Source organism: Desulfuribacillus alkaliarsenatis, assembly GCF_001730225.1.
In the GTDB taxonomy this organism is placed as follows: Bacteria; Bacillota; Bacilli; order Desulfuribacillales; family Desulfuribacillaceae; genus Desulfuribacillus; species Desulfuribacillus alkaliarsenatis.
Genome location: NZ_MIJE01000001.1, coordinates 115,344 through 173,014, shown reverse-complemented (window position 1 = coordinate 173,014; position 57,671 = coordinate 115,344). Strand labels below are relative to the sequence as shown.

At 38.8% G+C, this 57,671-nt stretch carries 53 protein-coding genes, 1 riboswitch and 1 other annotated feature (2 of these 55 cut by a window edge); of the genes, 19 read left to right on the top strand and 34 right to left on the bottom strand.

Features of this window, described 5'->3' with window-relative positions:
• From uvrC to BHF68_RS00830, 4 genes are all read right to left on the bottom strand, one after another.
• Positions 1 to 525, bottom strand: the start of a protein-coding gene (gene uvrC / locus BHF68_RS00845) for an excinuclease ABC subunit UvrC (protein ID WP_069641756.1). The gene continues 1,251 nt to the left of window position 1, outside the view; only the first 525 of its 1,776 coding nucleotides appear in the window; it begins with the start codon at positions 523 to 525; its stop codon lies off the left edge, out of view.
• Positions 526 to 569: 44 nt separating this feature from the next.
• A complete protein-coding gene (locus tag BHF68_RS00840; protein WP_218070311.1) occupies positions 570 to 3,005 on the bottom strand; it encodes a homocysteine S-methyltransferase family protein in 2,436 nt (811 codons plus the stop codon).
• A gap of 11 nt (positions 3,006 to 3,016) precedes the next feature.
• Positions 3,017 to 3,763 (bottom strand): vitamin B12 dependent-methionine synthase activation domain-containing protein, encoded by a 747-nt coding sequence (locus tag BHF68_RS00835; RefSeq protein ID WP_069641755.1) that lies wholly within the window; start codon positions 3,761 to 3,763, stop codon positions 3,017 to 3,019.
• Positions 3,764 to 3,934: 171 nt separating this feature from the next.
• Positions 3,935 to 4,684, bottom strand: coding sequence for a hypothetical protein (locus BHF68_RS00830; protein ID WP_069641754.1), 750 nt, complete (start codon positions 4,682 to 4,684; stop codon positions 3,935 to 3,937).
• 208 nt (positions 4,685 to 4,892) lie between these two features.
• Between BHF68_RS00830 and BHF68_RS00825 the strand changes: the two genes are divergently transcribed.
• Positions 4,893 to 5,093 (top strand): DUF1858 domain-containing protein, encoded by a 201-nt coding sequence (locus BHF68_RS00825; protein ID WP_069641753.1) that lies wholly within the window; start codon positions 4,893 to 4,895, stop codon positions 5,091 to 5,093.
• Positions 5,094 to 5,177: 84 nt separating this feature from the next.
• Here the strand turns inward: BHF68_RS00825 and BHF68_RS00820 are convergent, their stop codons facing one another.
• Both BHF68_RS00820 and acsA read right to left on the bottom strand, forming a co-directional pair.
• A complete protein-coding gene (locus BHF68_RS00820) occupies positions 5,178 to 5,360 on the bottom strand; it encodes a hypothetical protein (RefSeq protein WP_069641752.1) in 183 nt (60 codons plus the stop codon).
• Between the two features lie 98 nt (positions 5,361 to 5,458).
• Complete coding sequence (gene acsA, locus BHF68_RS00815) at positions 5,459 to 7,189, bottom strand: acetate--CoA ligase (RefSeq protein WP_069641751.1); 1,731 nt, start codon at positions 7,187 to 7,189, stop codon at positions 5,459 to 5,461.
• Positions 7,190 to 7,346: 157 nt separating this feature from the next.
• On the opposite strand from acsA, the gene BHF68_RS00810 reads away from it, so the two are divergent.
• The 3 genes from BHF68_RS00810 to BHF68_RS00800 all read left to right on the top strand — a co-directional run bounded on the left by BHF68_RS00810 (position 7,347) and on the right by BHF68_RS00800 (position 9,829).
• Positions 7,347 to 7,976 carry a GNAT family N-acetyltransferase gene (locus BHF68_RS00810; RefSeq protein WP_069641750.1) on the top strand — a complete coding sequence of 210 codons (630 nt, stop codon included), beginning with the start codon at positions 7,347 to 7,349 and terminating at the stop codon, positions 7,974 to 7,976.
• Positions 7,977 to 8,042: 66 nt separating this feature from the next.
• Positions 8,043 to 8,690 carry a CBS and ACT domain-containing protein gene (locus tag BHF68_RS00805; protein WP_069641749.1) on the top strand — a complete coding sequence of 216 codons (648 nt, stop codon included), beginning with the start codon at positions 8,043 to 8,045 and terminating at the stop codon, positions 8,688 to 8,690.
• On the top strand, positions 8,690 to 9,829 hold the full coding sequence (locus BHF68_RS00800; RefSeq protein ID WP_069641748.1) for an acetoin utilization protein AcuC: 1,140 nt from the start codon (positions 8,690 to 8,692) through the stop codon (positions 9,827 to 9,829). The genes BHF68_RS00805 and BHF68_RS00800 overlap by 1 nt, the downstream gene beginning before the upstream one ends.
• Positions 9,830 to 9,870: 41 nt before the next feature.
• On the opposite strand, the gene motS is transcribed toward BHF68_RS00800, so the two are convergent.
• From motS to hisC, 13 genes are all read right to left on the bottom strand, one after another.
• Positions 9,871 to 10,656, bottom strand: coding sequence for a flagellar motor protein MotS (gene motS, locus BHF68_RS00795; protein WP_245669613.1), 786 nt, complete (start codon positions 10,654 to 10,656; stop codon positions 9,871 to 9,873).
• Positions 10,649 to 11,482, bottom strand: a complete 834-nt coding sequence (locus BHF68_RS00790) for a MotA/TolQ/ExbB proton channel family protein (protein ID WP_069641747.1) — start codon at positions 11,480 to 11,482, stop codon at positions 10,649 to 10,651. Before BHF68_RS00790 ends, motS begins: the two co-directional genes overlap by 8 nt.
• 251 nt (positions 11,483 to 11,733) lie before the next feature.
• Positions 11,734 to 12,921: a tryptophan synthase subunit beta gene (trpB, locus tag BHF68_RS00785; RefSeq protein WP_254006218.1), complete on the bottom strand. Its 1,188-nt coding sequence runs from the start codon at positions 12,919 to 12,921 to the stop codon at positions 11,734 to 11,736.
• Positions 12,922 to 13,047: 126 nt separating this feature from the next.
• Positions 13,048 to 13,965: a cysteine synthase A gene (cysK, locus tag BHF68_RS00780; RefSeq protein WP_069641745.1), complete on the bottom strand. Its 918-nt coding sequence runs from the start codon at positions 13,963 to 13,965 to the stop codon at positions 13,048 to 13,050.
• A 32-nt stretch (positions 13,966 to 13,997) separates the two neighbouring features.
• On the bottom strand, positions 13,998 to 14,996 hold the full coding sequence (locus tag BHF68_RS00775) for an aliphatic sulfonate ABC transporter substrate-binding protein (protein ID WP_069641744.1): 999 nt from the start codon (positions 14,994 to 14,996) through the stop codon (positions 13,998 to 14,000).
• Positions 14,989 to 15,978: an aliphatic sulfonate ABC transporter substrate-binding protein gene (locus BHF68_RS00770; protein WP_069641743.1), complete on the bottom strand. Its 990-nt coding sequence runs from the start codon at positions 15,976 to 15,978 to the stop codon at positions 14,989 to 14,991. Before BHF68_RS00770 ends, BHF68_RS00775 begins: the two co-directional genes overlap by 8 nt.
• Positions 15,979 to 16,040: 62 nt before the next feature.
• Entirely contained in the window at positions 16,041 to 16,787 is a 747-nt protein-coding gene (locus BHF68_RS00765; RefSeq protein ID WP_069641742.1) for an ABC transporter permease, read from the bottom strand.
• Complete coding sequence (locus tag BHF68_RS00760; RefSeq protein ID WP_069641741.1) at positions 16,729 to 17,568, bottom strand: ABC transporter ATP-binding protein; 840 nt, start codon at positions 17,566 to 17,568, stop codon at positions 16,729 to 16,731. The genes BHF68_RS00765 and BHF68_RS00760 overlap by 59 nt, the downstream gene beginning before the upstream one ends.
• 175 nt (positions 17,569 to 17,743) lie before the next feature.
• Positions 17,744 to 18,010 carry a hypothetical protein gene (locus tag BHF68_RS00755; RefSeq protein ID WP_069641740.1) on the bottom strand — a complete coding sequence of 89 codons (267 nt, stop codon included), beginning with the start codon at positions 18,008 to 18,010 and terminating at the stop codon, positions 17,744 to 17,746.
• Between the two features lie 118 nt (positions 18,011 to 18,128).
• Positions 18,129 to 18,284: a DUF1540 domain-containing protein gene (locus BHF68_RS00750; RefSeq protein ID WP_069641739.1), complete on the bottom strand. Its 156-nt coding sequence runs from the start codon at positions 18,282 to 18,284 to the stop codon at positions 18,129 to 18,131.
• 158 nt (positions 18,285 to 18,442) lie between these two features.
• Positions 18,443 to 18,613 (bottom strand): DUF896 domain-containing protein, encoded by a 171-nt coding sequence (locus tag BHF68_RS15005; RefSeq protein WP_084019108.1) that lies wholly within the window; start codon positions 18,611 to 18,613, stop codon positions 18,443 to 18,445.
• A 95-nt stretch (positions 18,614 to 18,708) separates the two neighbouring features.
• Positions 18,709 to 19,776: a bifunctional 3-deoxy-7-phosphoheptulonate synthase/chorismate mutase gene (locus tag BHF68_RS00745; RefSeq protein ID WP_069641738.1), complete on the bottom strand. Its 1,068-nt coding sequence runs from the start codon at positions 19,774 to 19,776 to the stop codon at positions 18,709 to 18,711.
• Positions 19,777 to 19,874: 98 nt separating this feature from the next.
• A complete protein-coding gene (gene hisC / locus BHF68_RS00740) occupies positions 19,875 to 20,990 on the bottom strand; it encodes a histidinol-phosphate transaminase (RefSeq protein WP_069641737.1) in 1,116 nt (371 codons plus the stop codon).
• A gap of 70 nt (positions 20,991 to 21,060) precedes the next feature.
• Positions 21,061 to 21,293: a binding site (T-box leader), on the bottom strand.
• 157 nt (positions 21,294 to 21,450) lie between these two features.
• On the opposite strand from hisC, the gene BHF68_RS00735 reads away from it, so the two are divergent.
• The 9 genes from BHF68_RS00735 (at position 21,451) to BHF68_RS00695 (ending at position 32,613) form a co-directional block, all read left to right on the top strand.
• Positions 21,451 to 23,610, top strand: coding sequence for a cell division protein FtsA (locus BHF68_RS00735; RefSeq protein WP_069641736.1), 2,160 nt, complete (start codon positions 21,451 to 21,453; stop codon positions 23,608 to 23,610).
• Between the two features lie 108 nt (positions 23,611 to 23,718).
• The gene (locus tag BHF68_RS00730; protein ID WP_069641735.1) at positions 23,719 to 25,017 is read left to right on the top strand and encodes a phenylacetate--CoA ligase family protein; all 1,299 of its coding nucleotides are present in this window, start codon (positions 23,719 to 23,721) and stop codon (positions 25,015 to 25,017) included.
• An 82-nt stretch (positions 25,018 to 25,099) separates the two neighbouring features.
• Positions 25,100 to 25,531, top strand: coding sequence for an ACT domain-containing protein (locus BHF68_RS00725; RefSeq protein WP_069641734.1), 432 nt, complete (start codon positions 25,100 to 25,102; stop codon positions 25,529 to 25,531).
• A gap of 281 nt (positions 25,532 to 25,812) precedes the next feature.
• Positions 25,813 to 26,892: a TRAP transporter substrate-binding protein gene (locus BHF68_RS00720; RefSeq protein WP_069641733.1), complete on the top strand. Its 1,080-nt coding sequence runs from the start codon at positions 25,813 to 25,815 to the stop codon at positions 26,890 to 26,892.
• A 35-nt stretch (positions 26,893 to 26,927) separates the two neighbouring features.
• The gene (locus BHF68_RS00715; RefSeq protein ID WP_069641732.1) at positions 26,928 to 27,422 is read left to right on the top strand and encodes a TRAP transporter small permease; all 495 of its coding nucleotides are present in this window, start codon (positions 26,928 to 26,930) and stop codon (positions 27,420 to 27,422) included.
• Positions 27,419 to 28,720, top strand: coding sequence for a TRAP transporter large permease (locus tag BHF68_RS00710; RefSeq protein ID WP_069641731.1), 1,302 nt, complete (start codon positions 27,419 to 27,421; stop codon positions 28,718 to 28,720). The genes BHF68_RS00715 and BHF68_RS00710 overlap by 4 nt, the downstream gene beginning before the upstream one ends.
• A gap of 79 nt (positions 28,721 to 28,799) precedes the next feature.
• Positions 28,800 to 30,134: a phenylacetate--CoA ligase family protein gene (locus tag BHF68_RS00705; RefSeq protein WP_069641730.1), complete on the top strand. Its 1,335-nt coding sequence runs from the start codon at positions 28,800 to 28,802 to the stop codon at positions 30,132 to 30,134.
• A 132-nt stretch (positions 30,135 to 30,266) separates the two neighbouring features.
• Positions 30,267 to 32,036: an indolepyruvate ferredoxin oxidoreductase subunit alpha gene (iorA, locus tag BHF68_RS00700; protein ID WP_069641729.1), complete on the top strand. Its 1,770-nt coding sequence runs from the start codon at positions 30,267 to 30,269 to the stop codon at positions 32,034 to 32,036.
• Position 32,037: 1 nt separating this feature from the next.
• The gene (locus BHF68_RS00695) at positions 32,038 to 32,613 is read left to right on the top strand and encodes an indolepyruvate oxidoreductase subunit beta (RefSeq protein WP_069641728.1); all 576 of its coding nucleotides are present in this window, start codon (positions 32,038 to 32,040) and stop codon (positions 32,611 to 32,613) included.
• A 59-nt stretch (positions 32,614 to 32,672) separates the two neighbouring features.
• On the opposite strand, the gene BHF68_RS15000 is transcribed toward BHF68_RS00695, so the two are convergent.
• The 3 genes from BHF68_RS15000 to BHF68_RS00685 form a co-directional block, all read right to left on the bottom strand.
• A complete protein-coding gene (locus BHF68_RS15000; protein WP_084019104.1) occupies positions 32,673 to 32,810 on the bottom strand; it encodes a cyclic lactone autoinducer peptide in 138 nt (45 codons plus the stop codon).
• The gene (locus BHF68_RS00690) at positions 32,797 to 33,438 is read right to left on the bottom strand and encodes an accessory gene regulator ArgB-like protein (RefSeq protein ID WP_069641727.1); all 642 of its coding nucleotides are present in this window, start codon (positions 33,436 to 33,438) and stop codon (positions 32,797 to 32,799) included. The genes BHF68_RS15000 and BHF68_RS00690 overlap by 14 nt, the downstream gene beginning before the upstream one ends.
• A gap of 220 nt (positions 33,439 to 33,658) precedes the next feature.
• On the bottom strand, positions 33,659 to 35,041 hold the full coding sequence (locus BHF68_RS00685) for a sensor histidine kinase (RefSeq protein WP_084019103.1): 1,383 nt from the start codon (positions 35,039 to 35,041) through the stop codon (positions 33,659 to 33,661).
• A gap of 277 nt (positions 35,042 to 35,318) precedes the next feature.
• Here BHF68_RS00685 and cimA point away from each other — a divergent pair, with 277 nt between their 5' ends.
• The 4 genes from cimA (at position 35,319) to BHF68_RS00665 (ending at position 39,890) form a co-directional block, all read left to right on the top strand.
• Positions 35,319 to 36,938, top strand: coding sequence for a citramalate synthase (gene cimA / locus BHF68_RS00680; RefSeq protein WP_069641725.1), 1,620 nt, complete (start codon positions 35,319 to 35,321; stop codon positions 36,936 to 36,938).
• A gap of 148 nt (positions 36,939 to 37,086) precedes the next feature.
• Positions 37,087 to 37,198: riboswitch (SAM riboswitch) on the top strand.
• Positions 37,199 to 37,315: 117 nt separating this feature from the next.
• Positions 37,316 to 38,347, top strand: coding sequence for a methionine ABC transporter ATP-binding protein (locus BHF68_RS00675; RefSeq protein ID WP_069642249.1), 1,032 nt, complete (start codon positions 37,316 to 37,318; stop codon positions 38,345 to 38,347).
• Positions 38,337 to 39,017: a methionine ABC transporter permease gene (locus tag BHF68_RS00670; RefSeq protein ID WP_069641724.1), complete on the top strand. Its 681-nt coding sequence runs from the start codon at positions 38,337 to 38,339 to the stop codon at positions 39,015 to 39,017. Before BHF68_RS00675 ends, BHF68_RS00670 begins: the two co-directional genes overlap by 11 nt.
• Positions 39,018 to 39,050: 33 nt before the next feature.
• Complete coding sequence (locus BHF68_RS00665; RefSeq protein ID WP_069641723.1) at positions 39,051 to 39,890, top strand: MetQ/NlpA family ABC transporter substrate-binding protein; 840 nt, start codon at positions 39,051 to 39,053, stop codon at positions 39,888 to 39,890.
• An 83-nt stretch (positions 39,891 to 39,973) separates the two neighbouring features.
• Here the strand turns inward: BHF68_RS00665 and BHF68_RS00660 are convergent, their stop codons facing one another.
• The 4 genes from BHF68_RS00660 to BHF68_RS00645 all read right to left on the bottom strand — a co-directional run bounded on the left by BHF68_RS00660 (position 39,974) and on the right by BHF68_RS00645 (position 46,714).
• Positions 39,974 to 41,890: a FapA family protein gene (locus BHF68_RS00660; RefSeq protein WP_069641722.1), complete on the bottom strand. Its 1,917-nt coding sequence runs from the start codon at positions 41,888 to 41,890 to the stop codon at positions 39,974 to 39,976.
• 22 nt (positions 41,891 to 41,912) lie between these two features.
• Positions 41,913 to 44,288: a bifunctional diguanylate cyclase/phosphodiesterase gene (locus BHF68_RS00655; RefSeq protein WP_069641721.1), complete on the bottom strand. Its 2,376-nt coding sequence runs from the start codon at positions 44,286 to 44,288 to the stop codon at positions 41,913 to 41,915.
• Between the two features lie 175 nt (positions 44,289 to 44,463).
• Positions 44,464 to 45,348, bottom strand: coding sequence for a mechanosensitive ion channel family protein (locus BHF68_RS00650; protein WP_245669612.1), 885 nt, complete (start codon positions 45,346 to 45,348; stop codon positions 44,464 to 44,466).
• 136 nt (positions 45,349 to 45,484) lie between these two features.
• Positions 45,485 to 46,714 carry a LysM peptidoglycan-binding domain-containing protein gene (locus tag BHF68_RS00645; RefSeq protein ID WP_176719855.1) on the bottom strand — a complete coding sequence of 410 codons (1,230 nt, stop codon included), beginning with the start codon at positions 46,712 to 46,714 and terminating at the stop codon, positions 45,485 to 45,487.
• A 160-nt stretch (positions 46,715 to 46,874) separates the two neighbouring features.
• Here BHF68_RS00645 and BHF68_RS00640 point away from each other — a divergent pair, with 160 nt between their 5' ends.
• Both BHF68_RS00640 and BHF68_RS00635 read left to right on the top strand, forming a co-directional pair.
• Positions 46,875 to 48,653 (top strand): ABC transporter ATP-binding protein, encoded by a 1,779-nt coding sequence (locus tag BHF68_RS00640; protein ID WP_069641719.1) that lies wholly within the window; start codon positions 46,875 to 46,877, stop codon positions 48,651 to 48,653.
• Positions 48,643 to 50,745 carry an ABC transporter ATP-binding protein gene (locus BHF68_RS00635; protein ID WP_069641718.1) on the top strand — a complete coding sequence of 701 codons (2,103 nt, stop codon included), beginning with the start codon at positions 48,643 to 48,645 and terminating at the stop codon, positions 50,743 to 50,745. Before BHF68_RS00640 ends, BHF68_RS00635 begins: the two co-directional genes overlap by 11 nt.
• Positions 50,746 to 50,803: 58 nt before the next feature.
• On the opposite strand, the gene BHF68_RS14995 is transcribed toward BHF68_RS00635, so the two are convergent.
• The 8 genes from BHF68_RS14995 to BHF68_RS00595 form a co-directional block, all read right to left on the bottom strand.
• Positions 50,804 to 52,438, bottom strand: a complete 1,635-nt coding sequence (locus tag BHF68_RS14995; protein WP_176719854.1) for a putative glycoside hydrolase — start codon at positions 52,436 to 52,438, stop codon at positions 50,804 to 50,806.
• 206 nt (positions 52,439 to 52,644) lie between these two features.
• Positions 52,645 to 53,925 carry a threonine ammonia-lyase gene (gene ilvA / locus BHF68_RS00625; RefSeq protein WP_084019100.1) on the bottom strand — a complete coding sequence of 427 codons (1,281 nt, stop codon included), beginning with the start codon at positions 53,923 to 53,925 and terminating at the stop codon, positions 52,645 to 52,647.
• A gap of 185 nt (positions 53,926 to 54,110) precedes the next feature.
• Positions 54,111 to 54,395: a hypothetical protein gene (locus BHF68_RS00620; protein ID WP_069641717.1), complete on the bottom strand. Its 285-nt coding sequence runs from the start codon at positions 54,393 to 54,395 to the stop codon at positions 54,111 to 54,113.
• A gap of 72 nt (positions 54,396 to 54,467) precedes the next feature.
• Positions 54,468 to 54,782, bottom strand: coding sequence for a rhodanese-like domain-containing protein (locus BHF68_RS00615; protein WP_069641716.1), 315 nt, complete (start codon positions 54,780 to 54,782; stop codon positions 54,468 to 54,470).
• A 62-nt stretch (positions 54,783 to 54,844) separates the two neighbouring features.
• Entirely contained in the window at positions 54,845 to 55,813 is a 969-nt protein-coding gene (locus BHF68_RS00610; protein ID WP_069641715.1) for a peptidase U32 family protein, read from the bottom strand.
• A complete protein-coding gene (gene nifU / locus BHF68_RS00605; protein WP_069641714.1) occupies positions 55,803 to 56,249 on the bottom strand; it encodes a Fe-S cluster assembly scaffold protein NifU in 447 nt (148 codons plus the stop codon). The genes BHF68_RS00610 and nifU overlap by 11 nt, the downstream gene beginning before the upstream one ends.
• Before the next feature lie 47 nt (positions 56,250 to 56,296).
• The gene (nifS, locus tag BHF68_RS00600) at positions 56,297 to 57,475 is read right to left on the bottom strand and encodes a cysteine desulfurase NifS (protein WP_069641713.1); all 1,179 of its coding nucleotides are present in this window, start codon (positions 57,473 to 57,475) and stop codon (positions 56,297 to 56,299) included.
• A protein-coding gene (locus BHF68_RS00595; protein WP_069641712.1) for an RrF2 family transcriptional regulator crosses the window boundary here: on the bottom strand, positions 57,472 to 57,671 show its final stretch. It continues 244 nt past the right edge of the window; 200 of the gene's 444 nt are visible here — the last part of the coding sequence; its start codon lies beyond the right edge, outside the window — the gene reads right to left on this strand; the stop codon is at positions 57,472 to 57,474. Before BHF68_RS00595 ends, nifS begins: the two co-directional genes overlap by 4 nt.

The window sequence follows — 57,671 nt, the reverse complement described above, 5'->3', positions numbered from 1 at the left end:
TGGATTAACCACTTCAGTGCATGGTGCATAGCATTGGGACATATGGTAATACAAGCACGGGACAGGTTTCATCGTTTTACATTTACGCAATGGATAGATGCGCCCTAACAGCCGTTTTGTTTCATGGGCAGCCTGAGCACTTGGATATGGTCCGAAGTATTTACCTTGATCCTTGAGAACTTTACGTACAACCTCTAAGCGCGGATGCTGTTCGTTGGTGATTTTTAGGTATGGGTAGGTCTTGTCGTCCTTAAGTAAAATGTTATATTGTGGCTTGTACTTTTTTATTAAATTACACTCAAGTATTAATGCCTCTGTAGCTGAATCAGTAACGATATACTCGAAGTCTTCAATATTAGCTACTAGTCGCTGTGTTTTTTCGTCATGACTGCCTGTAAAGTAAGAGCGCACGCGGTTTTTCAAGACCTTAGCCTTACCAACATAGATAACCTGACCGCTATCATCCTTCATTAGATAGCAGCCAGGCTTTGCTGGTAATAATGCGAGTTTATCTTTAAAGTTCATATATTTCACCCCAAACAAACACAAGGGGACGGTTCCTCTGTGTCCTATTCTGCAATTAGGCGTTTGCAGAGGCTAACTGCCTCTACAGCGTCCTTTGAATAACCATCAGCACCGATCTCTTTAGCGTAGCTAGACGTTACTACTGCCCCACCTACAATTACCTTTTGCTGTAGTTTTTGTTCGTTAATTTTGTCAATTAACTCAGGCATTCTTGTCATCGTCGTTGTCATCAGTGCACTTAGGCCTATGATATCTGCCTGCTCTTCAATGGCGCGCTGGATGATAAATTCTGTATCGACATTCTTACCTAAATCAATCACATCAAATCCATGGTTGGCAAGTAGGACGCTGACGATATTCTTACCAATATCGTGGATGTCTCCTTTTACTGTTGCCATTACTACCTTGCCTATTTTCTTACTACCGATACGATTTAGTTCTGGCTCTAATGCATGGAAGCTTGCAGTCATAGTTTCACCTGCTAGCATCAGCTGTGGTAAGAAGTAAATGCCCTTGCCAAACTTCTCGCCTACTTCTTCTATTCCTGGGATTAGACCCTTGTTCAGAAGATCCATCGCGCTATGTCCCTGCTCTAATCCATCATTGATACGAGCAACTACGTTTTCTTTATCTCCTGTAACTACCGTATGTTTTAGTAGCTCAAATATACAGCTAATCTGTCCTATATCCTTCGTCTGCTTGTCTGTTGGGCGCTGCACACTAATCTCTGAAGCTGATTCATCTAAATGCTGTGACCAATCTATATACTCTGCTGCATGTGGGTCACGGTTAGCTAAGACAGCGCTTGTCTTCAGTGCCATCATCATGTTGATATCTAACGGATTTATGATACCAGCATCTAATCCAACCCCTAAGGCCATTGAAAAGAAGGTCCGATTGATAAATGGACGCTTTGGCAAACCAAAGGACACGTTACTAACACCTAAAATTGTCGTTACCCCTAGCTGCTCCTTCACTAATGGAATCGCTTGCAGGGTTTCCTGAACCGCTTCTGGCTGAGCGCTTGCCGTTAAGACTAAGCAGTCGATAATAATATCCTTCGCAGGTATATCGTGCTCTTGCGCGCGTTTAACAATTTTCGTAGCTATTTCTAAGCGTTTTTCTTTTGTAGCCGGAAGCCCATCGTCGTCTAGAGCAAGTCCTACAACTGACGCTCCGAAGCGTTTTACTAATGGTAACACCTCAAGTAAGCTCTGTTCTTCACCATTCACAGAGTTAATCAGCGCTTTTCCATGATATTGCTTCAGTCCTGCCTCTAACACCTTAGGGTCGGTACTATCTAGCATTAGAGGTGTGTCTACAAGCGTCTGAATACGATTTACCGCCGTCTTCATCGCCTGTATTTGATCAATCTTTGGCACGCCCATATTAACATCAAGCACAGCCGCTCCAGCTTCTGTCTGCTCAATGGCTTCCTTACGCACCATATCCATTTTGCCAGCGCGAATTTCCTCAGATAATGCCTTCCTACCCGTTGGGTTAATCCGTTCTCCTACTGCAATCGGAGCTTTTGAGGCTTGAATTTCAACAGACTTCGTGCGACTGGCAATCCGCAGACCAAACTGATGCTGTCGCTGTTTAGGCTCTATACCTATAGTCGCTTCCGCAATCGCTTTAATGTGGTCAGGTGAACTTCCGCAGCATGCACCTACAATATTAACTCCGAGTTCAACCATTTCCCGTGCATATTTTGCCATTTCATCAGGAGTTGCGTCAAATACTGTTTGACCATCTACCAGCTTTGGTAGTCCAGCGTTAGGTTGTATTATTATTGGCAAATTGGTGTTTCTCGCAAGCAGTCTACCAATTTCCAAAAGCTCCTTAGGTCCTCCAGAGCAATTTGCCCCTATGGCTGAAATACCGATTCTTTCTAAAATTATAGCAGCACTTTCAGGGTCAGTTCCTGTGAACGTGCGCAAATCTTCGTTAAATGTTAATGAGGCGATTACAGGGATGCTGGTGTTTTCAACAGCAGCTAATGCCGCTGCACGCATTTCACCTATATCACCTGAGGTTTCGATAATCAGTAGGTCTGCGCCGCCTTTTTCTAAAGCTTGGGCTTGTTCTCTGAATATGTCATACATTTCATCGAAGCTAATTTCACCTAGTGGCTCAACAAATTTTCCAGTAGGTCCCATGCTACCAGCTACCCACTGACTGTCATTGAATATCGCTGCTTTAGCGCACTGTACAGCCTGCATATTAATCTGTTCAAGCTGATTTTCTAAGCCAAACTCCTTTAGCTTAATACGGTTTCCGCCAAAGGTATTGGTTGTAACAACATTGCTACCAGCTTCAAAATAAGCTCTATGAATTGCCGTTATTACCTCTGGCCGTTCTATATTCCAGCTTTCAGGACTAGCCCCAGTAGGGAAGCCTTTGCTTTGTAGCTGTGTTCCCATAGCACCGTCAAAAATTAGTATGTTTTTCTGCAAATATTCCTTTAACCAATTCCTCAAACAAATCTCTCCTAACTATCTCTAATTTGACAATCTACTGAGTCACACATCTTACACTTAGTTTCCTGGTCTGCTGACTCCTGTTCGGATAACCCATTATTAGTATGGGTCAATGGATACCAGCCAATAATTGCCGATACTGACTTGCGGGGTATTAGCTGACTATGCTCCGTGGTTTTAATACCTATTTCATTACCACCTAAGTAGTTAATCAAATCCTGCTGATTCTCAACGGACCAGCCACCATAGCCAGGGCTATAGCGAAACCTCGTGCCATAGCCTTTTCGCTTCGCTTCTTTCTTCACGTAATCATCTACATAATCAGCGACTCGTTCAACAGCATCAGAGCCAATTGCATCTAAAATCAGTGCCTTTGTAGGCTGCTGTTCTTTAAATAAACGATCGATTTCCATATCGATTTGTTCTCCAATTGTTACTCCTAGTAATGTAATTGCTTCACATTCCGCTAAATGCTTGTACACTTTCTCACTTCGGATTATATAAGAAGCATGTACATCTTTCCCATGTTCCGCAACATTGCTATCAGTGCAAGTAATTTCGAATTTCTTAGGGTCTTTAGTGACGATTTTCGCATGTCGAATCATCCCTTTTGGTTCAAGGATATATTTAGCTTGTTTGAGCATTGATTCGATAAGCTCATCAATTTCTTCTGTTGTTTCCGATTTGTTTTTCTTAAAGCCAAGGTAGCGATTAACCTCACTTACCTTTATGGTTATTGGCACATGTGGAAAAATCATAATAAGCCCTCATTTCAGAAGCAATATCTTACAATCAAACAGAGCTATTTGTATATGCAAAAAAAGCCCCTTAGAAAGAGGCTAAGAGTACTTACTCCAATATAGTTTAGAATATGTTATACTACTATGACTTAAATGTCAATATATCCGACTAAATTTGTCAGAATAGATTTAGTCTAGCACCACATTCGACTCGTTTTGGATACTTTCTACATATGCAAACGCTGCACGAACCTGTTCCTCTTCTCCCTCAAGCACAATTGTAACTGAACCCTCAGAGCCATTAGCGCCTCCCGACGCTACATGGGTTGCCATTACATCAAATAGAATTTCAAAGGCTTCTAGCTCAGTTATAACAATTGCATTCGATAGTGGTATTAATCCGACTGGAGTACCCATCACTAAATCAACTTCGTTTATACCCACTTCTATTGATGCATCTATTACGTTCGGCACTAGCTTTTCTAAGCCGACAGGACAGATAAAGGTTGCACCACGGGCAATTACTGTTCCGTAAGCAAGGCCGATTGTACCTCCCCTTTGATCAGCAGCTAAAATTCCGACATTACCATCTAAATCTAAGGCACTCGCACCCTTAATAAATAAATCACCTTTAGTGAACTCAGCCATAACATCTGGCCACGGCTGTTCTACCTTCTCACCATCGACTAACGATATTGGCTTTAAGCGCTTTTGCTCATCTGTTATGTCAAGCTTACCCTTAGAAACTATACCAGCTGTGTAGTAGCCTTTATGTAGGGATTCCTGTAATAGCTCTTCCGCAACATATGCGTTTGTAGTACCACCAGCAATAATAATTCTACCCTCTTTATACGCCGTTTGAACCGTTGACATATTAGCCACTGCCCGTCCTATCAATCGCTTTGACATGCTGGGATTTAAAACAACTAATGCTTTCATTTTAACAATACCCCCTAATCTAAAATACTTGTATATCGCGCATTTCCATTAATTATTCTTCACTTTATAAGTATAGCATAGTATTCTTAATCAAAAAATATAAGTGGTAAAAGAATCTATTACATGTACAAATGTGCTATGTAAGCTTGTTTTTAACCTGTTATTAGTGTAGAATACTTATGAAATTGTAAAAATAGGAGGTACGAAAATGGCTGCAATTGTTGCTGAAATGACAATCTCTGAGGTAGTACAAAAATATCCCGAAACAATTGAGGTATTTATGAAGCACGGCTTAGGTTGTGTTGGCTGTTCCGCTGCTAGATATGAGAACATTGCTCAAGGTGCCGCAGTACACGGTATCGATGCAGATAAACTAATCGCTGATCTAAACGCTTCTGTAAAACAATAATTTATCACTACATAAAAAAAGCAGGCATTTCCGACTGGAAATGCCTGCTTTTTTTGTGCCTGCAGATAAAAACAATTTCATCCGCTACCTAATGCGATCCCTTGCGTTCCCTAAGAAATCTCTGGTTTCATCTACTGCGTCCATTGCCCTGGTAGCACTTTTAAAAGCCATCTTGCCGACCATCCGTCTAGCCTCACGAGAGAAAGCTAATACAGCCGTCGATGCTAAAGCAACTCCCATCATAATTCTGCGGACGTTGTCTTCCATTTGTATTTCCCCCTTAATTTAAGTGTAAAATACGATTAGAAGATGCGAATGTTTTAAAACATTCATATATATAGTCCCACAATACGATTGCTTATATTCTATTTCTCCATGGTAGATAAATCACCAGTTGGAAGATTTAACTCCCATGCCTTTAATACACGACGCATTATTTTACCACTGCGTGTTTTTGGTAGTCCGTCCTTAAATTCAATTTCCCTTGGTGCTGCATGGGCCGCTAGACCAGTTTTTACAAACTGACGAATTTCTTCCTTCAATTCATCACTTGGCTCATAGCCAGCTCGTAAGGAAATAAACGCTTTAATAATCTCGCCACGAAGTGGATCTGGCTTACCAATTACTCCAGCTTCAGCAACAGCAGGATGCTCAACTAGCTTGCTTTCTACTTCAAATGGACCTACACGCTCTCCCGATGTATTGATTACATCATCTACACGTCCTTGGAACCAGAAGTATCCATCTTCATCCTTATACGCAGAATCCCCAGAAATATACCATGGCTCAAACTGGAAGTATTCATTATACTTAGCGTCGTTGTTCCATATTTTGCGCATCATTGATGGCCAGCCACGATTGATTGCTAAGTTACCCATTTGGTTTGGCCCTAATTCATTACCCTGATCATCGACAATAGAAGCTACAACACCAGGGAAAGGCTTACCCATGGAACCAGGTTTAATGTCCATACTAGGGAAGTTAACAATCATTTGTCCACCAGTCTCTGTCATCCACCATGTATCATGGATACGCTTCTTGAAGGTTTTCATACCCCAGCGAATAACCTCTGGATTTAACGGCTCACCTACACTCATAATATGACGGATTGATGTTAAATCAAAATCGTCAATACTATCCGCACCCTTAGCCATTAACATACGAAATGCCGTTGGCGCACTGTACCATATAGTAACTTTATAATTCTGTAGCGTCGAGTACCAATCCTCCGGACTAAAGCGTCCGCCACGTACAATATTCGTCACACCGTGCAACCATGGTGAGAAAATTCCGTAAGCTGTGCCTGTTACCCAGCCTGGATCTGCCGTACACCAGTATATATCACCTGGTTTAAAATCAATTACCCATTTACCTGTCTGATAGTGCTGTATCATTGCATTGTGAACGTGCAGAACCCCTTTTGGCTTACCTGTTGAACCAGATGTGTAGTGCAACAGCATGCCATCCTCACGATCTACCCACTCAATTTCAGCATCCTCCGAGGCACCGCTAAGCTCCTCGCTAAAATCGTAGAAGTTTGTCTCATCGTCACTTTGATACTTTTCTTTATCTAAATTAGTAACAATTACATGCTTAAGGTCTTTAAGATCTTTATAAGCTACGCGCTCTATAAGGGCATTGGTCGTAATTATGGCTACGGCAGCACTATCCTGCATACGATCAGTTACTGCATTCTCCATAAATGCTTCGAATAGTGGCCCAACAATTGCACCTATTTTCAAGGCACCTAGCATTGCAATATATAACTCAGGGCTTCGGTTCATAAATATAAATACCCTGTCACCTTTACCTATACCCTTCTGACGAAGGACGTTGGCGAACTGGTTGGTTTTAGCCTTCAAATCAGCAAAGGTCAGCTTTACCTCCTGTTTAGGATCAGAATATATTAAAGCAATTTGATCTCCATTTCCTTGATCTACATGCCTATCAATTGCTTCATAAACGATATTGACCTTATTGGTCTCATACCAGCTAAATTCCTTCTCAACATCTTCCCAGTTGAATTCTTGATACGCCTTCTCGTAATCCTGCAAGTTACAGTCCTTAATCTCTGCATAAATAATTTCCTTTGACATAATTCAGGCCTCCCTTTTCTTTTCCTTAACCTATTCATGTGATACAATATACTATAACAGTACATAATCATAATTGTTTTCTTATATCTGTTATATAACATTAGCAGTTTGTTTGTCAATAGTATTAGTAGATATAGTACAGATTTAGGAGGAAATCATGGAAAAAAATTATTTTTCAGAGGAAATAACCTTAGAGGACGGTTCAACTATTGAGATTTGTGGTCCAATTGAAGCCGAAAAACTTAGACACCTAAATATGCATGAACAGTTAGTGGCTTTTCGAATTCCAGAAGAGCAAAAGGAAGCATTGGTGGAAATCGCCGAATTACCTGAAGGCCGTATTGTAGGAGCTATTCACAATGATACATTGGTTGGATATATTACCTTCCATTACCCAGACCCATACGAACGTTGGGCCGAAGGGAATATGGAGGATTTACTTGAGCTAGGTGCTATCGAGGTAGCCAAGGACTACCGGCAATATGGACTAGCCAAAAAAATGATGGCAATAGCTTTTAAAGACTCAGTTATGGATCAGTTTATTGTTATATCAACGGAATATTATTGGCATTGGGATTTAAAGAATACGGGTCTTTCAGTCTGGGATTACCGAAAGATTATGGAAAGCATTATGAGCAGTGTTGGCATGGAGTATTTCGCCACAGACGATCCTGAAATCTGCTCCCATCCAGCAAATTTATTAATGGCTAGGATTGGCAAGGAGGTTCCCCTAGAATCTATAGAAGCCTTTGATAATTTACGCTTCAAAAACAGGCATATGTACTAAGTTACTATTTATGTACTAATATACTAATTAATATTTAAGATTATTGATTGAACGGAGGTTGCTCTTATGTTAATCGAAGAAATCATGAAAAAGAAGGTTATTACCGTAGAGCCTTCAGAAAGCCTTGCAGCTGCACTACGCATTACCAAAGAAAGACGCATACGGCATTTACCAGTTGTTGAAAACCAAGTTCTTGTTGGAATTGTAACAGATACAGATTTGAGAGATGTATGTCCATCCAAGCTTGTAAACGAAGACCAGGATGATTTATTACAAAAAACTACAATTAAAGAAATCATGAATACAAACGTCATTACTGCACATCCATTAGATTTTGTCGAGGACGCTGCCAGCGTCTTATATGAATTCAGAATCGGTTGCCTGCCTGTAATCCATAAAGGCAAGCTTGTGGGAATTGTAACGGAGTCCGATGTTTTACATACGTTAGTGGAATTATTGGGGGTGAATCAACCAAGTTCTCATGTTGAAGTAACTGTCGATGATAAGCCTGGTATGTTAGCAGACATAGCTGTTATATTTAAAGATCTTAAGGTTAACGTTACAAGTATTTATCTGAAGCCTAGCTCTGAGCATGGCAAGAAAATACTTGTGTTTCGTGTGCAAACGATGGATCCTCGACGTGTATGCTTGGCTATAGAGAAAGCTGGCTATAAAGTTAAGGGACCTTTAGGATTATCCTACGGAGAAATGTAATGAATAATAAGAGCTTATTTTTTCATGATCCGAGGTTTTATAAATATCGTTTTGGAGAAGATCACCCCTTTAATCCATTACGTTTAGAATTAACTGTAGATTTAATCGAGCAAATGAATTTACTTAAACCCGAGCAGATTGTTAGTCTAACAGAGGTAAGTGATGCGCTTTTAGGATTAGTTCATTGCCAAGAATATATTGACGAAGTGAAAATGGCCTCTACGGATATTAATTACAGCTCCTCAAGGTTTGGTCTTGGCACTGAGGATACTCCAACCTTTGAAAACATGCACCAAGTGTCATCCCTGGTCGTAGGCGGAACCGTTCAGGCAGCCGAGTCTGTTATGCAAGGAATATGTAAACATGCGTTAAACCTAGGCGGCGGGCTACATCATTCTTTTGCAAGCAGGGCTTCAGGATTTTGCATTTACAACGATGCTGCTGTTGCTATTAAGTACTTACAGCAGAAGTATAAAGCGCGGGTACTTTATCTTGATACCGATGCTCATCATGGCGATGGCGTGCAATCAATTTTTTATAATGATCCGACAGTCCTAACAATATCCTTTCATGAAACAGGCAAATATTTATTCCCTGGGACTGGACATATTCACGAACGAGGTGCAGGTGAAGGCTTTGGCTATTCATACAATATTCCCTTAGAGCCGTTCACAGAGGACGATTCATTTAAAGAAGTATTGTTCGAGGTGCTGCCAAGTGTGGTTGAGTCATTCAAGCCTGATATCATCATAAGTCAAAACGGCTGCGACGCTCACTACCTCGACCCACTGACACACCTTTATACGACCATAGATATATTCGCTGAAATTCCTAAGCTAGTACATCAACTTGCACACACATACTGCTCAGGAAGATGGGTTGCTATTGGCGGAGGCGGGTATGACCTATGGCGGGTTGTGCCGCGCGCCTGGACCTTATTATGGGCAGAGATGAACAATCAAGATATCATGCACCGCGAACTACCAAATGCCTGGATAGATAAGTGGCAGGCAAGCTCTCCCGTAACCCTGCCTACACACATGCAGGATCCCGAGAAGCTATATGAGCCCGTGCCAAGGAAGGCAGAAATCGACGAGAAAAACACATTAACAGCAAAAAAAGTATTGCACAAGCTATAGGAAAACGCCCAAAAGGATTATATAGTCCTTTGGGCGTTAAGTTATTCAGCGGCCATTGCCCTAGCCATTAATTCATCTTCAGAAAGCTTACCTATATTTATTAGTACCCTTCTATTCAATGCACGACCATCAGCAGTTTCATTAGGAGCAATCGGCCTATATTCAGCATATCCAACAGCCGTCATCCTATCTGGGTCCATTTCGTGCTCTGCTATGAAATAACGGATTACACGACTTGCACGGGCTGTTGACAATTCCCAGTTCGACGGAAATTGTATAGTCGATATTGGTATATTATCGGTATGTCCTTCTACCTCAATCGGGTTTGGCATCCCTTGAATTAATCTACCCACTGTAGCAAGGAATGGAATTCCTTCAGGTTTAATCTCAGCCCTACCTGAATCAAATAGCACGCGATCACGAATTTCAAGGGTCACTCCTCGATCATCTCTGGTGGCTGCAATTACTGTCTCTAAACGATTATCCTCTAAATATTGCTGTACTGCTTCATATAAATCATCCAACTGCTCTTCCTGTACCTGAGCCACTTCTTGCTGACTTTGGTCTTCATCAACACTTCGATTATCTTCATCAATTGGAACATTAGTATTCGCATGCAACGGAGGGTCTGGTGATACCACACTCACTCCACCTTCCACTATACTTTTCTTGCGGAAAGAGTCAGAAATCGCCTTGAACTTAACTATGTCTATTGTTGAAAACGCAAATAACAGAATAAAGAAACACAATATTAACGTGACTAAGTCCGAGAACGTAACCATCCATAACGGGGCACCAGGCTTATGCTTTTTACTTTTACTACGCACCTAAATCTTCCCCTTTATCGTTGGCTGCGTCTTCAAGTGCTTGCTCGTAAATTTCACGTTCACTAGTAGATAAGAATGCTTTTAATTTTTCTTCTAATATTTTTGGATTTTGCCCAGACTGCACACCTAGTACGCCCTCAATTGCAATTTGTCTAATAAATATTTCACGCTCACTTTTATTCGTCAATTTGCCTGCCATCGGAATAAATACAAGGTTTGCTAGTAAAGAACCATAGAATGTAGTTATAAGTGCAATCGCCATTTTCGGACCAATTGTATCTGGGTCATCTAAATTTCTTAGCATGAGTACAAGCCCAACTATTGTTCCAAGCATACCAAATGCTGGCGCTAGCTCTCCAGCTTTTGATAGGATATTAATTCCCCTTTGATGGCGCTCTTCAACAGCAATGACCTCAGCCTGCATTATTTCTTTAATAAGCTCTGGTTCAATACCATCAACTGCTAAGAGTATACCTTTTTTAATAAAAGGATCTTCTAACTCTTCAGCTTCTTGCTCTAAAGCTAATAATCCTTCTCGACGGGCTTTTGTAGCTAGGTTTGAAAATGTTTGAATAAGTCCAATAATCTCGCTATCTTTTTCATAAAAAGCCTGTTTAGCTATGGTGATAAGCCCTTTAAGCTCTGTAAGGGTGTAGTTAACAGCAAGGGCACTACTTAAACCTCCGACAACAATAAATAAAGAAGTAGCACTGACAAATGCTGTAACACCTTCAAAGGCAAAATCTGCCCCCATAAACATAGCTGCAGCTAATACTGTAAGGCCGACAAATATTCCACCAGCCGTCAACGCATCAAATTTCCCCATCAGATCTCTCCTAATCTATCTAAGAAACATATTATTAATTAAACACTAAGATACAATGCTTGTACAAGTGAAAAAACTCCTAAAATTATTACAATTAAATTTACGATTATACGCACACAACTACCTAAGTGTAACATATTTATCGGAAAAATATCATCTTTTTTAACATGTTAAAACTAAAAACAGGTGAAGAAGAGCATTAAAACACTCTTCAACACCTGTGTATTATCATTTATTGCTTAATAATTAGTCTACTTTAACATTTCAAATACCTGCTGGACATCCTTATCTCCGCGACCAGAAAGATTCACTATAATTGTCTGATCTTTCGACATTTGTGGTGCAATCTTTATGGCATGTGCAACTGCGTGAGAACTCTCAAGGGCTGGGATAATTCCTTCAAGCTTAGAAAGCAGTTGAAAAGCATCTAAAGCTTCTTTGTCCGTAATTGCCACGTATTCAGCACGACCACTAGCTTTTAAGTGACTATGCTGAGGGCCTACCCCAGGATAATCTAATCCTGCAGCTATAGAATGAGTATCTTTTAATGTGCCATCTTCTTTTTGAACAACATAGCATTTAAAGCCATGGATAACCCCAGGGGTGCCTGCCACTAATGGTGCCGCATGAATACCTGCTTCGATTCCTGTTCCACCAGGCTCAACACCGATAATTTTCACATCTTTATCTGCTTCAAAAGGATGGAATAAACCAATAGCATTACTACCTCCGCCAACACAGGCCATAATTACATCTGGCAGCTTACCTTCCTTTTCTAAAATCTGCTGTCTAGCTTCTCGACCAATCACAGCTTGAAAGTGTCTAACAATCATTGGGTATGGATGAGGCCCCACCGCTGAACCCAACATATAATAGGTGTTTTTATAGTTTTCCATAAGATCGTTCAGGGCTGCGTCTACAGCTTCTTTTAAGGTACGGCTACCTTCTGTAGCTGCTACAACCTTTGCACCTAATAACTCCATGCGAAATACGTTTAATGCCTGACGCCTTGTATCTTCTTCACCCATATATATTACACATTCCATACCAAACATAGCACATGCCGTTGCAGTTGCTACACCATGCTGCCCCGCTCCTGTTTCAGCTATAACTCTTTTTGCACCCATTCTTTTTGCCAGTAAGACCTGACCTAGAACGTTGTTGATTTTATGAGAGCCAGTATGGTTTAGTTCTTCTCTTTTTAGATATATTTTTGCGCCACCTAGCTTTTCAGTCAAACGCTCTGCTAGGTATAACGGATTTGGTCTGCCAATATACTCACGATTATAATAATCAAGTTCCTCAATGAAGTCTGGATCATCTTTGAATTTATAAAAATTTTCCTCAATATGATCCAATGCCTTTTGTAGTTCCTCTGGAACAAAGCTCCCACCAAATTCACCATAATAACCAGTTTCTTTCACTAATTCTTGTTTCACTACACTCATCTCCTCTATTTTTTCTCAGCTAACTGCCTAGCTACTATATACATTAACTGAATAGAGGCTTGTGCGTCAATGAAAAATTAACTTTTAGCATTAAGGCTTTTTTAAGACTTTATGGTTCTATCCAAAGAAGCCCATACTTAGATATCTTTCACCCGTGTCAGGGGCAATGACGACTACCTTTTGCTCAGGGCTAAGCTTAGCTGCTACTTTTACAGCAGTAAATATAGCCGCCCCACCTGATACTCCGACCAAAATACCCTCTTTTCTAGCAAGGTCCTTTGTCATTTGAATTGCATCTTCATCGCTAATCAAATGTATTTCATCATATATTTTTTGGTTTAGAATACTCGGTACGAAGCCTGGGCTTGTTCCGATAATCTTATGACTACCTGGTTCTCCACCAGATAATACAGGTGAACCCTGTGGTTCGACGACATGAATTTCTATCTCAGGAAGTTGCTGCTTCAAGGTTTCACCCGTTCCCGTTATTGTTCCCCCAGTGCCAGCTGTGGCTACAAATGCATCAAGCTTCCCATCAAGCTCACGAAGAATCTCTAGTGCCGTAGTTGTCCTGTGTATATCAGGATTTGCAAGGTTATTAAATTGTTGCGGCATAAAGCTATTTGGAATCTCAGCTAGGAGCTGTTCAGCCTTTTCTATAGCTCCTGGCATCCGCTTGTCACCAGGCGTTAAAACTACTTCTGCACCGTAGGCCTTAAGAATCAGTATACGCTCAAGGGTCATAGAATCTGGCATTACTAGAATTGTACGATATCCAAGGGCAGCCCCAACCATCGCTAAACCTATCCCTGTATTACCGCTAGTAGGCTCTATGATTGTACTATCCTTGTTAATCAACCCTTGCTTTTCTGCCTCCATGAACATATTTAGCGCTGCTCTATCCTTGACACTTTTTGTAGGATTGAAGAATTCCAGCTTTGCATACACTTCAGCAGAATTTGCATGCACAACTCTGTTTAATTTTACGAGAGGAGTGTTTCCCACGAGCTCTGTTATATTGTTTACTACCTTCATACTTATCTCCTCTATTCTTACTAAGTTTTCTTTTATCTATTAGCTAGTACTCGCTCTAAAATGGATAAGTCAATCAAACCAGAGATATTAGAGCTTGTAGTAACGCCGCTTTCTTCAGATATCACAGCCATTGCATCCATTGATTCCATGTTAATCTCATAAGTCATTGGGCTACGCTCTAATGATCTAGCAAGAATATCTACATCTATATCTTGTTGTGTAATATCGTTAATCACTTTGTTAATAGCTTCTAATGAATCCTGTGTGTTAGTTTCGATATACTCGATTGAGCGTACGTGTGCTTTTAAGAACTGCTCAACAGCCTCTGGATTTTGCTCGATAAACTTCTGTGATGTTACAATTACAGTCGCTGGCGTGCGTCCGTTAAATGGTAGTTCATCCCAATCTTTAACTACCACTGCACCTTCAGCCTCTAGCATAGTTCCCCATGGCTCTGGAATGCTCGATGCGTCGATTTGGTTTTGTGCAAATAAACCACGAACTGCTGAAGGATTTTGCGATCTGTGAACTACTGTACCGCCTGCTTGTTGCATGTTCATTCCAAGTGGAGCTAATGCCTGCCTAAGAATTAGGTCATGTGTACATCCTAGTGAGTGAGTTGCCACTACTTTGTTCGATAAATCTTCTAATGTTGCAATGCCTGAGTCTGGATTTGCTACTATCATTACACCGCCGTCACTTGTGCCTGCAAGAATTGTTACCTTAGCGCCTTGCACAAAACGGTTAAGTGCTGGCCCTGGCCCAACATAACCTATATCAATTTGGCCTGTTGCCATTGCATCCATGAATAATGAACCACCAGAGAATGTATGTGTTTGAATTTCATACCCTTCTAATTCTTCAGCGAAAAATCCTTTTTCCAAACCAATCATCGCAGGAGCGTGGGTAATATTAGGGAAATACCCTATGCTAATTGTGTTACTATCTTTACTGGCGTTACTCGCGCAACCCATAGCCACCAAAGCCAGTATACTAACGATTGTAATTAAAAATATTATTTTCTTATTCATTTTCATTTCCCCCTTGTTTGTAGAACAGTCCTTCTGACTGTACATTTGTTATATTGTTCATTTTTTTAGCATTTTCGAATACCATTGTAAATGCCGCCTGATCTATCTCCAATGATATTGGACTTCTTATAAGTGATTTAGCCAAAACTTCAGTCGATATTTCCTGTTGTGTGATATTTCTAATCTGTTGCTGCATAATCATTAAGCTTTCTTCTTTATTTTGCTCTATATAAATAATTGTTTCTTTATGAGCTTGCAGAAATTTTTCTATTATATCAGGGTTATTTCTAGCGTAACTTTCAGAAGTTACTATTATCGTTGCAGGCACTTGCCCTGCATACGGAAACTCATTCCAGTCCAGCATTACCCTGGCACCGTTTTGCTCTAATAGACTTCCCCAAGGTTCAGGTGCCATTGCTGCATCGAGCTGTTGCTGACTAAAAGCACTTTGGATTGTTGCCGCACCTTGGATTCGGTGCCTTACGGTACCACCCTGCTGTTCCAACGCTAGGTTGTTTTCACTCAGTAGATGGCGTAGCATAATGTCTCGACTATCGCCAATAGCTTGTGTAGCAACTATATTTCCTGCCAAATCTGCTGTCGTATTGATATCTGTAGCTGGGTTGGCTACTAGCAGCATACCACCATTACTTGCACCTGCTAGGATTTGGACTTTAGCACCTTGGAGGTAGCGGTTGATTACTGGTCCTGGACCAACATAACCTATATCAATCTTCCCTGTGGCAAGGGCATCCATCAATAAGTTACCAACCGCAAACGTCTGATATGATAAATCCAATTCTGGGAAATGGTCCGCAAATATCCCAGCTTCTATACCAACCATCGCTGGTGCATGTGTAACATTTGGGAAATATCCTATACTCAATTGCTGACTGCTATCTGTTTCTGACGACTGGCTGCAAGCACTAATAAATAATACAACAATCAATAATACCGTTATGCTTAAGTACCTATTCTTCATCTGCACACCTCTGAACACTGTAAAATCTAACACTTCAATATCCACTAATACTTCAATATTTGTTACTTCAATAGTCCATAGCGTCTTAACACTTTATTTTCATACTTACTAAAGATTAAAGAGTCTGTAATCATACCGATTAGTGCAATTATAATCATAATTGATATTACTAAGCTCATGTTTGCAGTATCTCTACCCCACATTAGGATGTATCCTAATCCGTCACCTGCACCAATTAACTCCCCTGCCATTAACGCTCTCCAAGCGAAGGCCCAAGACAAACGCATTCCTGTAATAATTTGTGGTACAGCGGCTGGTATCATTACCTTTGTTAACATGCTCGCGTCACTTAATCCCATTGTTTGCCCAGCCTTAATGTAAATCCTAGGTACATTTTTAATTCCTGATGATGTGTTCATTACCATCGTCCAAACACCACCAAGGGTAACTACAAAGATAATTGCTGGTTCTCCAAAGCCAAACCACAATAGTGCAAGCGGTAGCCATACGATGCTTGGGATTGTTTGCAACGCTAGAACTAATGAACCTAATGTTTCTTCTACTAATTTGTAGCGAGCAATTAGAAATCCTATGAATACTCCAATAACAACTCCTAATGTGTAACCAATCAGCAAGCGTTTCATACTAGCTATCGTTGCTGATATCAAAGCGCCTGAAGCTATATTTCTATATAGTGTTTCTGTAACCATCCATGGGGATGGGAACATATATGGCTCCCATAGTTCGAGTCTAAATAGCCCCTCCCATATAAGAATCAGAATCACCATGAATCCTATTCTTTTGAGCATAGATACTCTCCCCCATTTCCTGTTTCATAACTTTATCTATCTCTTCACCTAATGCATCGAAAATTTGTTTCTCATGGTAATGCAATATATCGTTTTGGAAATCCCTTGGTCTACTTTCTTCAATAATAAACTCCTTCTTAATCTTGCCTGGCTGTGTCGCCATAACTATTATGCGATCCGCTAGGATTAACGCTTCACGGATATTGTGAGTAACAAAAATGATTGTTTTCTTACTCTCCTGCCAGATTTTACCCAACTGGTAATGGAGCATCATCCGTGTCTGTTCATCAAGTGCAGCAAATGGTTCATCCATAAGCAGTACCTCTGGCTCCATAGCGAATGTACGAGCTATTGCCGTTCTTTGCTTCATACCTCCTGAAAGCTGATGGGGCAGTGCATCACGGTACTTATGTAAATGCACCATCCGTAGATAGCGATCTACTGAGTTTTTGATATATTCTTTTGAAAAGCGACTTTGCTGCTTCATCGGAAAAGCAACATTCTGCTCTACAGTCATCCATGGGAACAATCCAGACTCTTGAAAAATTACCCCGCGATCAGGACCAGGCTTTGTTACCTCTTTGCCATGAAGTGTGACAGTGCCCGAGCTTGCCTGCTCTAGTCCAGCTACAATATTCATAAGCGTCGTCTTCCCGCAGCCAGATGGCCCTAATAACGCAACAAATTCCCCTGTTTTAATTTCTAAATCAATTCCATCTAGGACTAGGTTGTCAGTTTTTTCACCTGGAAAGCTCTTATATACTTTTTTTATTGTAAGCACCTTAGCCACCTCATTCATTTTTAATTATTGTAATTCCGATAGTTTTACTATGATTTAGTTGTTTTGTTTATTATAAATACTTTTTATACCTGTTGTCAATAGGCAATGATAAAAATTTGTATCAAATACAATTTATATTTGATTAAAAAATTCCAAAAAAATAAGACCCTTTATTTTAAGCAAGGTCCCGTAGTAAATAGTCGTTAAGTTCAAAGCAATCAACGCAAGATATATGCTTCATCTCACCAAATGAACTTATGTATGTGTTCATCTCGTAATCATATAATCTTTGTTGTGGATTTAAATGTTGTTCAGTGCTGACTTCTTCTAACACCTCTGAAGGTTTATACCTATTTGCTGGTAACGTGGTTAGAAGTTCAATATATGCTATGACAACGAACGACATAGCTGCTTTAATAAAATGTCGCCTTGTAGTAATCAATAGTCCCCACTCCCCATCAGTTTTTAGTGTAAAATGGATACCTGTATGTATACAAATCGTGTATATACAGGTACCCATTTTAGAAAAATAAAACTACAAACTTGTTAAAACAGCATAATTACATTGTAGTCTCAAAAGTCTTACAATCTGTTTCTTTCTCAGAAGAAGCTTGTTGACCTGATTGACTTACGACATAGATGGAATCAGCGTCACACTTGTTCCCCTGAGCCCAGTATTTACAGTTACTTACTTCACAAAGTACATCTTTAGCCATTATCAAACACCCCCTTCTATATATAAAATGTCCCACCAGCTACAAAACATACAAAACAAAACTTGGCACCACCACAGCTATACGCGCCATTAATCGAAAAAAAGAAGCAATATCTATTGATATCACTTCTTCCTTAATAACTAATCTACAAATCATAACTAATCTACAAATCGTATTTGATCAAGATTTGATTTTAATGATCGGCGCACAGATTGAATGTACTCTTGTCTCAACATTAACTGTTCATTCTTCTCATCGCGGCTAAGTCCAAATTCCTTAGATTTCCTAGCTAGTTCGTTAATACGTTCAATTTTCTCATTGGTAATCAATTGCTATCTGCCTCCGTATACAATGATATGCATCCATCGTAACATTTTAGACAGTGAATGGCAACTTCGTATAGAATTTGCTTTTTTTTGCTAATTTAGCTTAGAAACGGCTTTAACGCTTCACATAACTGTTCAAATTCTGCAGGATTTAATTGCTGTGCTGCATCACATAATGCTACTGGTGGATTTGGATGATGCTCAACCATAATACCATCAGCGCCTGCTGCTAATGATGCCTTAGCCGTCGGAATTACAATATCCTTACGTCCTGTTGAGTGACTTACATCAACAATAACTGGCAAATGGCTTTCTTGTTTAAGTATTGGAACCGCCGAAATATCTAATGTGTTTCTCGTTGCACGTTCGTACGTTCTAATACCGCGCTCGCAAAGGATAACATTACTGTTACCATGGGATACTACATACTCAGCAGCAAACATAAATTCATCTAAGGTAGCGGCTAATCCACGCTTAAGAATAATTGGTATACTTGCTTCTCCTGCGACTTTAAGTAGTTCAAAGTTTTGCATGTTACGAGCACCAATCTGAATTACATCGATATATTTGTGAGCTGCTTCCATGTCATAAGGACTTACAATTTCACTAACAACGATTAAGTCAAGCTCATCTGCTACCTTACGTAAAATTTGCAAACCTTCTTCTCCAAGACCCTGGAAATCATACGGTGATGTTCTTGGTTTAAAGGCACCGCCGCGCAGCATACGTACGCCCTGTTTCTTTAGATTCTCAGCAGCAGCGTATGTCTGCTCATAAGTTTCTACCGCACAAGGTCCAGCTATGATGACTTTATTGTTAGCCCCAATCTTCAGCCCTTTAATATCTATAACTGTATCCGTTGTTTTAATTTTACGACTTACTAATAATTCCTTTTGTTGATCTGTTTTTTGTAAGTCTAATGATGCTTTGAAGATTTGCTTAAATAAGTGGCGGATTGTATCATCTGAGAATGGCCCATTATTTCTACTTACAAGCTCTTCAAGCATTTGACTCTCACGTACAGGGTCAAATCGCTTTGTACCGATTTTAGCCTTTACCTTACCAATTTCCGCTACAATTTCTGCCCTTTTTGTTATTAAATCTAATAGCTCTATGTTGATATCATCTAATTGACCACGTAGTTCCTTTAATCTTTCTGCTGTCATATAAATCCCTCCAAATTTTTTAGCTTTTAGCTTTTAGCTTTTAGCTTTTAGCTTTTAGCTTTTAGCTTTTAGCTTTTAGCTTTTAGCTTTTAGCAATTTTACAATTCTGCTAATACTTCCTTAAGTTCGTTAATAAATATTTCATTCTCCTCAGCCGTACCGAAGGTTACTCGAATATATGTCGGCTGACCAAAAATGTCTCCAGAGCGTACTATTACACCTCTGTGTAAAAGCTTCGTGAATACATCCTTTGAGTCTTTCTTAGTATCTACAAAAACAAAATTTCCTTGTGTAGGTACATACGGTAAGCCTAGCTCTTCAAAGGCATTATATAAAAGCTTTTTCCCTTCTTCAACTATGTCCCTGCTATCCTCTACATGTTTTTGGTCTGCTATTGCTGCTGTTGCGGCAACCTGTGCAAAGCTATTAACATTAAATGGCTCTCGCACACGGTTTATATAGTGAATCAGTTCTTTACTGGCAATACCAAATCCAACACGATAGGCTGCTAAGCCATAAGCTTTCGAGAAGGTTCTAAGCACCACTACTCGGTGACTATTTATATAATCAATACCAGTTGCAAAGTCATCTGCAGTTGCGTACTCATAATACGCCTCATCCATTACGACAACGATATCTGAAGGTATATTGTTCAAAATTGTTTCTAATTCAGTCTTCGATAAGTACGTACCTGTCGGATTGTTAGGGCTGCATAGGAAAATCATTTTTGTTTTCGGCGTAACAGCTTGAATCATTGCATCTATGTCATAGGTAAAATCATCCTTCAACGGAACCCCTGTAACATAAGCATTCATTACCGTAGCAGCAAACCAATACTCCGAAAAAGACGGGGTTGGCGCGATTACTTCGTCACCCTGATTTAAAAACGCTTCCGCTAAAAGCTTTATAATCTCATCAGAGCCATTACCAATTATCAGCTGATCCATAGACACCTGCAGGTTTTTTACTATCGCCTGCTTTAGTTCAAAACAGTTGCCATCAGGATATATATGACTTTGGTCTAGAAGCTTTCTAGTAGCTTCCTTAGATGCCGCAGAAGCACCTATCGGATTTTCATTGGACGCTAATTTAATAACGCGATCTAAACCTAGCTCCCTTTTCACCTCATCAATAGGCTTGCCCGGAATATAAGGTTTTAAATCATGTAAGCAGTTTCTAACAAATCTTTCTAATCCATTGCTTGTGTTTGTCATAGTGATCCCTCCAGCTTTTTATATTTTCTTATATGTTTTTGAATATTAAAAAAACCCATGCTTCGCCCAAAATCGGGACGAAACATAGGTTTGAATTCCGCGGTACCACCCGTGTTACTACTAAATTAGTAATCACTTGATTCCCATAACGCTGGGCTGCGTTCGACCTACTGTATGAAATATAATTCAGTCGTTAGCTCTGGAGTGAATTCTACAGTCTCTCCATCTAAGACGCTTCCAGTCGCTGGCGTCTATTCCCTGGTAGATGATTAACTATTTACTAGTCTCCATCAAAGCAAAGTATTAATCTTTAGTCCATTAGAACTAAGTATTCTTTATAATTTTTTGAATTATATCACGCAAAAAAAAATTATGCAAGATGCATTGTTATATTTTGCTTTTTTCGATATGATTCTACATAAATAGATGTATTACAATCAGAATTTGAGGTGACTATGTAATGCAACAGCCAGCACCAATCTTTGCCCTAGATATTGGAACCCGTAGTATAGTAGGAATCCTAGCTTATCCAGAAGGGGACAAGCTTAACATTGCAAGCTGTGAGGTATTTGAACACCAGGAGCGTTCCATGCTTGACGGCCAAATTCATGACGTACTTAAGGTCGCAAGTATTATCAAAGCTATTAAACAAAAAATCGAAGATGAACACAGCATTCAATTAACACATGCTGCCGTAGCTGCTGCCGGTAGGTCTCTGAAAACAGTCAGAACTACACTAACGCATTCGATTAAAGACAAACCTTTTACAAGTCGTGATGAAGTTATTGCTTTTGAACTTGAGGCAGTACAACAGGCTCAGAAAATGTTAGTCAAAGAAAACGAAGGCGTCGACAAAACAAAGTATCACTGTGTCGGATACAGTATTGTTGAATATGCAATTGACGGTAGTCCAATCGCTAGTATCATAGATCAATATGGTGAACAAGCAAAAATTGACGTAATAGCAACCTTCCTACCCCGGGTAGTTGTTGACTCGTTACAGGCTGCCCTTGAGCGTGCTGATTTAGAGATATCTGCATTAACGTTAGAGCCAATTGCTGCTATTAATGTCTTAATACCTCCGACAATGAGAAAATTAAATTTGGCCTTAGTAGATATTGGTGCAGGTACTTCTGATATTGCCATAACTGCCGAAGGTACAATCACAGCCTACGATATGGTACCTAGCGCTGGGGATGAAATAACGGAAGCCATTAGCCAGAAATATCTATTGGATTTCAATGTAGCCGAAGCTCTCAAAAGGTCCCTCAGGGAAGAAACCGTTACCTACGAGGACGTACTCGGATTTAGCTATGAGAAGGCAAGTAAAGAAATTATTAGTGAGATTCGCGAGCATGTAGATGTATTGGCTAATCAAATTGCCGAGCGCATACTCAGTCTGAACAAAGTTACACCGCAGGCTATTATGCTAGTAGGGGGTGGTAGCATGACTCCCCTATTACCAGAAATATTAGCGCAAAAGGTAAGCCTACCGAAAGAAAGGGTGGCTGTTAGGGGCGCTGAGGCTATTAGTAACTTAATAGGCCAGCATGAAATCCTAAAGGGTCCAGAGGCAGTTACGCCTGTTGGTATAGTTGTGTCGGCATTAGCTCACCACATTGATTTTATCAATATAAAGGTTAATAACAAAAAGGTTCGTGTCTTCGATTTGAAAAAACTAACTGTCGGTGATGCGCTAATCGCTGCTGGCATAGATATGCATAAGTTACATGGTAAGCCTGGCATGGCACTTAGCGTCGAGGTCAACGGCAGCATACGTATAATAAGGGGTAAATACGGCACTCCACCTTTAATTTTATTAAATAACGAACCAGCTACCCTAGATACCATCATTAAAGAAGATGATCAATTAATTATAGAACCTGGCATGCCTGGAGCAGATGCTACTGGAACGATTGCTGACATTCTTAAAGACGACGAATTGGCACCGTTACAGGTCGTCCTTAAAGGACAGTCCCGAGAGCTACCCGTATTAATTTTCTATAACGGTAAGCCCGCTACTATAGACCAGCAGCTTGCTGATCGTGCAAGTATCATTTGCCATCCCCCATCAACAGTAAAAGAGTGTTTTGAGGCTGTAGGTATTACCGACTATGCAACTGGAAACAGTGATATGTCAATTGTAGTTAATGGACAAACAAAATTACTTCCAGGTGGTAAGTCTGAGATTTTCCTAAATGACCAAATAGCAAGCCTTAGTACACGGGTTCGTCCTAATGATAATATTAGTATGCAGACCCAGCAGCATAAAGCCTATAAACTGTATGACGTAATTGAACCTGAATTAATAGTCGGCTATGAAGTAAATGTTAAGGTCAATGGCAGCCCTGTTACCCTATACCATCCAGGTATTAAAATACTTAACAAAGGCAATCCCACTCAGCTATCAAATGAAGTAGCCGATAAGGACGTAATTGAAGTGGTACGTAATAATCACATTCAATTAATGTTTAATGATATTTTTAAATTCATTGACATCATGGCAAAAAAACCCAAGGACTCAAGTCGCCTAAAAATGCTTCTTAATGGCAGCCCAGCAACCTTTGATGCTCCTTTAAAGACAGGTGACACAATAGATTTAACTTGGGAAGAAAATTAATTTTCTAAAAAATCAGATATTTTTGCAGGATAACCCCCTCTTTTGTAGAATTAGAGTTCTTTATAACTCATATGCTATATAACAGTTCTATGGAGAGAGGGGTTTTTTATGTATTTTAGTACAGAATTAGAAACAATAGAGCGTAATGAATTAGAAGTTTTGCAGCTCGAAAGGCTTCAACAGCTAGTAAAGCGGGTCTATGAAAATGTACCCTTCTATCAAGAAAAGCTTTCGGAGCTTGGAATTAAACCAGACGATATCCAATCTTTAAGCGACCTGCAAAGGCTTCCATTCACAACAAAACAGGATTTAAGGGACCAATATCCCTTTGGGCTGTTTGCAACATCTCGGGAAAACATAGTCCGTCTACATGCTTCCTCAGGTACAACTGGAAACCCAACGGTTGTAGGCTATACAAAGAATGATATTGAAAACTGGAAGGAGCTTATGGCACGCTCACTAACCTCCTACGGAGCTACCCCTAGTAGCGTCGTTCAAAACGCCTATGGCTATGGTTTATTTACTGGCGGATTAGGAGTTCATTATGGCGCTGAACATTTAGGTGCAACTGTAGTACCTATCTCTGGTGGAAATACTAAGCGACAGATTAAGCTAATGCAGGACTTTGGAACAGAGGTGCTTTGCTGTACACCTTCCTACGCTTTGTTTATAGCTGAGGTGCTAGAGGAATCTGGAATTCCAAGGGAATCGCTAAATTTAAAGACAGGTGTATTCGGTGCAGAGCCATGGTCTGAGAAAATGCGTCAAGAAATAGAAGACCGCTTACAAATCGATGCCTTTGATATCTATGGATTAAGTGAAATTATGGGGCCTGGGGTCGCTGCAGAATGTAAGGAGAAGGACGGTCTGCATATTTTTGAAGACCACTTCATTCCTGAGATTATAGATCCAGACACATGTGAGGTACTACCATACGGTGCTGAAGGAGAATTAGTTATTACAACAATCACTAAGGAAGGTATCCCATTACTTAGATACCGCACAAGGGACATTACAAGATTAACTATTGACCCTTGCTCCTGTGGCCGCTCCCACGTCAAAATGAAGCGTGTAACGGGCCGTTCTGACGATATGCTAATAATTAGAGGTGTTAACGTCTTCCCTTCACAGGTAGAAAGCGTTCTATTATCTATAGGCGATACAGAACCACACTATCTATTAGTTGTTAATCGTGTCGGCACACTTGATACACTAGAAATATTAGTAGAGGTATCGGAGTCGATGTTCTCAGATAAGATTAAACGCTTAGAGCAATTGGAGCGGAAAATCCGCCAAGAGCTCGATAGCATACTTGGAATTGCTGCGAAGATTCGCCTCGTTGAGCCGAAGACCATAGAAAGAAGTGAAGGCAAAGCAAAACGCATTCTAGATAAGCGGAAAATATAACAAACGTAAAATATAATAAACGTAAGATATATAAAATTTAAACTAAAATAACGAAAAAATATAATTATAGGAGGTTATGTCCATGTTAGTAAAACAAATCTCTGTGTTTTTAGAAAATAAGACCGGCCGCTTAGCCGAAGTCACTGGTACACTCGGTAGTAACAAAATTAACATTCGCGCTTTATCGATTGCTGATACGACAGATTTTGGTATCCTGAGATTGATTGTCAACAACCCAGCTATGGCTTACCAGCTACTTAAAGAACAGGGCTTTACTGTAAGTGAAACCGATGTAATTGCCGTAGAAATTGATGACAGCCCTGGTGGATTAAGCCGAGTGCTACGCTTGATGGATGAAAATAAAATCAACATCGAGTACCTTTATGCATTCTTAGAGAAAAAAGAAGAAGCGGCTCTGGTCGTATTCCGAGTCGAAGAAATTGAAAGGGCAATTGAAACACTACAGAAAAACAATATAACGGTATTAAAAGGGGCTCAGGTATACGAGCTGTAATCTAAGTTGTTATGTAATATAACAGTCTTCATATCACCTTATCTGTTAACTGGGTTTTGCGCCCAGTTTTTTCTTTTATGTAACTCGTTCACAAATTACTCTGACACATCAAGGACGAATAAAATAAAATCACAATTTTCAAAAAAAGGACTGACAAACAAGCCTTACATCTGTTATAATTCTCTGTAAAATACTTTATTGCTTTAAAGCTTTTAAGCTTTTAGGTAAATCAGTGAGATTTAGACTGCTTTATATTCAGAATAATAATGGGGGTTTTTACAGTGAGAAGAAATTGTTTGTTAGTTATTTTGGTAACGCTAGTTGCCGCACTTACAATAATCGGTTGTTCGTCAGCGAATCCAACTGGTGATGCAGGTGGGAAGAATATATCATTAAACTTTGCAACATTTTGGCCAAGTGGCGACTTTCAAGTAACAGAAGGGCATGAAGCATGGGCAGCTGAGCTTAAAGCCCGCGTTGAAGCGGAAACAGATCATAGATTAAACATCAACTTTCAAACTGGCGGTGTGTTATTAGGGGCAACTGAGATTTATGAAGGAGTTGCAAGTGGTGTAGCAGATATAGGGTCAACTAGCCCATCATACACAGCAGGAATATTCCGTGCTACAACAGCCCTTGAACTACCTGGCTTTAATAACGACAATGCGTTAGTTGCTTCGATGACTATTCAAGAAGCATACGAAACTATTGAAGCTATACAAAATGAATACAGTGATGTTAAGGTTATGCACTTTTGGGCTACTGGCCCTGGTGACATTATTACAACAAGTCCAGTAACAACCTTAGAGGATTTAAGGGGTATGGAAATTCGTGTTGCTGGTCGCTCACCTGCAATGGAAGCGTTAGGTGCTGAGCCAGTATCGTTGCCAATGTCAGAATCATACTTATCCCTAGACCAAGGAATTGTTAGAGGCATCCTAGGCCCTACAGATATCTTACAAGGCTTTCGTTTAGCAGAAGTTACTAGTCACATAGTAAAGACACCATATCTATATAACATCACATTCGTTAAAGTCATGAATCTTGATACATGGAATTCGTTACCTAGTGATGTTCAAGAAATTTTTAATGAAGTCAATGCAAAGTATGTCTACGAGTACGGTGTACTTAGATCTAATTACACTAAACAGGGTCAGCAATTTGCAATTGAAGAATTTGGCCATGAAGTGATTACACTATCGTCAGCAGAAGAGGCGCGTTGGCTTGATGCGATTAGTGGCGTTCAAGATAATTGGGTCGCTGATATGTCTAGAAACGGACTGCCTGCTCAAGAAATTATCGAAAAAGTTCGAGATATTGACCAAAAGCAGTCAACAGAGTACGGAAATTATTTTCAATAGGTGAATATCTGCAATAAAACATGGGAGATGCAATCATGAAATACTTAAATCAATTAGCTGGCACAATTTCCACTAGATTATCACAAATTGCGCAAATTGCTTTAGTTGCGGTCATGCTATTAATTGTATCTAATATAATACTGCGTAGAATTTGGAAGCCAATTCCTGGCACTGTTGAGTTAGTTGAAATCCTTGGTGCAGTAATTTTAGGAACTAGTGTCGCTTATTGCTTATACAAAAAAGGGCACATCTTTGTTAATGTTTTTGTTCGCAATTTATCCTTTCGCAAGCAAGCAGCTATAGACATATTTACAAATGTATTGTCCATAACAGCGACTTCGCTTTTAACTTGGCAAACATTTGTGTACGGCAATCGCATGATGAACCGAGGTCTTGCAACTGGTCAGCTTGAAATACCGTTATGGCCTATCATATATTTAGTCGGTATCGGCTTCGCTGTAGTTGTACTTGTACTTGCAAATAACCTACTTACAGCATATATAAACCTACGAAAAGGAGAAGAACAATGACATCAGTAGCTGCTGCCATATTATCTATAATAGTTTTATTTGTATTATTATTCTTACGCATGCCTGTATCCTTTATCATGCTTGTTGTTGGAATGGGCGGTTACGCTTATATGGTTTCGCCTACGGCCGCTTATACAATGTCAGTGCAGACTATATACAATAATTTTTCATCTTACTCACTCATTGTAATTCCACTTTTCGTATGGATGGGTTTTATAGCTTACTATTCGGGCTTAAGTACCAAGATATATGCTGCTACATATAAAATTGTCGGCGATTTACCTGGTGGACTATCGATTGCTACAATTGCAGCCTGTACAGCCTTCGGTGCGATATGTGGTTCAACTACAGCTACAGCCGCCACTATGAGTGCTGTATCAATGCCAGAGATGAACAAATACAATTATAAAAAGTCCTTTTCAACTGCTTCAATTGCAGCAGGGGCAATTATCGGAGTTATGATTCCCCCAAGTGTTATATTTATCCTATATGGTGTGTCAACAGGTGAATCTATCGCTAAGTTATTCGTTGCAGGAATTGTTCCAGGATTACTTCTAATGCTGTTATTTATGTTAACCGTATATATAAAAGCAGTAAGAAATCCCGAAATAGCACCTGCTGGCCCTAAAATTCCACTTAAAGAAAAGTTTTTTGCACTCTTTTCTGGTGGGATGGAAGTAGTATTTATCTTCATTGCAGTCATGGGTGGACTATTTCAGGGTTGGTTCACACCAACGGAAGCTGGAGCCGTTGGTGCTTTTGCTACATTAGTAGTGACTGTTATTAGACGTTCGTTAACCTGGGAAGGTTTTCGTAAGTCACTAGAAGAGTCAGTGAAGTTATCGGCCATGATACTATTCCTAGTTGCAGCTGCTTTCGTATATAGCCGCTTCCTAGCTGTAACTGGTCTACCTGCTTCAGTCGCATCCTTAGCAGTTGAAGCTACTTTACATCCAGTAATTATCTTGTTGCTAATTTTACTTGCCTATTTCCTTTTGGGACTATTCATAGATGGGCTTGCTTTAGTACTAATGACTACACCGATATTTTATCCGATTGCTATAGCCTTAGGCTTTGATCCTATATGGTTCGGAGTAATTGTAGTACTTGCTTTAGGTATGGGTGTTATCACCCCTCCAGTTGGGGCTAATGTGTACGTTGTTGCAGGAGTTGCCAAGGACGTCGATGTCATGGAAATATTTAGCGGCATTTGGCCATTCTTATTCGCTATAGTGGTATGTATTGTATTACTTATCCTGTTCCCACAAATAGCACTATTCCTACCAGGTCTCATGTAATAGAAAAGTAACCATTATATAGTAAAGTTATAGGTATCAATAAAACCATTCAAAATCCCTTATGTTAGGAGTGTCAATCTTGATCTACAATAAGGAGTTTGGCTGCACTACACCCTACGACTTCCACACACTAGATCGCGACAGCTTAGAGCAAATTCAATTAGAACATCTGCAAAAAACCGTAGCTAGGGTGTATGACAAAGTGCCCCATTATCGCGAGGCATTTAATAAGCTTGGAATTACACCCGCTGACATCAAATCGCTTGCAGATGTACGAAAACTGCCTTTCACTACTAAGGACGCACTGAGAGATAATTATCCATTTAATCTATTTGCAGCTGACTTAGAGGATATAGTTCGTATTCACGCTTCCTCAGGCACTACTGGCAAGCCAACGGTTGTTGGTTATACCAAGCAAGACTTAGACACCTGGGCTGAAGTAGTTGCAAGAATTGCTACCAATGCTGGCGTAACACCGAAGGATAGAGCTCAGATTTGCTTTGGATACGGATTATTCACAGGTGGCTTTGGTCTACATTACGGATTAGAAAGACTGGGAGCTTTAATCATACCTGCTTCAGTCGGACAAACGAAGAAGCAAATCATGCTTATGCAGGACTTTAAAACAACGGTATTGATTTGCACACCAACCTATGCACTGCATTTAGCTGAAGTTGCTGAGGAAATGGGACTTGATCCCCGTACTGACTTATCCCTCCGCATAGGGATGTTTGGTTCAGAACCGTGGACCGATGATATGCGCCAGGAAATTGAAGAGCGCCTCGGAATAATAGCCACAGATAATTATGGCATGAGCGAGCTTATCGGACCTGGTGTAGCTGGAGAATGCACCTGCAAAAACGGTATGCACATTAATGAAGATCACTTCTTAGTAGAGGTTATTGATCCTGTTACCGAAGAGCCTGTACCTTTAGGTGAAAAGGGTGAGCTTGTGTTTACAACCCTAACTAAGGAAGGCTTCCCTGTTATCCGCTATCGTACGCGAGATATTAGTAGACTAATCCCTGAAGAGTGCGAATGCGGTAGAGCTTCCCTACGGATGCAAAAGGTTATGGGTAGAACTGATGATATGCTTAAGATTCGTGGCGTTAACGTGTTTCCATCACAAATCGAAAGTGTATTGGCTGGCATCCCAGGTACGACCACCCATTACCAAATCATCGTAACTAGACGTGGCCACTTAGATGCTATTGAAGTACAGGTAGAAATGGATCCAAATCATTTTACAGGTAGTTATCGAGATCTTGAACAGCTAGAAAAAACAGTTCACGACCAAATTAAAACTGTCCTATCAGTAGCTGCTAAAGTTAAATTACTAGAGCCTAAGTCTTTAGAACGTACAGCTGGTAAAGCCGTTAGGGTAATCGACCGTCGCCATGCTAGCGCCGTATAGCATAGATACTATACGCTACCTATAATGTTATAATAGAAATACAAAGATATACTAGAGTAATATATAAAATTTAGCTACTAATTAGCTATTACCAAATAATAAATGCATAGAGATATGGAGGAGAAACCACCGATGGCAAAACAACTTATGTCAGGAAACGAAGCATTTGCTCGTGGCGCTTACGAGTATGGCGTGCGCGTTGCCGCTGCCTACCCTGGTACACCAAGTACCGAAATTCTAGAAAACATAGCAAAATACAAAGACACCATCTATAGTCAGTGGTCACCTAATGAAAAGGTTTCACTGGAGGTAGGTATTGGTGCTTCCTTTGGCGGAAGCCGCGCTTTAGTTGCTATGAAGCACGTTGGTCTTAATGTAGCTGCAGATCCACTTATGACAGTTACCTATTCTGGAGTCCGTGCTGGACTAGTAATTATTTCAGCCGACGACCCTGGGATGCACAGCTCGCAAAATGAGCAGGACAACCGATTCTTCGCTAAATTTGCAAAAATTCCGTTGTTAGAGCCAAGTAATAGCCAAGAAGCAAAGGACATGGTAGGAACTGCCCTAGAAATTAGCGAGCAGTTTGATACCCCTGTGCTAGTACGTTCAACAACAAGAATTTCTCACTCTTTAAGCCTAGTAGAATTAAATGAGCCAATTAAAGCTCCAATAAAGCCTTACGAAAAAGATGAGAAAAAATACGTAATGGTTCCTGCATACGCTAGACAACGTCGTGTAATCATCGAGGATCGCTTACGTAAATTAGAAGAATATAGTGAAACTACTCCTTTAAACCGTGTTGAAATGAACGATACGTCCATCGGTGTAATTACTAGTGGAGTATCATATCAATATGCCAAAGAAGCTCTTCCAAACGCTTCCATATTAAAGCTAGGGTTTAGTTATCCCCTACCTAAGAAAAAAATTGAAGAGTTCGCTAAACAAGTAGATGTACTTTATGTAATAGAAGAATTAGATCCATTTATGGAAGAACAAATTCGCGCTATGGGTATTGCCGTCAAAGGCAAAGATGTGTTGCCTAACATTGGTGAGCTTAGCGTGCAAATTATCCGTCAGAAAATTCTTGGTGAGTCAATCGCTAACTTAGAAGCTGCTGCGACCGTTGCTGAAAAACTATCTGAGCAACCAACTCCAGGTCGCCCGCCAGTGCTTTGTCCTGGATGTCCACACCGCGGCGTTTTCTTCACGCTGAAGAAAATGAAGCTTGTCGTATCGGGTGATATTGGCTGTTACACCCTCGGATCTCTTCCACCTCTAAGTGCTATGGATACTACGATCTGCATGGGCTATAGTATCGGTGGTGCCCATGGTATGGAGCTTGCAAATCCAGACCTTAAAGGAAAAACCGTAGCAGTAATAGGAGATTCGACCTTCTTACACACTGGTGTCAATGGGCTAATGGATATTGTCTATAATGGTGGTCAGACTACTACGTTAATCCTGGACAACAGAATAACTGCAATGACGGGACAGCAAGAAAACCCTGCCAGTGGTAAAACTCTTATGGGCGATGCAGCTACAGAAGTTGATATAGCACTATTATGTAAATCCCTTGGTGTTAAACGCGTATTTAAAGCTAAACCTTTTGAACTGCAGGAATTACAGAATTTAATAAAAGAAGAGCTCGCTGTCAATGAACCTTCGGTAATCATCGTTGAGCATCCTTGTATCTTTGTCGACGACAATAAATATGAGCCAGTTAAAATTAATGAAAACTGTACTACTTGTACTTCCTGTATGCGTATCGGATGTCCAGCAATCGTGAAAAAGGGCAATAAAATTGAAATCAATCAAAACCTTTGCTATGGTTGCGACCTCTGTATCCAGCTATGCCATTTCGATGCCATAGTAAAATGCTCAGACAAGGGAGGCTGCTAATATGCGACAAACATTAAATATTCTGCTCGTCGGCGTTGGTGGACAAGGTACAATCCTAGCTAGTAAATTCATGAGCCAAGTAGCAATTGATGCTGCATACGATGTCAAAATGTCGGAAATCAAAGGAATGTCGCAGCGTGGCGGTAGTGTAGTTACACAGTTACGTATCGGTGATGACATTGCTTCCCCTACGATAGATAAAGGTGAAGCTGACTACATCGTAGCCTTTGAACAAATGGAAGGCTATCGCTGGGCTGAATTCCTAAAGCCCGATGGTAAAATAATGATAAGTGAACAACAAATTGAACCTATGCCTGTTATCATGGGTGTTGCTGACTACCCTAGTGAAATTATTGAGAAAATTGACACTTTAGGCTTAGATGTAGCTAGTGTCGATGCACTGAAAATCGCTACTGAGTGTGGAACTCCTAAGGCAGCCAACATCGTACTGATGGGCTATCTAGCGAAACAGCTACCAATAGCCAAAGAAATATGGGTCGGCGCACTTGAGAAAATCATCCCTGAGCGCTTCCTAGAATTAAATAAACAAGCATTTGAAAAGGGCTACCAGCTATAAGCTGGCAGCCCTTTCTCTTTACCTACTGTGTTTTTACATTTTGCTTTTGTCTAGTGATGTTAGTCTAATTCCTTTAGCTCTGCTGGCATTTCTGGCTCGTAAATCGTGCCCATGCTAGCAATACCTACTCCTGCTACCGCAATTGCCGAAAGAATCGCAGCCGCCTTTGTGTAGAATTTTCCTTTAAGGTTTTTCATGCATTGAACCTCCCCTCTGGAAATTTGTTATATTGAATATAAACTGATCTAATAATGCGATCAACTTATAACCAAAAGGTGAAATGTTAATGAATTGCCATAATAACCCTAGCTGCATAGCCATGCCTAAAGTAAGCAATGACAAATCCTTAGTAAGTAATGAACTTACAGTCAGTACAAAAATGATACTTACTGTTATTATTGTAGCATTCTGATAATGCTCTTTTGTTTTACGTAGCTTGCGCTCGTGCCATTCACCTGGAACCCAGCGATATATACCGTAAGCTGTGACAATACTACTAATCAATACCAATACCGATAAAGATTTGACAGTCGCTAAGGTAGCTATTAGAGCTAAAGGCGTGAAGGTTAGTAGCCCCACAGCAAAGCAACGCATATACGATGTACAATGAGGTCCACCTGATGTAATTCGCACAATAATATAAGTAAAGACAACCAGTAACATTTCTATAAAACAATTTAATAACCAACCAATAGTTAAAAAGGCTACTATCTTTATGGCTTCACCCAATAGTGCTTCAATAGCATACGCTATTACATTAGCTGACACTGGTTCTGTTGATTTTTTTGCTATATGATTACCTAAGCTTTTGGCTATTAATTTCATCTAAAATCACCCTTAACTTTATTAGTTATTAAAACCTACAATTATTCAATTCCACTAACCATTTCTTATCTTTACTGAAATTTCCTCTTTCTTTATTTCTCTATAATTCTACATATTTCCATAAATTCCTGCTAATTTTTCCTTGATTCAAAAAAAAAAAAAACTACCAAGTTATTGGTAGCTAAAATACTAGTCATTTAGATAGATTAAACTTATTTGCTTATCGCATTATTGTTGGTGCTTCTGTATTCGTTAGCTCAGGTGTACTTTTATTTACTATAGGCATTGCTATTGCTATTACCGTTCCATCAGTTTCGGAGCTAGTTACATTCATAATCCCACTGTATCTTTCAACTATCTGTTGTACTATCGACAATCCAATGCCAGTATGATTGGCTTTTGTTGTATAGCCCGATACGAGCATTTTTTGAATTTGTTCTTCCGTTAACGTAGGACGCAGGTTGTTGACAACTAAATGAGTATAGTCTGCATCATCAAATATTTTTAGTATTATCTTTCGCTGCTCTTTTACTACATCATTTTCGATTATTGCTTCCCTAGCGTTGTCTAAAAGATTTCCAACCAGCTTTACTAGCTCAATATCCTTTAATGCAGTGTTTTGAAAACTAGATTTAACGTTTATATCGAGTTCAATACCATCTGATTCCATTAAGACATTTTTAGTTTGCAATAGTGCACTAAGGGTTGCGTTGTTAGGTATCGTTATCTTACTAATTTCCTTCACTTCTGCAAATAAGCTATTTGCATATGCTTGGACTTTCTCTGTTTTGCCCATCTTAGCATAAGAGTGAATTACCTGTAAGTGGTTCAAAAAATCATGTCGTTGACCGCGGATTGTAACAAATAGGTCATTAACATTTTTCAAATATTCTTTATGAGCTTCTAGTTCACCAGCCTTAGCCGATATAGTAATGATGTTATGTGCAAAAAACAATAAAAAGCCAGTTACAATAATTAAGACAAAAGTAACTATGTGAAATGCTAGATTGCTAAATTGAAAGAATCCCGTAACATAACTAAGGTTAATGCTTACAATCAGTAATACTTGAAGTACAAGCACCATTAAATATGTATTAATTTTTCGAACATCTTTTGTAGTATACATTTCTATTTGCTCTTGTTGCTTGAACAATGACCATCTTTTCTTATTCATAACCCAAGATATTATCAACAAAACCACATATCCACCACTTACCACAGTTATTTTCAAGAAATCACTCTGCATTACATCTGCGTGGGTTATTCCAAAAATAAGTAACGCTAATTCAAGGCTTATAGTTTCAGCAATTATTAATAAACCAAAAGCAATTGTTCCTGTAATCATAACCTTATTGAACGGAGCTCTAAATATCAGGTATAAAATAATCCAAAACACTGGTAATTGCAGAAAAAATCGTACTAAAAATGGTAACTCTACAGCCCAAAATACTACAGTAGAGCTAGCTAAAAGAACACCAGCTAAAGTAGCTTTAATTAAATTATCCTTTACTCGCATTCCCATAAGCGCTACAAAAAAGATTGCAAACACAATTGCCTCAGGAACCGATTGAAAAACAAACGATATCGGTGTAATCAATTTCATAACCTCCAGTTTCTCAACTAATTAAGTACTGTTAGAGTATAGCTATTAACAGTTGTCGTTTGTCAATTTTTGTCGATATTTGTTTCCTTGTAATATTATAGCATTACAGGTACTATCGTCCTAGAAATTTTTTATATAATTATAATATTAATTTTACCTATGTTGTCTACACTAGCGTTTTCACAGTGGTTTTTATGCACTATTTATGATATATTATTTGAATATATAAATTAATGGATGGTTGTCATTTATAGAGGAATCAGAGGTGAACGTATCAATGAAGAATGTATATATTTATGATACAACCTTGCGTGACGGAACCCAAGGTGAAGGTATCAGCTTTTCAAGTGAAGATAAGCTCAAAGTAGCAAAAAAACTAGATAGCTTAGGTGTTGCTTATATAGAAGGTGGCTGGCCTGGTTCTAACCCAAAGGATTTAGAGTTTTTCAAACAAGCTTCTAAGGCCTCATTTAAAAACGCTAAGCTTACGGCATTTGGTAGTACGCGCAGAGCCTTTTGTAGTCCAGCAGATGATTCTAATTTAAACTTTTTAATAGAGTCAGGTGCTAAAGCTATTGCGATTTTCGGAAAAACCTGGGACTTCCAAGTGATCGAAGCATTACGAACAACCTTAGAAGAAAATTTAAAGATGATTGAAGATTCTGTAGCTTATTTAAAATCTAACTCCCTTGAGGTTATTTTTGATGCTGAGCACTTCTTTGATGGGTATAAGGCAAACCCAGAATATGCAATTGAAGCATTAAAAGCCGCCGAACGTGGTGGCGCTGACTGCCTTGCTTTATGTGATACTAATGGTGGCTCTTTACCCCATGAAATTGAAGATATTGTTGCTAAGGTTAAGCAAGCGTTAACGACACCAATTGGCATCCATGCCCATAATGACGGTGAGCTTGCTGTTGCTAACTCTATCGCAGCTGTGAGAGCTGGAGCTACACAGGTACAAGGAACTATGAACGGATTTGGGGAGCGCTGCGGAAATGCAAATCTGTGCTCTATTATCCCAAACCTGCAATTAAAATCTGACTATAATTGTATCGGAGATAATATAAAGTATTTAACTGAAGCTTCTCGCTACATTAGTGAGATTGCTAATGTTGTTCATCATTCGAATCAACCATTTGTCGGGCGCAGTGCCTTTACCCATAAGGGTGGTATGCATGTTAGTGCAATCCTTAAAAACGCCAAAACTTATGAGCATATCGAGCCAGAAACCGTTGGTAATCAGCGTCGTGTTCTTATGTCCGAGCTTGCAGGTCAGAGTAATGTACTCTTTAAAGCTAAGGAATTGGGCTTAGATGTTAGTAAAGAACACCCTGAAACGAAAACAATCATTAATGAAATTAAGGAGCTAGAGCACCAGGGATATCAGTTTGAAGCTGCTGAAGCATCCTTCGAGCTACTCCTACGCAAAGCCTTTTCTGAGGTAAAAGAAATAATTGCCCTTGATTCCTTTAAGCTAATTATTGAAAAACGTGGTGACCAAAAGGTTACATCTGATGCAATTGTCAAATTAAAAATTAATGGTAGTGGTACCACTTCGATAACGGCTGATGATGGAAATGGCCCAGTAAACGCCCTTGATAATGCACTAAGAAAAACCCTTGAGGATATCTACCCTACCCTTAAGGATGTATACTTAACGGACTATAAGGTGCGTGTTATCGACGAGAAGGACGGAACTGCCGCTAAAATTCGTGTGCTTATAGAATCAAGTGATGGTGAAACAAACTGGAGTACCGTTGGTGTCTCTGAAAATATTATCGACGCTAGCTGGCAGGCATTAACAGATAGCTACAGATACGCTTTATTAGGCAAGGAAGATGAAGCTATTATCGATAATACTCAATTAGAGAGAAAAGGAATTTTAAATCATTAAAATTTTCCTGTTGACTAAATATAGCATCCCATGTTAATATTTCATCAAGCTAAAACAAACAATTAACAACAAATCACATCTGAATACTATGATTTGCAACTTCTAATTACGAAATATAACTTAAAACAATTAAATACTTGGATATATACTCTTATCCAGAGAGGTGGAGGGGCTGGCCCGATGAAACCCGGCAACCGGTGAACGATTTTTGTTCACTATGGTGCCAATTCCTGCAAAGCGTATGCTTTGATAGATGAGAGAGGTCGACTTACTAGTTATGCGCCCTTTCTTATGAAGGGCGCTTTTCATTTTGTGAAGCCTTATATTTTTCATTTTAGTTATCTTTAAAAAGGAGGTTCACCATGAGCACAAACACTATGATTAAAGTAGATAATTTACAAAAAGTATATCAGACTAACGGCAAATCGATCGTTGCCTTAGAAAATATTGACTTAGAAATTACTCAAGGTGAGATTTTCGGCATAATTGGCTATAGTGGCGCTGGTAAAAGCACGCTAATTCGTTGCTTTAACATGCTTGAGACTCCAACCTCTGGTAACATAATCATAGATAATCAGGATATTACCAGGTTATCTACCACACAGCTACGTGAGAAACGCAAAGAAATAGGTATGATTTTTCAGCACTTTAACCTCTTAAGCGCACGCACAGTCCGTGGTAACATTGCCTATCCACTAGAAATAGCAGGCATGAAGAAGGCTGATATCAACAAACGTGTTGATGAACTAATTCACCTAGTTGGACTAACGAACCAAGCAGATTCATATCCAGCTCAGTTAAGCGGTGGTCAGAAGCAACGGGTCGGTATAGCCCGAGCAATTGCTAATAATCCTAAGGTTTTATTATGCGATGAAGCAACCTCTGCTTTAGACCCTAAGACAACATTATCTATTCTTGAACTGCTAAAGGACATTAACCGCAGGCTTGGTCTGACCATGGTGTTAATCACTCATGAGATGGAAGTCATTAAAAACATTTGCGACCGTGTAGCAGTTATTGATCAAGGTCAAATAGCTGAGCTTGGTACAGTGCTACAGTTGTTCAGCCAGCCTAAGACTAAGATTGCACATGAATTTCTTAAGCAGGTAACCCATGTTGAAGTACCCGAGGAAATACTAGCTAATTTTGCTAGTAAAGACTCAGCAACACATAAGCTACTACAGCTCTCGTTCTTAGGTGAAACAACTAGTAATCCTGTAATTAGCGATATGATTAAAACTCATGATATAGATATTAATATTTTACACGGACAAATAAATCGTATTCAGGATACCCCTTATGGAACTCTCGTCATGACGGTTGAGGGTGCACCTGAAAACATATCGAACGCTCTAAAATATTTAAAAGAAAATAACATCCGAATTGAGGTGTTAACAAATGGACTTTAGAAATCTACTAGCTGATCTCCAGCAGTTAAATTGGAGTCTAATAGGCACTGCTAGCTACGAAACACTCTATATGGTATTCTGGCCGACGGTAATTGCAGCGGTCATTGGAATCCCTATCGGCATAGTCCTAGCCCTTACGAGCAAAGGACACATTTTAGAGAATCACATAATAAATCAGTCAGTAGGCTCTGTCGTAAATATCTTACGCTCAATTCCTTTTATCCTACTACTAATTATGTTAATTCCTTTGACAAGAAAGATTATGGGTGTAGCAATTTCCTACGAGGCGATGGTAGTGCCATTATCCTTCGGTGCCGCTCCATTCTTCGCTAGATTAGTAGAAACTTCTATCAACGAAATTGATAGAGGGATAATCGAGTCTGCTCAAGCAATGGGTTCTAATCTGCGACAAATAATTTTCAAGGTGTTAATCCCTGAGTCTTTACCAGGATTAGTTGCAGGTATTACTGTAACCGCTGTTGCTTTGGTAGGCTATACGGCAATGGCAGGTGTTGTAGGAGGTGGTGGTTTAGGTGATATGGCATACCGCTATGGCTTTCAGCGCAATCAGCCATTAGTCATGTATGTCTGCATTGTATTACTAGTTTTAATGGTGCAAGTCATTCAATCATTTGGCGACTGGTTATCTAAAAAGGTCAACCATCGTTAATATATATAAAACATAAAAAATGGAGGGGTTATCATGTTTCAAAACAAAAACAAACTATCAAAAACTTTATTCACAGTTGCTCTATTAGCAGTATTAACTATTGTATTAACTGCTTGCGGTGGCAGTAGCCCTGCAGCAACAGACAATGTTTCATTAACAGTAGGTGCTACTGACGTTCCACACGCTGAAGTCTTGGAATATATTAAGCCGATTTTAGCTGAGAAAGGAATCAATCTTAATATTAGAGTTTTCAATGATTACACTATGCCTAATGAAACCTTAGCTGGTGGAGATTTAGACGCTAATTATTTTCAGCATAAGCCATGGTTAGAAAACTACGTATTAGAAACAGGCAACGACATAATCCCATTTATCGGCGTTCACATTGAGCCAATGGGTGGCTACTCTAAATCGATTAACAGCATCGATCAATTAGCTGATGGAGCAAAGGTTGGTTTGCCAAATGCAGTAAGTGAAGTAGGTCGTGTGCTAGCATTATTGGAAGCTAATAATCTGGTTACACTTAAGGATGGTGTGGGCTTAAAAGGTACACTGCAGGATATCGTTGATAATCCAAAGAATCTTCAATTTGTTGAAGTTGACGCTTCCCTATTAGCTCCAACAATTGATGAATACGATTTTGCAGTAATAAATACAAACTTTGCTTTACAGGCTGATTTCGTACCTGCTAATGATGCATTAATAATTGAAGGTACGGAGTCTCCGTATGTAAATGTTTTAGCTATCCGTGCTGAATCTAAGGATAACGAAGCAATCGCTGTTTTAGCTGAAGTTCTTCTAAGTGCTGAGGTTAAACAATTCATCGAGGAAAAATATGAGGGTGCTGTAGTACCAGCGCAAGTCCGCTACTAAGATTTCCAATATAAACAATGCATAAGATAAGCGTGTGTAAGGTATATCAATCCTTACACACGCTTATCTATTTTATCGCCTATTTAGTTTTTAATATATTTTACTACATCATCATTGTGGTCATAGTAGAATTTTACGTTACGCAGTCGTTGACCCTCATAAAATACCGATTTATTTTTTATCTTTATTTTTGCACTTATTAGTTCTTTCGCTAATATAGTCCGACCAGCAGTTAAGCATGGAGGAGCCCCTAACTCATTTCCAACCTTAGAGGCGATGATATCTTTTATCGCTTCCGTAGTTCCGCCCCGGATAACTGAGTTTTGACTGTAAAATTTACAGTCTTTGCCTGCAAAAACTAAAGAGTGGTAGCTCCCATTCCCAACATATACTACGTCACCATTTGTTTTTAATGTAGAGAAAGAACTGTATCCTGTGGAAATAGTGCTATCTTCTTTAATAGAGTTGTTTATTTTTTCAATGCCCTCGTTCAGGGCAAAAATTAATGTTTTTATACTTTCAATACTCGCTAATTTTAATGTTGTTTGATAACTGCTATAGGGCAATAGTAGCTTATATAAAACCATGAAATCCATTTGTATATTTGTATGTCTCTTCGCCTCAGTGTAAATATCATTATATTCGTCGATTCTTTTTATAATTGTGTTAAACTTACCATCTAACAAGGTCGCAACAACCTTAGTATACGATATTTCCTGATTTCGTATTTTTAATTCCGTCATTAACTGGTTAGCAACCTCGTATAGTTTTTCAAAATAATGACTTAAGTCCTGAAGAACTCTATAGGCTTGGCTATAAAAAGTGATAAAATGCCCCCCATATACATAGCTATTGATAACGTTCCCGCTAATCGTAATACTCTGAGCTGATACTAAAGTAGAATAAAAAACATTTCCGAACACCCATATATTCCCCATAGATTCAATCCGCATATCTTCTTTAACGTCCCCATAAACAATTACATCTCCAGTGAAATAAATATTTCCTTTCTTAATATCTACATCACCATGTACTATATGAACATCAAAAATATCGATATGCTTTACTAAATTCCCAGAAATTGAAAGCCTGCCAGACTTTAGGGCGATAATTGTACCATCTGCTTTCATTTCGACATTTTTATTCAGCTTTACACTTAGCTTCTTTGGGTGCTTAGGCCTTATTATTCTCCCAAAAACATTATATCCTTCCACACCTTCCTCAGGTGGATGTAATCTGGCTACTATATCTCCCTGTTTAACAGAAGGTATTTTTACGCGATTTTTAAAGTCAACCTTCCCCGAAACTTCTTCAATCACTTCTTCAATTTTTGTTGAGAAAAACGTTTCAATATAACTATCTTTTGACTGAGTAACTGGAACTCCCTTTGCAATCAGCACCTTTTCATAAGATGGTTGCCATAATTCATTTAATATTAACGTTGTATTTACATCAACCTTTATCTGCAATTTATATATTTCCTCTACTATTAGCTCGTAAATATCTTGCGGGCTAAAGTCGTAGTCTATCACTGTAGATTCAAGCTTGATTACGTTAGATGGCCCACTATCGACTATAATCTTTTTCCTATATATATCAGGTGTCACCTGAAAATAAACATGCAGCTTTTCTTCACATACAGTTATTTCAAACCCCTTAATTTGATTATTTATTTCCCAGGTAATATCATCAGATTCCTTAACGGTTCTAGGAGCCCTGATTCTAGCTTGGTTCACAGTAGTAATAATGTCTGGTGTTGGAATTATTTTGGGGTATTTCCCATTACCGACTGGATTAGTAACGGTTATTTTACCATCTTTAATTTGTACAGTACCCTCATCCTTATCTACAGTTTTAGTAATACTGCTAATATTTTCAGGCTCAGTCTCAAAAGTCATTTCCGAATTCTCAAATAACTCACGATTACAAACATCAGAATCATCTATATTTAAGGTTTTTATTAGCTCTTCTAAGTATTTATCTTCATCTAATGGTCTCATTGTCCACTCTCCACGATGCTATTTATTTATCTCTATCTTTATCTAATAATTCAATAATTTCATTAGCGCCTACAGGCTTACTAATTAGATAGCCTTGTATAAAATCACAGCCTTTTTCTCTTAGATACTCTAACTGTCCCTTAGTCTCAACTCCTTCAGCATTTGTATATAAGTTCATCGTATGGGCTAAAGATATTATTGTATCTACTATCATTTGTGAACGTTTATCCTTACCTATTTCAGTAGTAAAAGCACGGTCTATCTTTAAAGTGTCTATCGGAAATCTAGACAGATAGGATAATGAAGAATATCCAGTACCAAAATCATCTATAGCTATACGGACACCCAACCCCTTTAGTTTCCTTATAGTTGCTAAGTTTTGTTCAATATTATACATAATATTAGTTTCAGTTATTTCTAATTCTAAGAGCTTAGAATCTAAGCCCGTAACCTCTAGTATATCCTTTACTTTATTAACAAAATTCAATTCTTCTAGTTGTAGAGCAGATACATTAACACCTATAACCATAGGTGAATAGCCCATTTGCTGCCACAGTTTATTCTGTTTACATGCCTCCATTAATGCCCAATTCCCTATGTCTAAAATCAAGCCAGTCCGTTCCGCTGCATTGATAATTTTTTCTAGGGAAATATTTTTGTATTTTTCACTTTTCCAACGTAATAAGGCTTCAGTAGCAACTATCTTTTGAGATTTACTTTCTATAACTGGTTGGTATTTTAAATAAAACTCCTGCCTTTCTATCCCATAAATAAGTGCCCGCTCTATTTCTTGACGCTCCCTTACTTCTGCTTTTAATTTATCGTTGTAGAACATAATGGAGTTCCCACCAAGTTCTTTTACTTTTAATTTGCTAATCATAGCTTCCTTAATAGCCTTATCTACATCAGTTTCATCATGTATAATACTTGCACCTATACTCATTTTTATTAAAAAGTCATTGTTATTTGCGGAAATTGTATTTGTAGACTGATCCGCAAACTGATTTATCCTCGCCAGGAGCGCATCATTATCTCTTGCACCTATTAATACGATGAATTCATCACCAAAGTATCTTGCGACTATCTCATTTTCTTTGATATTGCTTGAGAATCTAATGGCCAGCTCCTTAAGTACATAGTTGCCAGCTTCATACCCTGCTACACTATTAATCCTCTTAAAATCGTCTAAAGATATTAAAAGAATGCATAATGTAATATGTGTTCTTTTTAACTTACTTATCTTGCCTGCGAGTTTAAGCATACAGCTATAGTAATTATCTAACCCAGTGATAGAATCTTTAAAGGTTAAATCTTTAATTTGTTTTAGCATAATATTGAAGCTTTTTCCAGCATCACCAAGTTCATTAGCAATATTTTCCTCAGCCCTTACTTCAAAGTCTCCAGCTGTTGCTTTGTTAAATGTATCTTTTAGGTTCAATATCGGCTTTAATAATTTATTCGAGTACAGAATAGTCATAGTCACAACTAGAATTAGGCTACCTAATAAAGCGTAAAGAATTGATCTTCTAACCCCTAGCAATTCCGAATAAATATCCTTCTCTAAATAAGTTATCATAAATGTCCAATCAGGTGAATTATCAATACTTTTATAAATTGTTAATAACGAATTTCCTTGTTCATCATAGTGTTGAAATGTTCCTGCTGTATTATTTAAGATTAGCTTTAATAAATCTTCTTTATCTTTATCAATATCGATTATGTCAGAAGCCGATTTGTTCATTGGTGTATTGGCATCTTTATGGACGATTACTGTACCAAACTTATTTATAATCCACCCTTGTTCCGACTGGTTAACTTGTATGCTTGTTACTACGTCATTCAAAAAATTCACTTCAATTACAACAATAGCTATTCCTACTATGCCTTCTGTGTTATCAACATCGTTGCCACTATTAACAGCCTGAAAAATTGCTATTAACGGAGCCTGGTTGTCAACATATCTACTATAAAAAGGTTGTGTAATATAGTAGTTATGTTCTGCTAAAGTCAACATAATATCTTCAAAACTCTTTTGTTCTTGAATCTCTATCAATAAACCATCAGAATTCTGAGCTAGTTCCTCTATTGTAGCCACTGTTATTGTTTTATAATTATTTGTTATTTCTGATAGATTTTCTTCTATTACTTTAAGGTCCATCTCCTTCACGAAAGATAAGTTTGATACCATATTTACCTGCTCTATTAAACCATTAAGCTCTCGACTAACCTCTGCAGCTTTTGCCGATACTATTTCTTCGTATCGACTATTAACATACTCTGGTAGTTCATTTAGTTTTTTATCGGTCACAAATCCAATAAATATAAACTGGAAGAGAATTAATAAAACGATAAATAACAACATTTGTAATCGTATAGACTTCAAGTGTAGATATCTCATACCAATTACCACCGCCTTAGCATACTTGGGTTTTGCTACTAGGCACACAATCAATTTCTGTATAATAAAATAATCCTAGGTAATACTACCTAGGACATACTTCGACATATATAGCATTTTTCCTGCAAATATTTAAAATAATTAACATTCCTAAATAACGTGTTTAATATATACATTATCCTTCGGCTCTACGATACGTCACAAGTCGAGGATATGGAATCTCAATACCTTTACTATCAAACTCTGCCTTAATTCGTTCCCTTAGCATGCGGGCGACACCCCAATGGGTTACTGGCTTACATGTAGCAGTAATACGTAGTACCACATCTGAATCGCCTAAATCCTGAACTCCAAGCACCTTAGCCTCACCTGTAATTTCTTCAGTCTCTTCAGCAATCATTACTAATAAAGGCTCTAGTACAGCCTTAACATGCCCAATGTTTTCTTCATAGGCAATACTGATGTCTACTGCAGCGACCGAGTCGGCTTTTGATAGATTTGTCACTTCACCTATAGAGCCATTTGGTATGATGTATATTTCCCCTGTCCAATTCTTAATCTTGGTTACACGCAGACCGAAATCCATTATAGTTCCTTGATAATTACCAATCTTAACAAAATCTCCCACAGCAAATTGATCCTCAAATAAAATAAAGAAACCCGTTATTACATCCTTCACTAAGCTTTGAGCGCCAAAGCCAACGGCTAGTCCAATAACACCTGCACCTGCAAGGATTGGCGTTACAACGAAAAACTGCGATAGAATCATTAAACCCATGATAAAGTACACTACATAGCCTACTATGTTAGATAGTAGATTACAAATGGTATTAGCTCTACGATCATCAACTGAAAGAATATCGCGATTTGGCAGCTTCTCTAGTGCACGCTCACGTTTTTTCAATAGCTCTTCTATTGTCCTCCGTGCTACACGAACTATAATCCTTGCACCAACTATAATGACAATAATTTTTATAGCTATTGTGAATATATTAATCCACATTTCCGCATTAGAGAAATACTGATAGGTACTAATCCACAGTTCATCTAACAAATCCAAAACTATCTCTCCCTTCCCACTCAGCACCTTTCTAAAACTCTTGTGCCAAGGGCTAAGCTTTTAGTATTGTTAGCACCAATTGTACCTATCAGTATTTTCTTTGTCAATTAATCATATTAATCATGCTTTAATGCATCTATTGTATTCCTGCAGCAAAACGAACGTTACGTTCATGGTTCAGGTCAGCTCTACCGTCTACATGTCGTGTACTATTACCAAAGTAAATATCATAGTGTCCATTGAAATTATTATCGGTAATAAATTGAATATCGTGTGGCATCGCACTTGCTGATGCAGCTAAGCGATGACCATCAATTTCAATAAGGATTGGTCTCGTCTGCCAGCTCCATTGCCCACCCCAAACCTGTAGCATTATCTGCGTATCTCTAGCTGTTAACGGCTCTACATCTGCATGGTTTGCACCAATAGTTCGCTTTGTATACCAGCTTAAGCCAGTATGAATATCTGTCACCTTAGCGACTGCACCAATAGGAAACACGTATTGTGCCTCAGTCCACCAATCCATGTATGCACCACGATCTAGTCTGTCTGGATTATTGATTGGTATGTTATATTGTGCAACCTGTACCTTCTGTCCGACTCTTAGCCAGCTATTTTGATTTAAATTATTTAAAGTTAAGAACTCTAAAAACGGCATTCCATGATCTATAGCAATATTCCAGCTAGTATCACCAGACTTTACATAATAATCATGATACGTAATTCTTGGAAGTTGTTGCTGGTTTGTGCTATTACTAGGGCTATTTACTAGATTCTGAGTTGTGATTTTCGCTGGAACTCTTAATGATTGACCTACCCATATATGATGGCTTTTGAGATTGTTCTCTTCCATTAATTTAGCTACTGTCGTATTGTGCCTTTGTGCAATTAACCACAGGGAATCTCCCCTAACTACATCATAGCTTGCTGAGAAATTAGTAGTCTCCCATTTTATCTCTTGCACTGTATCCTTTACAACTTCATTAGAAACCTGTCCTTTAATTGGCAATAAGAGAACCTGTCCAATCTGTAATACATCTGTCTTTAAATTGTTTAACTTAATAATTGTATCCATTGTTGTTCCGAAACGTTGTGCTAGAAGAAATATTGTGTCGCCAGATGTAACTGTATACTGCTCAGGAATAATCAATGTTTCCCCTATAAAAATATTATCTCTAGTTAATTGATTACTTAGCTTAAGCTGCTCAACTGTTATTCCATTTCTTTGACTAATTAAAAACAAAGAATCTCCAGAATTCACCTCATATGTAGCAGCTTCTACAAACGGGCTCATAGTCGTCATCACGGCTACAGCGACACCTGTTGCAACAAATCTTTTAAAATAGTATTTTAGTTTCTCATTCATGCTAGTCTCTCCCCAGTGTTTAGTTGACATAATATATCTATAACTATTTTAGATTTAAATCCACCGAGATTCATTGCTAAATTATTGTCTATGCTGTCTATTACTGGATTCCACTTTTTGTGCTAAAATAGAAGAATCGTTGAATACAGAGGGATATTACATGCTAAAAGAATTTAAAACCATGACATGGTTTTTCAAAAAACATTATCATAGATACTTACTAGGTATATTTGCTGTTTTGATTGTCGATGGGCTACAGCTATTGCTGCCAAAGATATTAGGTTGGTTTGCTGACGATTTGCAAGCAGGGATTATCACACGTGATGCACTCCATGAGTATGCGTTTATGATTATCGCTATAGGCATCGGTATCTTTATTTTCCGTTTTTTTTGGCGCTTTTTCATAAACGGGGCTGCTCGTTATCTAGAGTTTGAGCTAAGAAATATGCTAGTTGAGCATTTCATGAAACTGTCACCATCCTTTTACAATTATAGAAAAACTGGCGACCTAATGGCTCATGCTACCAACGATATTAAATCAATTCGTATGGCTATGGGACCAGCAATAGTTATGTCGATAGACGCTATCATCTTGGGCTCTGCTACTGTTGTTATGATGGTTATTACCGTAGGCTGGAAGCTCACACTGATAGCCTTATTACCTATGCCCTTTTTAGCCCTTGTTGTCACCCGATTTGGTAAGGTAATCCATAATCGCTTTAAAAGGGTACAGGAAGCCTTCGCCACTCTAACGGATGTGACCCAGGAGAACGTCGCTGGCATCAGGGTTGTTAAAACCTTTGCACAGGAAAAACGGGAAATGGAGCGCTTCCAGGTAGCAAACAAAAACAAGTTCGAACGCAATATGCACTTAACGAGGATATGGGGCCTATTTGATCCGTTAGTGGAGCTGATTGCAGCCCTGAGCTTCCTATTAGTGCTGTCCTACGGCAGTATCATGGTGTTAAATAACCAAATTTCCTTAGGGGACTTTGTAGCCTTCTATGGATATCTTGCATTACTTACCTGGCCTATGATGGCCTTTGGCTGGGTCTATAATATGCTGCAGCGCGGCTCTGCTTCGTTAGCAAGAATCAATGCTTTATTAAATGAAGTGCCTGAAGTACAGGATTTAAATGCACAACAAACTTCACTTAAGGGTAAAGATATTGAGTTCCGTAATTTATCATTTGCTTATAAGGAAGACAGTGAACCTGTACTTAAAAATATTTCCTTAACTATTCCAACTGGCTCTACTGTTGCCTTTTTAGGTAAAACGGGTAGTGGAAAATCGAGTATTGTAAATGTATTAATCCGTCAATATAATCCGCCTAAAAGTACGTTGTTCATTGGTAGCACAGATATCCTAAACATTCCTTTAGCCTTATTAAATACTGATATTGGTTATGTACCGCAGGATTCGTTTTTGTTTTCAACTTCCATAAGAGAGAATATTGCCTTTGGCAACTACCAGGCTTCCGATAATGAATTGGAACGAGCAGCTTATATCGCTGATATTCACGAAAATATTCTAGAGCTTCCTGATGGCTATGACACAATTGTAGGTGAGCGTGGGGTGACACTTTCTGGCGGCCAAAAGCAACGAATTTCTATGGCCCGTGCAATAGTGCGAAACCCTGAGGTGTTTATCATGGATGACAGCTTGTCCGCTGTAGATACGCAGACTGAGGAGAGAATCCTTAGTCGTTTAAAAGAGTTTATGCAAGAACGAACAACAATCATAATAGCCCATCGTATTTCCACAGTTCAGCATGCGGATTTAATTGTCTATCTAGAGGATGGTCAGATTATCGAGCAAGGCACCCATGAACAACTACTCAGCATAAATGGCAAATATTATCAGACGTATATGCAGCAACAGCTTGAGCAGCAGCTAGACGGGTTGTTCCAAAAGGATGTGAACAAAGATGAAATATAGCGTTTCAGAAGAGTCTGGACTTGGAAAACCTTATGATGGCAAATTAATGAGCCGACTTATGAAGTACGTGCGGCCGTATCGATTTATCTTTTTCATTACCTTTATACTTGTATTAATTGTTACAGCTTCCCAATTAGCACGACCTTATATTATAAAAGTTGCGATTGATGACCATATCAACGGCATGTATATTCCTATGGTTGTACTCGACTATGTGGATACCCCGCAAGCTGAAATAGAGCTACAAGTTGAAATAGAGCGTGGTTTCTTCGTCTTTGACGGTGAATTACTAACCCGAAAGCAAGAATTTGCAGAACATGATAGTATCAGGCAAATTGTCAGGGACAATAATCAGTACTATTTAATTCACGGTGTAATTGAGCACCCGACAAACCCCATATCAGTCGAGCTTTTACCAACTGGTGAATATCTAATTGATGGAAATATCGGCATATTACTAACGGATACTCAAGTACAGCAGATTCGCGACTATGATATCCGCTCGCTAATCATTATATCTGCTATTTTTCTAGCTATTATCCTGATTGGTTTTGTTGTTGGCTATGCTAAATTTTATTTGCTCCAATATATCGGCCAGCGGGTAGTATATGATATTCGCGAGCAGGCATTCGCCCATTTACAGAAAATGAGTCTGTCCTATTTTGATAGTAATCCTGTTGGCAGAATTGTAACTAGGATAACTAACGATATAGAAAACCTCAATGAAATGTACACTTCCGTTATCATTAATCTTTTTAAGGATTTATTAATGATTGTTGGAATAATGGGGATTTTATTATATTTAGATTACCGATTGGCCTTAGTCAGCTTTGCCACAATCCCATTGATGGTAATTATTACAGTGTTTTACCGTAAACGTGCACGGGCAGCTTTTCGTGAACTACGTGTTCAATTGGCCAAAATCAACTCCCATATTCAAGAGAGCCTATCAGGAGTAAAGATTATTCAAGCCTTCGGTTTAGGTAAGCGAAAGTTCGAAGAGTTTTTCAATATCAATCTTGCCCATTTTAAGGCAAACTTCCGTGAATTAATTATTTTTGCACTGTTCAGGCCATCTATGGATTTAGTTTACAAACTGACTCTAGCTTTACTCGTCTGGTATGGTGGTGGATCAGTAATTCAAGGGGCAATACAGTTCGGAGTACTTTATGCATTCATTCAATATACTGAACAGTTTTTCCGACCTATTCGCGATTTAGCTGAGAAATACAACATTATGCAATCGGCAATGGCTTCGTCTGAACGCTTATTCCAGCTCTTAGACGAACCTGAGCAAATTAAGGAAGTGGCTGTACCTGTAAAACTATCAACGCCTATTAAAGGGCAGATAGAATTTGAAAATGTCTCCTTTGCCTATAACGACAACCAGCCAATTCTTAAGAATGTAAGCTTTTCCATTAAACCTGGAGAAACCGTGGCGATTGTTGGTGCAACTGGGTCTGGAAAGACTACAATTCTGCATCTATTAGCAAGGTTTTACGATATAGATAGTGGTGTCATCCGCGTAGATGGAATAGATATTCGAGAAATGGCTAAGGATGAACTCCGAGGAATGATTGGTATTGTACAGCAGGACGTATTCCTATTCACTGGCGATATAAAGTCAAATATTAGTCTCAAAAATCCTGCTATTAGTGAACAACAGGTTGTTAATGTAGCAAAATACGTAAATGCTGATGAGTTCATTCAAAAGCTCCCAAATAAATATGATGAGCCAGTAACTGAGCGCGGCTCTACCCTGTCAACAGGACAGCGTCAGCTGCTAGCGTTCGCAAGAACATTAGCACATGAGCCAAAAATCTTGTTGTTAGACGAAGCGACGGCTAATATTGATACGTATACAGAACAGTTGATTCAGGATGCTTTACCAAAGCTATCTAATGGACGAACAACATTAATCGTAGCCCACCGCTTGTCTACGATTCAGAATGCTGATAGGATTTTAGTAATTCATAAAGGCCGACTCGTGGAACAAGGAACTCACGAGGAATTACTCCGGAAGCAGTGTTATTACTACACTCTATATAAGATGCAGTATGCCACGTCACATACTGATAAAATTTGGGGGTAATGGTAAAAAGCCAGAGCAATAGGGGTTAGCCTATTGCTCTGGCTTTTTTAAGTTATCTTTATCTTTGTGCTGGTGGTGGGTTACCTATTGGTAGATAATTAGTTCCTGGACTATAACGGTTACCCGCGTTCCATAGTAGATACTCCCAAACACCATTCTCATTCAGGGCACGAATTTGATCTTCTACCTCTTTAGCACCATAAACCTTAAAGTTTCCTGCCCCTAAATAGCTTGCAGTGAAGTCCTGAATCCATGGTCTAGATATAGGCGGATTGTCCATTGCAGCTAGTACTTCATTTTCACGAATAATATATTCTTTTACTAAACGATATGGCTCTAAGTCAGGTCTAGGGATGCCAAAATAATTAAAGCCCCAGTGACTTGGATATATCATTGAGCAGATTACATCAACATGCTCACTAATTCTAGTAAAGTTCTGACCGATTCCAGGCGCTTCTGGTAGAGTTGCCGTATAACCAAAAATATCTACAGAAACATCAACACCATATGGCTGTAGCTGCTCATATGCATAAGCAACAAAGTCCGTGACAGAATCTACACGTAACTGTACATCCTTTTGCTTCGCGTTAAGCTCAGGTTGCTTCGGCTCATTATTCTCTAGGTTCTGTAATTGTTTCTTAGCTTCAGCAAGCTCTGCTTCTAGCTCTTTAAGCCTGCTTGTAGTCTGCGTGACTTTAGCTTTTGCTGCTTCGATTGCAGCTTCATTTGTAGTTGCTGCTGCTTGTTCTGATTGTAGTTCTCTCTCAGCTAACAGCTTTTCTGTTATAGCCCTATTAACTTCAGCTTCTTTCGTATGCTGTAGCTCTCTGTATTCAACTAGCTTTTGTTGATAGGTTACTATATCACGTTCGTAAGCCTCTTTTAAATCATATAGTCTTGTTGGATTCGTTCCTTCATAATGACCTTTAGAATACTCTAAAATATCATCTCGAGTTTCAAAGCCCTCTGGAAAACGTACATAATCAAACTGAATCTCTTGGAATCCCAGTTCAGCGGCCATTTTCGCAATTTCTACATTGTACTCCCATACTTCCTTCAGAAATGGGTTAACAAATGCTTCATTACGGCGATTTTTCCATACTTGTCCATTCTCTAAGAAGGACCATTCTGGTTTATCTACAGAAATGACAGAGTCCTTGAAAACTACTATTCTAGCAATTGGGTAAATCTCGTTCTCTTCTAATGTTTTCATTAATCCATGGATATCTGCAATGTTACGCTTGCTATATTTTTTTAACGGGTGATCATCTTCTAGAGGGAACGTTATGTACCCGTGATCATCCTTAATATCGATTACCATCGCGTTCAAATCCGTAGTATTTACTAGCTCAATCAACGATTGCATACGTGAACCACCTGCAGAATGGCTGGTTACGAATATGCCGCGGACTGCATCAGGATATTCAAAGTGGTATGGACTCACAAATTGTGGAGTTTGATCCGCTACTTCTTGAGACTGCCCTTCTGCACCATTTACATCGCCATTACCTTCAGAATCGACGTTACCATCAAGTTCATTTCCTTGTTCATTAGCTTCATCCAATTCTTGACTATCTTGCTGATTTTGTTCTGGCGCTACTACCTCAGCTGATTGACCACTACAACCAATCAAAATCACTGAAAAAATACTGATAAAAAGTACGATAGTGAAAATTTTACTGCGTTTGTGCATCCGGTTCGCTCCTCTTATTTTGTCTGTTATCCCTAAGCTGTTGTTAGGATTATTTCTACTATACTTATACATTATAAATATTTTCCTGTTAATTTTAAAGAGGAAACTTATTCTTAAGAACTTTTATTGAAAAAATTAATAAAATTGTTCAAGTTCGCAGATTTAAAGTTTAACAAAAAAATAAAGCTATGCGAAGAAGACAAGGGCTATACAATAACCGGTGTATAGCCTTTTTCTTCTAATGTTTTTTTGATTGTTTTTATATGATCAAAATCAATTGTCTCCACGACAAATTCTATTTCTGTTCTCCCTAAAGTAATTCGACTTCCTACGCGGAAATGTTCTAAGGATATAATATTCACTTTTTGGTTTACAAGTACTTCAATAATTTTTTGTAGATTACCTGGTCGGTCTGGTACAGATACCATAAACCTTAGATATCTGCCAGCCTTCATTAGACCTTGCTCAATAATCATCGATACGAGATTGACATCAACGTTGCCACCACTTAGTATTACAGCCACTTTCTTTCCTTTTAATTGTGTGCGCAGTGCTTGATTATTTTCAGCTATTAGCGCCGCCAGTGCTGTCGCACCCGAAGGTTCAACCATTTGCTTGTTACGCTCTAGCAGCGTGAGCATTGTTCTAGCAATTTCCTCGTCAGATACTGTAACCAAATCATCCATACAGTGTTCAGCAATTTCATAATTCAATTTTCCAGGTTCCTTTAAGGCAATTCCATCGGCAATAGTTGTGACCTCTTTTATTGCCACAGGTTTTTTTGCCTTCAAGGAGACGTACATACTAGCTGCACCCTCGGCTTCAACACCAATTACTTTTATTTTCGGATTGGCTTGCTTAATTGCCACTCCGATTCCACTAATTAACCCACCACCACCAACGGGAACTAGCACAGCATCAACATCGGGTAAATCTTCAATTAATTCAATTCCTATAGTTCCTTGTCCTGCTACAATCTGTAAATCATCAAAGGCATGAATAAAAGTTGCTCCCGTTTCTGCTTGAATTTCCCGTGCTTTTTGATACGCTTCATCAAAAACCTTACCATGCAATACAATATCAGCACCATAGCCCTTAGTAGCTTTAACCTTGGCTAACGGAGCACCTTCTGGCATCACTATTGTTGAGGATATTGACGCTTTTGTAGCTGCAAGGGCTACACCCTGGGCATGGTTACCTGCCGAAGATGCTATAACCCCCTTATGCTTTTCTTCATCTGTCAAAGTCATTATTTTGTTATATGCTCCCCTGATTTTAAATGATCCTGTCTTTTGCAATTGCTCGAACTTCATATATACCTGACATCCAGATAGCTCGCTGAAAATGTTAGCATACACTAAAGGTGTCCTATGTATAATGCCTGCTAATCTAGTTTTCGCTAATAATATCTGTTCGTAAATATTATTTAAACCTTTAATATCTTTATTTTTAATTTCCTTAGCTTGATTTTCTTGCAAATCTCGCATATTATTACCCTCCGTCGTTTCGATATTAATTACTTACATATAGCTTAACCTACAAGTAATAATTTTACGAATTAACTGCATGAACAAAATTAATAAGCAGCTGCCATCTTATAATGCAGCTGCCTATATCTTATTTTTATTAAAAACCTATTACCAATAGATTATATTTTAATTATTTATTACTTCTATTTTATTTCAAAGCATATCAGCTTTTTCGGGTGACTTTCTAGCCTTGGCGAAAAGATGTACTTCACCTTTCCTTCATCTTCATCCCTGCGATTAAACAAGTATCTTCCAGTACTTACTCGAAAATCCTTCCCATAAAAAACCCAATCACAAGCTTGATTCTTCTCTTCAATCTTATTAACGATAAAAAATCCTTGGGCTGTACCGAATTGAATATGAGCTACTATTTCTTTACCTTGCTCAAATGCAGATTTAATATCAGTTAATACTTCTACTGTTTCCATTATGCCCTCCGCCCCCTAAATGTTTGTAAATATACTATATACTTATGAGGATACTATGAAATTGTGTGATTATCAAGTGATTAATCCCTTGTAGTTCATTATTTTTTCAAAACCTCCCATGACATTATATACTTGATTAAAGCCTAGGTCATAAAGAATCATAGTAGCATGAATGCTTCTAATCCCATGTTCACATATTATGTAAATCGGCCATGCTTGGTTTAGTTCTTTTACTCGACAATACAATTCATCCATGGGGAGTAATATAGAGCTTGGTAATCGATAACATTTGAACTCATGTTCTTCCCTCACGTCTAATACTATTATGTCAGTGCCGTATTTTTCGTATATTGTTAAAAATTCCTCAGCAGAAATGTTCCAATCCATAAAAAAACACCTCTTTATATAATTATTGATACAGATAGTGTATCGATAACTATATCGAAGTGTTACTGTGGCGCCCCTGTTTTTATGAATTGATTTTGAATTGGATATTGATTTATAGATTGTAGATACTCCTGCCAATCGGCTCTAACGCTAAAATTGCCGTCATCATACTCATTAATAGCTTTTACATAGAATTTAATAATCCCAACCATACTTTCTACTGTCTGAGAGTTAAATATATCAATTTTAAGGAATTCGATATCAGCAGTTAATAAATCTGGCAAATATTCATACAAGGATATGTCGTATGCCGAGAATATGTATGTACCCCTGGTATCTTCAATGACTCTATACGATTCCTCTGGTCGCATCTCTTCCACTAAAGTGAAATCGCTGTTCATAGATGATTTATTATGTGGTTCTTTTTCATCTAAAGCTAGCCCCTCGCCTATCTCCGCTACATATCTATCATAGTTACTAAGGACTGACCTTAATGTATGAAATATCCCCACTGGACCATGTATCTGTATAGAAATTTGTATGTCCTCAGCAATGTCTAAGGCTTGCTTGCGATTAATCATTTCCATAATCTGCTCTATACTCAGCTCACGGGACAATAAAAAATTACTTACCCCTTGCTGATTCCAAAAACGAATCATTTCTATATTAGTTACAGTAGTTTCAGTTTCTAACAGCATCTTAAAAGAAATACCAAGTTTTTTTGTTAGCTGTAAGATAGCAGTGTCTGTATATACAATTCCTGCTATACCGATTGATTTAGCTTTTGTGAGCATTTCAGCTACTAAAGCCAAATCGTTATTATGCATAACTGTATTTAGACGTAAATAAATATGGCTATCAGGATAGTTTTGTCTTAGCTCTTCAATTTGCTCCCATGTCAAATTTGCTTGTTCACTACGCAGACCTAAAGCAGGGCCATTGACGCTGATGTGTTTAACACCAGCATTAATGGCCGCCTCAGCATGTTTATAGGTCGGTGTATATACGTGAAGTTGTGGTTTAGTCCTCATGGTCACAGTCTTCATGGTGGTCATGATCATCGCCCTTAAGATCTTCTTCGGATATATCTATATCTTTTCCTGTTTTATTTTTATAATCCAGTAGTGCTGCTTTAAGAGCTTCTTCAGCTAATACAGAGCAATGCATTTTCACAGGTGGTAATCCATCTAATGCTTCTGCAATCGCCTTGTTCGTAAGCTTTAAGCACTCTTCAACAGTCTTGCCTTTGATTAATTCTGTAGACATACTCGATGTTGCAATCGCTGCACCACAGCCAAATGTTTTGAATTTTACGTCTTCAATGACTCCGTCATCAGATATTTTTAGATAAAGCTTCATTATGTCTCCGCACTTCATATTGCCAACTTCACCAACTGCGTCAGCATCTGGTAGCTCTCCAACATTCCTCGGATTCGTAAAATGATCCATTACCTTCTCTGTATACATAAATTACACTCCCTTTTATATTGCCTTATATATTATTAGTTCTATAATTAAACTTTAGCTCTTTGATCCCAAACTGGAGACATTTCACGTAAGCGTTGAACTACAGTTTTAAGTTCCGCTACTACATAGTCTATATCTTCATCTGTCGTGCTTTTCCCTAATGTCATACGTAGACTTCCGTGTGCCGTTTGATGGGTAAGTCCCATCGCCATAAGTACATGTGATGGATCTAGAGACCCCGATGTACAGGCAGATCCACTGGAAACGGCAATTCCTTTCATATCTAAACTTAGAATTAGTGATTCGCCCTCTATATATTCAAAGCTGATGTTAGCATTATGGGGCAATCTTTTAGTTGGATGACCGTTAAGTTTAGTTTCTGGTATTGTTTCTAACAGTTCTTTAATTAGACGGTCACGCAGCACCTGTAATCGTGTACTCTCCGCTTCTAATTCATTTTTTGCTAGCTCCATAGCCTTAGCCATACCAATAATTCCTGCAAGATTTTCTGTACTTGGACGAATCTTGCGTTCCTGACCACCACCATACATCAATGATTCTACACGTTGACCTTTTTTAATATATAAGACTCCCACTCCCTTGGGACCGTATATTTTGTGAGCGGATATAGATAATAAATCAACGCCTAGCTCGTTAACGTTAACAGGTAGCTTGCCGACAGTTTGTACAGCATCCGTATGGAAGACGGCTGGATGACCCTTCAATAAACTGCCTATTTCTGCAATTGGCTGCACTGTTCCGACTTCATTGTTAGCATGCATAATTGTAACTAATATCGTATCTTCTCTCAATGCTTGTTTTACACTTTCCACTGAGACAAGCCCATCTGCATCAACTGGTAGGAACGTGACATCAAAGCCTTCCTTCATCAGCATCTTACATGTATCAGAAACTGCGTGATGTTCAACAGAAGATGTAATTATGTGCTTTCCTTTCCCCTGTTTAGCTTTCAGTCTAGCTGTTCCTAATATTGCAATGTTATCAGATTCTGTACCACTACCAGTGAAGATGATTTCCTTGGGCTCAGCGCCTATAATTTCTGCCACCTTCATTCTAGCTTCTTCTAATACCTTGCGGGCACTTCTGCCAAACTGATGGACACTTGACGGATTTCCCGCTTCTTCCCTATATATTTTCACCATTTCATCTATAACTTCAGCTCTCATTGGAGTTGTAGCTCCATGATCTAAGTATACTTTTTTCATACTGCCCCTCCTTTGTCACCTTCAACAACTAATTCTTGATTAACAATATCCTCTAAAGTTAAATCATCTAAAACATTCACCATTGAATGTTTTAGCTTTTCCCAGACCATTTTTGTGGCGCAATGGGATGTCTTATCGCAGCAATCTGGCTCATGATCGCGCAAGCAATCTACAGGGGCAATTGGCCCCTCTAAAA

Excerpts from the sequence above, each read along its gene's own strand:
- BHF68_RS00835 (WP_069641755.1), bottom strand. The coding sequence starts at position 3,763 with ATGATTTTTCCACATGTGCCAATAACCATAAAGGTAAGTGAGGTTAAT.
- BHF68_RS00830 (WP_069641754.1), bottom strand. The coding sequence starts at position 4,684 with ATGAAAGCATTAGTTGTTTTAAATCCCAGCATGTCAAAGCGATTGATA.
- BHF68_RS00825 (WP_069641753.1), top strand. The coding sequence starts at position 4,893 with ATGGCTGCAATTGTTGCTGAAATGACAATCTCTGAGGTAGTACAAAAA.
- BHF68_RS00820 (WP_069641752.1), bottom strand. The coding sequence starts at position 5,360 with ATGGAAGACAACGTCCGCAGAATTATGATGGGAGTTGCTTTAGCATCG.
- acsA (WP_069641751.1), bottom strand. The coding sequence starts at position 7,189 with ATGTCAAAGGAAATTATTTATGCAGAGATTAAGGACTGTAACTTGCAG.
- BHF68_RS00810 (WP_069641750.1), top strand. The coding sequence starts at position 7,347 with ATGGAAAAAAATTATTTTTCAGAGGAAATAACCTTAGAGGACGGTTCA.
- BHF68_RS00805 (WP_069641749.1), top strand. The coding sequence starts at position 8,043 with ATGTTAATCGAAGAAATCATGAAAAAGAAGGTTATTACCGTAGAGCCT.
- BHF68_RS00800 (WP_069641748.1), top strand. The coding sequence starts at position 8,690 with ATGAATAATAAGAGCTTATTTTTTCATGATCCGAGGTTTTATAAATAT.
- BHF68_RS00790 (WP_069641747.1), bottom strand. The coding sequence starts at position 11,482 with ATGGGGAAATTTGATGCGTTGACGGCTGGTGGAATATTTGTCGGCCTT.
- cysK (WP_069641745.1), bottom strand. The coding sequence starts at position 13,965 with ATGAAGGTAGTAAACAATATAACAGAGCTCGTGGGAAACACTCCTCTC.
- BHF68_RS00775 (WP_069641744.1), bottom strand. The coding sequence starts at position 14,996 with ATGAATAAGAAAATAATATTTTTAATTACAATCGTTAGTATACTGGCT.
- BHF68_RS00770 (WP_069641743.1), bottom strand. The coding sequence starts at position 15,978 with ATGAAGAATAGGTACTTAAGCATAACGGTATTATTGATTGTTGTATTA.
- BHF68_RS00765 (WP_069641742.1), bottom strand. The coding sequence starts at position 16,787 with ATGCTCAAAAGAATAGGATTCATGGTGATTCTGATTCTTATATGGGAG.
- BHF68_RS00750 (WP_069641739.1), bottom strand. The coding sequence starts at position 18,284 with ATGGCTAAAGATGTACTTTGTGAAGTAAGTAACTGTAAATACTGGGCT.
- BHF68_RS00745 (WP_069641738.1), bottom strand. The coding sequence starts at position 19,776 with ATGACAGCAGAAAGATTAAAGGAACTACGTGGTCAATTAGATGATATC.
- hisC (WP_069641737.1), bottom strand. The coding sequence starts at position 20,990 with ATGACAAACACAAGCAATGGATTAGAAAGATTTGTTAGAAACTGCTTA.
- BHF68_RS00735 (WP_069641736.1), top strand. The coding sequence starts at position 21,451 with ATGCAACAGCCAGCACCAATCTTTGCCCTAGATATTGGAACCCGTAGT.
- BHF68_RS00730 (WP_069641735.1), top strand. The coding sequence starts at position 23,719 with ATGTATTTTAGTACAGAATTAGAAACAATAGAGCGTAATGAATTAGAA.
- BHF68_RS00725 (WP_069641734.1), top strand. The coding sequence starts at position 25,100 with ATGTTAGTAAAACAAATCTCTGTGTTTTTAGAAAATAAGACCGGCCGC.
- BHF68_RS00715 (WP_069641732.1), top strand. The coding sequence starts at position 26,928 with ATGAAATACTTAAATCAATTAGCTGGCACAATTTCCACTAGATTATCA.
- BHF68_RS00710 (WP_069641731.1), top strand. The coding sequence starts at position 27,419 with ATGACATCAGTAGCTGCTGCCATATTATCTATAATAGTTTTATTTGTA.
- iorA (WP_069641729.1), top strand. The coding sequence starts at position 30,267 with ATGGCAAAACAACTTATGTCAGGAAACGAAGCATTTGCTCGTGGCGCT.
- BHF68_RS00695 (WP_069641728.1), top strand. The coding sequence starts at position 32,038 with ATGCGACAAACATTAAATATTCTGCTCGTCGGCGTTGGTGGACAAGGT.
- BHF68_RS15000 (WP_084019104.1), bottom strand. The coding sequence starts at position 32,810 with ATGAAAAACCTTAAAGGAAAATTCTACACAAAGGCGGCTGCGATTCTT.
- BHF68_RS00690 (WP_069641727.1), bottom strand. The coding sequence starts at position 33,438 with ATGAAATTAATAGCCAAAAGCTTAGGTAATCATATAGCAAAAAAATCA.
- BHF68_RS00685 (WP_084019103.1), bottom strand. The coding sequence starts at position 35,041 with ATGAAATTGATTACACCGATATCGTTTGTTTTTCAATCGGTTCCTGAG.
- cimA (WP_069641725.1), top strand. The coding sequence starts at position 35,319 with ATGAAGAATGTATATATTTATGATACAACCTTGCGTGACGGAACCCAA.
- BHF68_RS00675 (WP_069642249.1), top strand. The coding sequence starts at position 37,316 with ATGATTAAAGTAGATAATTTACAAAAAGTATATCAGACTAACGGCAAA.
- BHF68_RS00670 (WP_069641724.1), top strand. The coding sequence starts at position 38,337 with ATGGACTTTAGAAATCTACTAGCTGATCTCCAGCAGTTAAATTGGAGT.
- BHF68_RS00665 (WP_069641723.1), top strand. The coding sequence starts at position 39,051 with ATGTTTCAAAACAAAAACAAACTATCAAAAACTTTATTCACAGTTGCT.
- BHF68_RS00660 (WP_069641722.1), bottom strand. The coding sequence starts at position 41,890 with ATGAGACCATTAGATGAAGATAAATACTTAGAAGAGCTAATAAAAACC.
- BHF68_RS00655 (WP_069641721.1), bottom strand. The coding sequence starts at position 44,288 with ATGAGATATCTACACTTGAAGTCTATACGATTACAAATGTTGTTATTT.
- BHF68_RS00645 (WP_176719855.1), bottom strand. The coding sequence starts at position 46,714 with ATGAATGAGAAACTAAAATACTATTTTAAAAGATTTGTTGCAACAGGT.
- BHF68_RS00640 (WP_069641719.1), top strand. The coding sequence starts at position 46,875 with ATGCTAAAAGAATTTAAAACCATGACATGGTTTTTCAAAAAACATTAT.
- BHF68_RS00635 (WP_069641718.1), top strand. The coding sequence starts at position 48,643 with ATGAAATATAGCGTTTCAGAAGAGTCTGGACTTGGAAAACCTTATGAT.
- BHF68_RS14995 (WP_176719854.1), bottom strand. The coding sequence starts at position 52,438 with ATGCACAAACGCAGTAAAATTTTCACTATCGTACTTTTTATCAGTATT.
- ilvA (WP_084019100.1), bottom strand. The coding sequence starts at position 53,925 with ATGCGAGATTTGCAAGAAAATCAAGCTAAGGAAATTAAAAATAAAGAT.
- BHF68_RS00620 (WP_069641717.1), bottom strand. The coding sequence starts at position 54,395 with ATGGAAACAGTAGAAGTATTAACTGATATTAAATCTGCATTTGAGCAA.
- BHF68_RS00615 (WP_069641716.1), bottom strand. The coding sequence starts at position 54,782 with ATGGATTGGAACATTTCTGCTGAGGAATTTTTAACAATATACGAAAAA.
- BHF68_RS00610 (WP_069641715.1), bottom strand. The coding sequence starts at position 55,813 with ATGAGGACTAAACCACAACTTCACGTATATACACCGACCTATAAACAT.
- nifU (WP_069641714.1), bottom strand. The coding sequence starts at position 56,249 with ATGTATACAGAGAAGGTAATGGATCATTTTACGAATCCGAGGAATGTT.
- nifS (WP_069641713.1), bottom strand. The coding sequence starts at position 57,475 with ATGAAAAAAGTATACTTAGATCATGGAGCTACAACTCCAATGAGAGCT.